Annotated in this window: 46 protein-coding genes, 1 tRNA gene and 1 pseudogene (2 of these 48 running past the window's edge); 22 read left to right on the top strand and 26 right to left on the bottom strand. The window is 70.9% G+C overall.

Annotated features, from left to right (window positions below; genetic code table 11):
• Positions 1 to 130 carry the 3' portion of an antitoxin gene (locus HJD23_RS25175; RefSeq protein WP_171108311.1) on the top strand. It extends 53 nt beyond the left edge of the window, so the window shows 130 of its 183 coding nt (coding positions 54-183); its start codon lies beyond the left edge, outside the window; the stop codon is at positions 128 to 130.
• Between the two features lie 131 nt (positions 131 to 261).
• Here HJD23_RS25175 and HJD23_RS25170 read toward each other — a convergent pair whose 3' ends face one another.
• On the bottom strand, positions 262 to 1,170 hold the full coding sequence (locus HJD23_RS25170; protein WP_171108308.1) for a hypothetical protein: 909 nt from the start codon (positions 1,168 to 1,170) through the stop codon (positions 262 to 264).
• A 102-nt stretch (positions 1,171 to 1,272) separates the two neighbouring features.
• Here HJD23_RS25170 and HJD23_RS25165 point away from each other — a divergent pair, with 102 nt between their 5' ends.
• Positions 1,273 to 1,863 (top strand): TetR/AcrR family transcriptional regulator, encoded by a 591-nt coding sequence (locus tag HJD23_RS25165; protein ID WP_171108307.1) that lies wholly within the window; start codon positions 1,273 to 1,275, stop codon positions 1,861 to 1,863.
• 142 nt (positions 1,864 to 2,005) lie between these two features.
• On the opposite strand, the gene mfd is transcribed toward HJD23_RS25165, so the two are convergent.
• The 3 genes from mfd to HJD23_RS25150 all read right to left on the bottom strand — a co-directional run bounded on the left by mfd (position 2,006) and on the right by HJD23_RS25150 (position 9,171).
• Positions 2,006 to 5,539, bottom strand: coding sequence for a transcription-repair coupling factor (mfd, locus tag HJD23_RS25160; protein WP_171108305.1), 3,534 nt, complete (start codon positions 5,537 to 5,539; stop codon positions 2,006 to 2,008).
• A 267-nt stretch (positions 5,540 to 5,806) separates the two neighbouring features.
• A complete protein-coding gene (locus HJD23_RS25155; protein WP_171108302.1) occupies positions 5,807 to 8,386 on the bottom strand; it encodes an ABC transporter permease in 2,580 nt (859 codons plus the stop codon).
• Positions 8,383 to 9,171 carry an ABC transporter ATP-binding protein gene (locus tag HJD23_RS25150; RefSeq protein ID WP_171108300.1) on the bottom strand — a complete coding sequence of 263 codons (789 nt, stop codon included), beginning with the start codon at positions 9,169 to 9,171 and terminating at the stop codon, positions 8,383 to 8,385. The genes HJD23_RS25155 and HJD23_RS25150 overlap by 4 nt, the downstream gene beginning before the upstream one ends.
• Before the next feature lie 457 nt (positions 9,172 to 9,628).
• On the opposite strand from HJD23_RS25150, the gene HJD23_RS25145 reads away from it, so the two are divergent.
• The 3 genes from HJD23_RS25145 to HJD23_RS25135 all read left to right on the top strand — a co-directional run bounded on the left by HJD23_RS25145 (position 9,629) and on the right by HJD23_RS25135 (position 13,562).
• A complete protein-coding gene (locus tag HJD23_RS25145; RefSeq protein WP_171108298.1) occupies positions 9,629 to 11,116 on the top strand; it encodes an MFS transporter in 1,488 nt (495 codons plus the stop codon).
• 353 nt (positions 11,117 to 11,469) lie between these two features.
• The gene (locus HJD23_RS25140; RefSeq protein ID WP_171108297.1) at positions 11,470 to 11,955 is read left to right on the top strand and encodes a DUF485 domain-containing protein; all 486 of its coding nucleotides are present in this window, start codon (positions 11,470 to 11,472) and stop codon (positions 11,953 to 11,955) included.
• Positions 11,952 to 13,562 (top strand): cation acetate symporter, encoded by a 1,611-nt coding sequence (locus tag HJD23_RS25135; RefSeq protein WP_171108294.1) that lies wholly within the window; start codon positions 11,952 to 11,954, stop codon positions 13,560 to 13,562. Before HJD23_RS25140 ends, HJD23_RS25135 begins: the two co-directional genes overlap by 4 nt.
• Before the next feature lie 26 nt (positions 13,563 to 13,588).
• Here the strand turns inward: HJD23_RS25135 and HJD23_RS25130 are convergent, their stop codons facing one another.
• The 3 genes from HJD23_RS25130 to HJD23_RS25120 all read right to left on the bottom strand — a co-directional run bounded on the left by HJD23_RS25130 (position 13,589) and on the right by HJD23_RS25120 (position 18,747).
• A complete protein-coding gene (locus HJD23_RS25130) occupies positions 13,589 to 14,479 on the bottom strand; it encodes a cellulose-binding protein (protein WP_171108292.1) in 891 nt (296 codons plus the stop codon).
• Between the two features lie 238 nt (positions 14,480 to 14,717).
• Positions 14,718 to 17,741 carry an SUKH-4 family immunity protein gene (locus HJD23_RS25125; protein WP_171108289.1) on the bottom strand — a complete coding sequence of 1,008 codons (3,024 nt, stop codon included), beginning with the start codon at positions 17,739 to 17,741 and terminating at the stop codon, positions 14,718 to 14,720.
• 7 nt (positions 17,742 to 17,748) lie between these two features.
• Positions 17,749 to 18,747, bottom strand: coding sequence for an SMI1/KNR4 family protein (locus tag HJD23_RS25120; protein WP_171108287.1), 999 nt, complete (start codon positions 18,745 to 18,747; stop codon positions 17,749 to 17,751).
• A gap of 329 nt (positions 18,748 to 19,076) precedes the next feature.
• Here HJD23_RS25120 and HJD23_RS25115 point away from each other — a divergent pair, with 329 nt between their 5' ends.
• Together HJD23_RS25115 and HJD23_RS25110 are read left to right on the top strand one after the other, a co-directional pair.
• Positions 19,077 to 19,592, top strand: coding sequence for a YwqJ-related putative deaminase (locus HJD23_RS25115; RefSeq protein WP_171108285.1), 516 nt, complete (start codon positions 19,077 to 19,079; stop codon positions 19,590 to 19,592).
• 47 nt (positions 19,593 to 19,639) lie between these two features.
• Positions 19,640 to 20,134 carry an SUKH-3 domain-containing protein gene (locus tag HJD23_RS25110; protein WP_171108282.1) on the top strand — a complete coding sequence of 165 codons (495 nt, stop codon included), beginning with the start codon at positions 19,640 to 19,642 and terminating at the stop codon, positions 20,132 to 20,134.
• Between the two features lie 10 nt (positions 20,135 to 20,144).
• On the opposite strand, the gene HJD23_RS25105 is transcribed toward HJD23_RS25110, so the two are convergent.
• Positions 20,145 to 21,479 (bottom strand): histidine kinase, encoded by a 1,335-nt coding sequence (locus HJD23_RS25105; RefSeq protein WP_171134078.1) that lies wholly within the window; start codon positions 21,477 to 21,479, stop codon positions 20,145 to 20,147.
• Positions 21,480 to 21,680: 201 nt separating this feature from the next.
• Here HJD23_RS25105 and HJD23_RS25100 point away from each other — a divergent pair.
• The 7 genes from HJD23_RS25100 (at position 21,681) to HJD23_RS25070 (ending at position 27,399) form a co-directional block, all read left to right on the top strand.
• Positions 21,681 to 21,751: transfer RNA gene (locus tag HJD23_RS25100), tRNA-Gln, on the top strand.
• A gap of 78 nt (positions 21,752 to 21,829) precedes the next feature.
• Positions 21,830 to 23,278 carry a bifunctional UDP-N-acetylglucosamine diphosphorylase/glucosamine-1-phosphate N-acetyltransferase GlmU gene (gene glmU / locus HJD23_RS25095; RefSeq protein ID WP_171108280.1) on the top strand — a complete coding sequence of 483 codons (1,449 nt, stop codon included), beginning with the start codon at positions 21,830 to 21,832 and terminating at the stop codon, positions 23,276 to 23,278.
• Between the two features lie 134 nt (positions 23,279 to 23,412).
• A complete protein-coding gene (locus tag HJD23_RS25090; RefSeq protein WP_171108278.1) occupies positions 23,413 to 24,393 on the top strand; it encodes a ribose-phosphate diphosphokinase in 981 nt (326 codons plus the stop codon).
• A gap of 231 nt (positions 24,394 to 24,624) precedes the next feature.
• Positions 24,625 to 25,233 (top strand): 50S ribosomal protein L25/general stress protein Ctc, encoded by a 609-nt coding sequence (locus HJD23_RS25085; RefSeq protein WP_171108276.1) that lies wholly within the window; start codon positions 24,625 to 24,627, stop codon positions 25,231 to 25,233.
• A gap of 69 nt (positions 25,234 to 25,302) precedes the next feature.
• A complete protein-coding gene (gene pth, locus HJD23_RS25080; RefSeq protein WP_171108274.1) occupies positions 25,303 to 25,905 on the top strand; it encodes an aminoacyl-tRNA hydrolase in 603 nt (200 codons plus the stop codon).
• A 100-nt stretch (positions 25,906 to 26,005) separates the two neighbouring features.
• A complete protein-coding gene (locus HJD23_RS25075) occupies positions 26,006 to 26,494 on the top strand; it encodes a hypothetical protein (RefSeq protein WP_171108272.1) in 489 nt (162 codons plus the stop codon).
• A 137-nt stretch (positions 26,495 to 26,631) separates the two neighbouring features.
• Positions 26,632 to 27,399 carry an LPXTG cell wall anchor domain-containing protein gene (locus HJD23_RS25070; protein ID WP_232107547.1) on the top strand — a complete coding sequence of 256 codons (768 nt, stop codon included), beginning with the start codon at positions 26,632 to 26,634 and terminating at the stop codon, positions 27,397 to 27,399.
• A 70-nt stretch (positions 27,400 to 27,469) separates the two neighbouring features.
• On the opposite strand, the gene ppc is transcribed toward HJD23_RS25070, so the two are convergent.
• Entirely contained in the window at positions 27,470 to 30,199 is a 2,730-nt protein-coding gene (gene ppc / locus HJD23_RS25065; protein WP_171108268.1) for a phosphoenolpyruvate carboxylase, read from the bottom strand.
• Positions 30,200 to 30,518: 319 nt separating this feature from the next.
• Here ppc and HJD23_RS25060 point away from each other — a divergent pair, with 319 nt between their 5' ends.
• Entirely contained in the window at positions 30,519 to 31,538 is a 1,020-nt protein-coding gene (locus HJD23_RS25060; RefSeq protein WP_171108266.1) for a fatty acid desaturase, read from the top strand.
• A complete protein-coding gene (locus HJD23_RS25055; protein WP_141311476.1) occupies positions 31,535 to 32,212 on the top strand; it encodes a TetR/AcrR family transcriptional regulator in 678 nt (225 codons plus the stop codon). Before HJD23_RS25060 ends, HJD23_RS25055 begins: the two co-directional genes overlap by 4 nt.
• Positions 32,213 to 32,397: 185 nt before the next feature.
• On the opposite strand, the pseudogene HJD23_RS25050 reads toward HJD23_RS25055, so the two are convergent.
• Together HJD23_RS25050 and HJD23_RS25045 are read right to left on the bottom strand one after the other, a co-directional pair.
• Positions 32,398 to 32,568: pseudogene (locus HJD23_RS25050) on the bottom strand (glyoxalase); the annotation flags it as partial.
• Complete coding sequence (locus tag HJD23_RS25045) at positions 32,568 to 33,368, bottom strand: trans-aconitate 2-methyltransferase (protein ID WP_171108264.1); 801 nt, start codon at positions 33,366 to 33,368, stop codon at positions 32,568 to 32,570. The pseudogene HJD23_RS25050 and the gene HJD23_RS25045, both read right to left, overlap by 1 nt.
• 72 nt (positions 33,369 to 33,440) lie before the next feature.
• Here HJD23_RS25045 and tamR point away from each other — a divergent pair, with 72 nt between their 5' ends.
• Complete coding sequence (gene tamR, locus HJD23_RS25040; RefSeq protein ID WP_171108262.1) at positions 33,441 to 33,938, top strand: MarR family transcriptional regulator TamR; 498 nt, start codon at positions 33,441 to 33,443, stop codon at positions 33,936 to 33,938.
• Positions 33,939 to 34,032: 94 nt separating this feature from the next.
• On the opposite strand, the gene HJD23_RS25035 is transcribed toward tamR, so the two are convergent.
• Positions 34,033 to 34,806 (bottom strand): response regulator transcription factor, encoded by a 774-nt coding sequence (locus tag HJD23_RS25035; RefSeq protein ID WP_171108260.1) that lies wholly within the window; start codon positions 34,804 to 34,806, stop codon positions 34,033 to 34,035.
• Between the two features lie 297 nt (positions 34,807 to 35,103).
• Here HJD23_RS25035 and HJD23_RS25030 point away from each other — a divergent pair, with 297 nt between their 5' ends.
• Positions 35,104 to 35,565, top strand: coding sequence for an N-acetyltransferase (locus tag HJD23_RS25030; protein WP_171108258.1), 462 nt, complete (start codon positions 35,104 to 35,106; stop codon positions 35,563 to 35,565).
• 8 nt (positions 35,566 to 35,573) lie between these two features.
• On the opposite strand, the gene galK is transcribed toward HJD23_RS25030, so the two are convergent.
• Genes galK through galT form a run of 3 tightly spaced genes read right to left on the bottom strand, consistent with a single transcriptional unit; the run spans position 35,574 to position 38,794 of the window.
• Entirely contained in the window at positions 35,574 to 36,746 is a 1,173-nt protein-coding gene (gene galK / locus HJD23_RS25025; RefSeq protein WP_171108256.1) for a galactokinase, read from the bottom strand.
• Positions 36,747 to 36,773: 27 nt separating this feature from the next.
• The gene (gene galE / locus HJD23_RS25020) at positions 36,774 to 37,736 is read right to left on the bottom strand and encodes a UDP-glucose 4-epimerase GalE (RefSeq protein WP_171108253.1); all 963 of its coding nucleotides are present in this window, start codon (positions 37,734 to 37,736) and stop codon (positions 36,774 to 36,776) included.
• The gene (gene galT, locus HJD23_RS25015) at positions 37,733 to 38,794 is read right to left on the bottom strand and encodes a galactose-1-phosphate uridylyltransferase (RefSeq protein ID WP_171108251.1); all 1,062 of its coding nucleotides are present in this window, start codon (positions 38,792 to 38,794) and stop codon (positions 37,733 to 37,735) included. The genes galE and galT overlap by 4 nt, the downstream gene beginning before the upstream one ends.
• 177 nt (positions 38,795 to 38,971) lie before the next feature.
• Between galT and HJD23_RS25010 the strand changes: the two genes are divergently transcribed.
• A complete protein-coding gene (locus HJD23_RS25010) occupies positions 38,972 to 40,651 on the top strand; it encodes a sodium:solute symporter family protein (RefSeq protein WP_171108249.1) in 1,680 nt (559 codons plus the stop codon).
• Positions 40,652 to 40,672: 21 nt separating this feature from the next.
• Entirely contained in the window at positions 40,673 to 40,993 is a 321-nt protein-coding gene (locus tag HJD23_RS25005; protein ID WP_171108248.1) for a hypothetical protein, read from the top strand.
• 248 nt (positions 40,994 to 41,241) lie between these two features.
• Here HJD23_RS25005 and HJD23_RS25000 read toward each other — a convergent pair whose 3' ends face one another.
• From HJD23_RS25000 to rsmI, 11 genes are all read right to left on the bottom strand, one after another.
• On the bottom strand, positions 41,242 to 41,928 hold the full coding sequence (locus HJD23_RS25000) for a LuxR C-terminal-related transcriptional regulator (protein ID WP_171134077.1): 687 nt from the start codon (positions 41,926 to 41,928) through the stop codon (positions 41,242 to 41,244).
• Positions 41,929 to 42,110: 182 nt separating this feature from the next.
• A complete protein-coding gene (locus tag HJD23_RS24995; RefSeq protein ID WP_171108246.1) occupies positions 42,111 to 43,880 on the bottom strand; it encodes a PQQ-binding-like beta-propeller repeat protein in 1,770 nt (589 codons plus the stop codon).
• Positions 43,881 to 43,929: 49 nt separating this feature from the next.
• Complete coding sequence (locus tag HJD23_RS24990; RefSeq protein ID WP_171108244.1) at positions 43,930 to 45,645, bottom strand: PQQ-binding-like beta-propeller repeat protein; 1,716 nt, start codon at positions 45,643 to 45,645, stop codon at positions 43,930 to 43,932.
• A gap of 227 nt (positions 45,646 to 45,872) precedes the next feature.
• Positions 45,873 to 47,675, bottom strand: coding sequence for an ABC-F family ATP-binding cassette domain-containing protein (locus tag HJD23_RS24985; protein ID WP_171108240.1), 1,803 nt, complete (start codon positions 47,673 to 47,675; stop codon positions 45,873 to 45,875).
• 72 nt (positions 47,676 to 47,747) lie between these two features.
• Positions 47,748 to 48,842: an N-acetylmuramoyl-L-alanine amidase gene (locus HJD23_RS24980; protein WP_232107546.1), complete on the bottom strand. Its 1,095-nt coding sequence runs from the start codon at positions 48,840 to 48,842 to the stop codon at positions 47,748 to 47,750.
• Between the two features lie 90 nt (positions 48,843 to 48,932).
• Complete coding sequence (locus tag HJD23_RS24975) at positions 48,933 to 49,835, bottom strand: 4-(cytidine 5'-diphospho)-2-C-methyl-D-erythritol kinase (RefSeq protein WP_171108238.1); 903 nt, start codon at positions 49,833 to 49,835, stop codon at positions 48,933 to 48,935.
• The gene (gene rsmA / locus HJD23_RS24970; protein WP_171108236.1) at positions 49,832 to 50,731 is read right to left on the bottom strand and encodes a 16S rRNA (adenine(1518)-N(6)/adenine(1519)-N(6))-dimethyltransferase RsmA; all 900 of its coding nucleotides are present in this window, start codon (positions 50,729 to 50,731) and stop codon (positions 49,832 to 49,834) included. The genes HJD23_RS24975 and rsmA overlap by 4 nt, the downstream gene beginning before the upstream one ends.
• Positions 50,732 to 50,752: 21 nt before the next feature.
• Positions 50,753 to 52,165 (bottom strand): resuscitation-promoting factor, encoded by a 1,413-nt coding sequence (locus HJD23_RS24965; protein ID WP_240980810.1) that lies wholly within the window; start codon positions 52,163 to 52,165, stop codon positions 50,753 to 50,755.
• Between the two features lie 119 nt (positions 52,166 to 52,284).
• Positions 52,285 to 53,160, bottom strand: coding sequence for a TatD family hydrolase (locus HJD23_RS24960; RefSeq protein ID WP_171108234.1), 876 nt, complete (start codon positions 53,158 to 53,160; stop codon positions 52,285 to 52,287).
• A 34-nt stretch (positions 53,161 to 53,194) separates the two neighbouring features.
• Entirely contained in the window at positions 53,195 to 53,578 is a 384-nt protein-coding gene (locus tag HJD23_RS24955) for a hypothetical protein (protein ID WP_171108232.1), read from the bottom strand.
• Between the two features lie 163 nt (positions 53,579 to 53,741).
• Positions 53,742 to 54,581, bottom strand: coding sequence for a 16S rRNA (cytidine(1402)-2'-O)-methyltransferase (gene rsmI, locus HJD23_RS24950; protein ID WP_171108230.1), 840 nt, complete (start codon positions 54,579 to 54,581; stop codon positions 53,742 to 53,744).
• 62 nt (positions 54,582 to 54,643) lie between these two features.
• On the opposite strand from rsmI, the gene HJD23_RS24945 reads away from it, so the two are divergent.
• Together HJD23_RS24945 and HJD23_RS24940 are read left to right on the top strand one after the other, a co-directional pair.
• Complete coding sequence (locus HJD23_RS24945) at positions 54,644 to 56,389, top strand: phospholipid carrier-dependent glycosyltransferase (RefSeq protein ID WP_171108228.1); 1,746 nt, start codon at positions 54,644 to 54,646, stop codon at positions 56,387 to 56,389.
• 79 nt (positions 56,390 to 56,468) lie between these two features.
• Positions 56,469 to 57,671: the 5' portion of a penicillin-binding transpeptidase domain-containing protein gene (locus HJD23_RS24940; protein WP_171108226.1), read on the top strand. The gene runs 429 nt beyond the window's last position; only the first 1,203 of its 1,632 coding nucleotides appear in the window; it begins with the start codon at positions 56,469 to 56,471; its stop codon lies beyond the right edge, outside the window.

The raw sequence follows: 57,671 nt of genomic DNA, 5'->3' as shown, positions 1-57,671 counted from the left end.
AATGTCCGATGCCGCGGAGAAGAAGGCCAACGAGAGGACGGGCAACAAGTACGAGGACCAGGTCGACGCCGCCCAGCAGAACATCGAGGGCAGGCTCGGCATGGACCGCGACAGGCCCGAGCAGCAGTAGGCCGGAGACTCACGGAGGGCACTTGGCCGACCGCGTGGGGCATGACGGACGCCCCGGCGGCGGCTCACTGAGCCATCTGGGAACAGAGGCCGTCCGCGGCGCCCACCGCGGGCGGCCTTCCTTGCTGTGCATCAGACCTTCCCGATTCCGAGCGTCGTCTCCGACGGCAGCAGGCCCGAACCGATGACCGTGACCCAGTAGTCGCCGAGCAGTTCGGCAAGGCGGGCGGTGGACTCGGGACCGAGGGAGTTCCAAGGGGCGGCCGCCAGTTGGTCGGTGTGGTGCTCGACCTGGTGGCGCAAGGCTCGGCCTGCCTCCGTGGCCGTACCGTCCTCGTCCATCAGCCCTCGCGCGGCCAGGCGTTGGCGTGCGGCCGCCCACTCGTCGGCGCTCCAGCCGCGGCTCGCGAAGCGTTCGACGGAGGCGGCGCCTATCGCGGCGAAGGACACGAGGGCCTCTGCCGGGTCGAGGCCGGCGATGAGCAGGGCGGCCAGGTGGCCGTCGCCGCGGTGTTCGCGCAGGATCGTCGCCGCGTGCCACAGCTGGAGGTGCGGGGCGTCCGGCCAGGGCAGCGTGGCGTTGGCCGCGGCTAGCGGGCGGCCCGCCGTGTTCGCCGCCTCGGCCGCACGCCGGGCGAGGGCGGCGGCCTCCGCCAGGTCGGGGCTGTCCACACGGTCGCCGAACAGCGTCCGGTACGCCCGGTCGACCGCCCGCTGTCGCGCCGCCAGCACGGACTCTGGGCTCGCGACCGTCCACGCACGGTCGATGTGTTCGGCGACCATGCCGGGAGCGAAGCTGTAGAAGGCGGAGGCCACGGCGCGGCTGCCGACCGGGCCCAACGGCGCGGCGCGGAACGGGAAGTAGCTCGGCCAGCGTTCCTCGGTGGCGTATGCGAGCGCGGCGGCCTCCTCGAACGCCTCCGGCGCGTAGTACAGCACCGCGTGCAGTGGCTCCAGCAGATGCCAGAGCCGGCGTACCCGCGCGGGCTCGACACCCCCACTTGAGCCCGCCCCGGCCACCTCATCGGCGTACTTCGACATGACACGACCCCCGTCCCCATCGCATGCACAACTTGACACTGCCAAGATTGCCCGAGCGTCCGCGAACTTGTCAATGCCTAGATCGTGCGTACGCTGCTCACCATGACCGAAAAGACCGACGGGGCCGCGAAGACGCCTCGCCCCTACCACCACGGCGACCTACGCCGCGCCATCCTCACCGCCGCGCTCGACGTCATCGCCGCCGACGGTCCCTCCGCGCTGAGCCTGCGTGACCTCGCCCGACGCGCCGGGGTGTCGCACGCCGCCCCGGCCCACCACTTCAAGGACCGCACCGGCCTGCTCACGGCCATCGCCGCCGAGGGTTTCGGGCTGCTCGCGCAGACGATCAAGGACGCGGCCGACCTCAAGGACGCGGGGGTGCGCTACGTCCGCTTCGCCCGCGAGCATCCCGCCCACTTCCAGGTGATGTTCACCCCCGACCTGCTGCGTGCCGGCGACCTGGAACTCACCACCGCCCGCGCCCTCGCCGGTGACGCCCTGCGCGAGGCCGTCACCGCCGTAAGTCCCGAGAGCCGCGGCACCGACGCCCGCCTCGCCGGTGTCGCCGCCTGGTCCCTGGCCCACGGCTTCGCCACGCTGCTCCTCGGCCACAACCTCGACGACCCGGTGGGCGACCGGGACCCCGAGGAGGTGTTCCGGACACTGGCGACGATGCTGTTCCGCTCCACCTGACCGCAGGGGCCTCGCCAGTGAGGCACCCGGCCCGGCCGCCGCTGGGCGAGCCGTGCAACCACCAAGCCCCGCGACGCGCCCCCCGAGCCCTACAACCACCAAGCCCCGCGACGCGCCCCCCGAGCCGTACGACCACCAACCCCTACGACCCCAGAATCGACGCCAGGAACTCCCCGACCCAGCCCAGCAACTCCCGCCCGACCAACGGCTTCCCGCCCACCTTCGCCGTCTTCGGACGCGGCACCAGCACCTGGTGCACCGCCGGCTTGATGACCGTCCCCGGGTACAGCCGCTTGACCCGCAGTTCCTGCGACTCCCGCAACTCCACCGGCGCGAAGCGGATGTTGTTCCCCTGGAGCACGATCTCACCCACGCCGCACGCGCGTGCGAGCATGCGCAGGCCGGCCACCAGGAGCAGGTTCTCCACCGGCTCGGGCAGCTTGCCGTACCGGTCGACGAGTTCCTCCCGTACGGCCTTGATGTCCTCCTCGGAGTTGGCGGAGGCGATCGAACGGTAGGCCTGGAGGCGCAGCCGCTCGCCCGGCGCGTACTCGTGCGGGACGTGCGCGTCGACCGGCAGTTCGATCTTGACCTCGAGCGGCGGCTCCTCCTCGATCTCGCCGGTCTCCAGCTGCCGCCGGTAGTCCGCGACCGCCTCGCCGACCATCCGGACGTACAGGTCGAAGCCGACGCCCGCGATGTGCCCGGACTGTTCGCCGCCGAGGAGGTTTCCGGCGCCGCGGATCTCCAGGTCCTTCATGGCCACGTACATGCCCGCGCCCATCTCCGTGTGCTGGGCGATGGTGGCGAGCCGCTCATGGGCGGTCTCGGTCAGCGGCTTCTCCGGCGGGTACAGGAAGTACGCGTACCCGCGCTCCCGCCCACGCCCGACGCGCCCGCGCAGCTGGTGCAGCTGCGACAGACCGAAGGTGTCCCCTCGTTCAACGATCAGCGTGTTCGCATTCGAGATGTCGATGCCGGACTCGACGATCGTCGTCGACACCAGTACGTCGAACTTCTTCTCCCAGAAGTCGACGACGACCTGCTCCAGCGCCGACTCCGACATCTGCCCGTGCGCCGTGGCGATACGCGCCTCGGGGACGATCTCACGCAGCCGGGCGGCGGCGCGGTCGATGGACTCGACGCGGTTGTGGATGTAGAAGACCTGGCCCTCGCGCAGCAGCTCACGGCGGATGGCCGCGCCGATCTGCTTCTCCTCGTAGGGGCCGACGAAGGTCAGCACCGGGTGCCGTTCCTCCGGCGGGGTGGTGATCGTCGACATCTCGCGGATGCCGGTGACCGCCATCTCCAGCGTGCGCGGGATCGGGGTGGCGGACATCGTCAGTACGTCGACGTTGGCGCGCAGTTTCTTCAGCTGCTCCTTGTGCTCGACGCCGAACCGCTGCTCCTCGTCGACGATGACCAGGCCCAGGTCCTTGAACTTGGTCTCCGAGGAGAACAGGCGGTGCGTGCCGATGACGATGTCCACCGAGCCCTCGCGCAGGCCCTCCAGGACCGCCTTGGCCTCGGTGTCCGTCTGGAACCGGGACAGCGCCTTCACGCTCACCGGGAACTGCGCGTACCGGTCGCTGAACGTCCCGAAGTGCTGCTGCACCAGTAGCGTCGTCGGTACCAGGACCGCCACCTGCTTGCCGTCCTGTACGGCCTTGAAGGCGGCCCGGACCGCGATCTCCGTCTTGCCATAGCCGACGTCGCCGCAGATCAGACGGTCCATCGGGACCGACTTCTCCATGTCCTCCTTGACCTCGGCGATGGTCGTCAGCTGGTCGGGCGTCTCCGCGTACGGGAACGCGTCCTCCAGCTCGCGCTGCCACGGAGTGTCCGGCGCGAAGGTGTGCCCGGGGGCCGCCATGCGCGCGCTGTACAGCTTGATGAGGTCCGCCGCGATCTCCTTGACGGCCTTCTTCGCGCGTGCCTTGGTCTTCGTCCAGTCCGCGCCGCCCAGGCGGTGCAGCGTGGGCGCCTCACCGCCGACGTACTTGGTGATCTGCTCCAGCTGGTCGGTGGGGATGTACAGGCGGTCGCCGGGCTGGCCGCGCTTGGCGGGGGCGTACTCCACCACCAGGTACTCGCGGGTCGCGCCCTGCACGGTGCGCTGCACCATCTCGATGTAGCGGCCCACGCCGTGCTGCTCGTGGACGATGTAGTCGCCCGCCTCCAGGGTGAGCGGGTCGATGGTCTTGCGGCGGCGGGCGGGCATGCGGGCGCCGTCGCGGCCGGCCGCCTTCTGGCCGGACAGATCCGTCTCGGTGAGCACGGCGAGCCTGAGGGCCGGGTCGACGAAGCCGTGGTCGATCGAGCCGCACGCCACGTGCACCACGGACGGGGAGATCGCCCCCAGGTCGGCCTCCAGCCGGGCCGCGATGCCCTCGCCGCCGAGTACCTCGACCGTGCGGGCGGCCGGGCCGTGGCCCTCGGTGACGAAGACCGTGCGCCAGCCGTCGGCGAGCCACCCCTTGGTGTCGGCGAGCGCCTTGGCGGTGTCGCCGCGGTAGGTCTCGGGGGCGTGCATGCCGAGCTTGAGCGTGTCCGCGTCCAGCTCCTCGGCGGCGGCGAACGGCGCGACCGACCACCACATCATGTCCAGCTCACGCGCCCGGTCCCGGACGTCAGCGATGGACCACAGGGAAGCCGCGTCGACGTCGATGGGCGCCTCACCGCCGCCGGCGGTGGCCGCCCAGGACGCCTGCAGGAACTCCCGCGAGGTCGCCACGAGATCCGCGGCACGCGTGCGGACCCGCTCCGGATCGCATACAACGGCCATGGCGCCCTTGGGCAGTACGTCCAGCAGCAGCTCCATGTCGTCGACGAGGACCGGCGCGAGCGACTCCATGCCCTCCACGGCGATGCCCTCGGCGATCTTGCCGAGCAGCTCGCCGAGCTCGGGGTGCTCTTCGGCGAGGGCACGCGCGCGTGCGCGTACGTCGTCGGTGAGCAGCAGCTCACGGCAGGGCGGGGCCCACAGGCCGTGCTCGGCGACTTCGAGGGAGCGCTGGTCGGCGACCTTGAAGTAGCGGATCTCCTCGACGTCGTCGCCCCAGAACTCGATGCGCAGGGGGTGTTCCTCGGTGGGCGGGAACACATCGAGGATCCCGCCGCGTACGGCGAACTCGCCCCGCTTCTCGACCAGCTCCACGCGCGCGTACGCGGCGGCGGCGAGGGCGTCGACGACCTCGTTCAGGTCGGCGGTCTGCCCCGTCCTCAGCGCCACCGGCTCCAGGTCGCCCAGGCCCTTGACCTGCGGCTGCAGCACGGACCGGATGGGGGCAACGACGACGGAGACCGGGCCGGTCTCGGGGTCGTCGGGGCTGGGGTGGGCCAGCCTGCGCAGCACGGCGAGGCGGCGGCCCACGGTGTCGCTGCGCGGGCTCAGCCGCTCGTGCGGGAGCGTCTCCCATGCCGGGTACTCCACGACGCCGTCCGGCGGCAGCAGCGACCGCAGGGCCGCCGCCAGGTCCTCCGCCTCGCGTCCGGTCGCCGTCACCGCCAGCACGGGGCGGCCGCTCTCACGGGCCAGCGCGGCGACCGCGAAGGGGCGGGCCGCCTGGGGGCCGACCAGGTCGACGTGCATCCGGTTGCCGTCCGTGGCCGCCTTGATCGCTTCCGCGAGTGCGGCGTCCTTGACGACGGCGTCGAGCAGACCGTGCAGGCTCATGGGGGGCTTTCCGTCCGGGATGGCAGGGGGCTGATGTCAGGGGCTGGCTCGGGGCAGGGATGGGCAACGCGAACCACCCGACACGCGGGGCGGGCCGGGGGTCTCCAGAGTACGTCGCCGCCGCGGGTGTCACTCTCCTGGCCGACCCACACATCGGATCAGGAGGGCGACGCCCCGCTGCGGCGCGCATGCAGCGGGGCCCGGCGCCGTGAGTCCCCCAGGACTCCTCGACGCCGGGCCCTCCCCCGCAACCCCCGTGTGCGGTGGCTACTCGGTGGCGATGGCGTTGAGGACGTTCATGCGGCCCGCCCGGAAGGCCGGTATCAGGGCGGCGAACAGGCCCACGAAGGCCGAGCCGATGAACACCGCGCCGATGGTCGGCCACGGGATCTCCAGCACGTTCAGCCCCTCCAGGGCGAGCAGTTGCTGCGCCGTGGCGCCCCAGCCCATGCCCAGTCCCAGGCCCAGCAGGGCACCGAAGAGGGCGATCACGACCGACTCCAGGCGGATCATCCGACGCAGTTGCCGGCGCGAGAGCCCGATCGCCCGCATCAGGCCGATCTCCCGGGTCCGCTCGACCACCGACAGGGCGAGCGTGTTCACGACGCCCAGGATCGCGACGATGATCGCGAGGGCCAGCAGGCCGTAGATCATGTTCAGCAGCTGCCCGATCTGGTCCTTCAGGGCTTCCTTGTAGTCGGTCTGGTCCCGGACGCTGTACTGCGGGTAGTCGTCCAGCGCCGCCTTCAGCGCCGTGTACGCGGCCGTCTCCTGGCCGTCCTTCGCCGAGGCGAAGAGCAGCGTGTCGAGCGGCATCTTGTCGGCCGGGACATAGTTGGCGAGGGTGTCGATCGACGTGTACATCGCGCCCTGGTCGATCACCGCGTCGCTGCCGGTGATGGCCCGGACCGTCAGCTGGGCGGTGGAGCCGTCCTCGAAGTCGACGGCGATCTTGGAGCCGAGGCTGACGCCGTGGTCGTTGGCGTACTCCTCGTGCACGGACATCGAGTCGGGCCGGTAGGCGTCGGCGAGGTTGCCCGCGACGGTCTCGACCCGCAGGTCCTGCGCGTACGTCGGGTCGGCGGCCGTGATGGCGGTGTCCTTGGACGTCTTGCCGTCAGGGGTGGTGAAGTCGGCCTTCGTCCACTTGTACTCGGTGACGCGGTCCACGCCGTCGGCCGCCTTCACGGCCTCGACCGCCTGCGGCGTGATCAGCTGGCCGCTGTCGGACTGCACGATGAAGTCCGTACCGACGCTCTTGTCGAGCTCCTCCGTCGCCGAGGCGACCATCGACGAGCCGACCACCGACAGGCAGGCCACCAGCGCCAGCCCGATCATCAGCGCGGCGCCCGTGGCGCCCGTGCGGCGCGGGTTGCGCAGCGCGTTGCGCTCGGCCATCCGGCCGACGGGGCCGAATATCCGCAGCACGATCGCGCCGAGCACCCGGACCACTGCGCCCGCCAGCAGCGGACCGATGACGACGAAGCCGATCAGCGACAGCACCACGCCCGCGCCCAGCCACAGGGCACCCTCGCTCGCCTTGTCGGCGGCGGCCGCCAGGTACAGCCCGACCCCGCCCGCTCCCGTCAGCAGGACGCCGAGCACGGCGCGGACGAGGCCCGCCTTGGCGTCGGCGGGGGCGCCCGCGTCGCGCAGCGCGGCCATCGGGGAGACCTTGCCGGCGCGGCGGGCCGGGAGGTAGGCGGCCAGGACGGTGACCACGACACCCAGGACGAGGCCGACCACCGGGGTGCTCCACACGACCGTCAGGTCGTCCGTCGAGAGGTTCATGCCCATGGCGCCCATGAGCTTCATCAGGCCGACCGCGAGCCCCACGCCCGCGCCGACGCCCAGCACGGAGCCGACGAGGCCGAGCAGCAGCGCCTCGATCAGCACCGAGCGGTTGACCTGCTTGCGGCTCGATCCGATCGCCCGCATCAGGCCGATCTCGCGGGTGCGCTGGGCGACCAGCATGGAGAAGGTGTTGATGATCAGGAAGACGCCGACGAGGAAGGCGATCCCGGCGAAGCCGAGCATCGCGTACTTGATGACGCCCATGAACTCCTGGACGTCCTCGGCGTTGGCGTCCGCGACCTCCTTGGCCGTCTGCACCTTGTAGCCGCCGTCGAGCGCGGTGGTGACGTTCTTCTTCAGCTGGGCGTCGCTGACGCCGGGCGCGGCGGTGACGTTGACGTTGGTGTACACCCCGGTCTCACCGACCAGGGTCTGCTGGGCGGTCTTCGTGTCGAGGTAGAAGATCGCGGCGCCGGGGTTGGTGACGGTGAAGTCGGCGATGCCGGAGACGTTCGCCCGGTGCGTGCCGACGGCGGTGATGATGCCGATCTCGTCGCCCAGCTTCAGGCCGTGCTTGTCGGCGGTGTCCGCGTCGACCATCACCTGGTCGGCGCCCTTGGGCGCGGAACCGGAGGTGATCTCCATGGTGCGGGCGTCGTTGGCGTTCCAGTTGCCGACGATGGTCGGCGCGCCGGTGGTCGGGGAGAGGCTGTCCTTGTCGGCGTCGATGACGGTCACCGACGTCGAGAAGACCGTCCCCTCGGCCGACTGCACGCCGTCCGCCTTGCCGACCTCGTCGACGACGGAGGCCGGCATGACCGGGGGCTTGCCGTTGTCCGCGGTGGTCTCGCCGGTGTCCGACGAGTCCTTGGCGCTGACCGTGACGTCCGAGGCGGTGGCCGCGAACAGCTTGTCGAAGGTCGTGTTCATCGTGTCGGTGAACACCAGCGTGCCGCACACGAAGGCCACCGACAGCAGCACGGCGACGGCCGACAGGGCCATGCGCCCCTTGTGCCCGAGGAAGTTGCGCATGGAGGTCTTCAGCACGGTCATGACGTGCGCCCCCGGGCGTCGAAGTCCTTCATGCGGTCCAGGACGGCGTCGGCCGTCGGCCGGTGCATCTCGTCGACGATCCGGCCGTCGGCGAGATACAGCACGCGGTCCGCGTACGACGCGGCCACCGGGTCGTGCGTGACCATCACGATGGTCTGTCCCAGCTCGTCCACGGACCGGCGCAGGAAGCCCAGCACTTCGGCGCCCGCGCGCGAGTCGAGGTTTCCGGTCGGCTCGTCACCGAAGATGATCTCCGGCCGGGCGGCCAGCGCCCGCGCCACGGCGACGCGTTGCTGCTGACCGCCGGAGAGCTGTGTCGGCCGGTGCTTGAGTCGCCCGGCGAGCCCGACGGTGTCCACGACACGGTCCAGCCACGCCTTGTCGGGCTTGCGGCCGGCGATGTCCATGGGCAGCGTGATGTTCTCTATCGCGTTCAGCGTCGGCAGCAGGTTGAACGCCTGGAAGATGAACCCGATCCGGTCCCGTCGAAGCTGCGTCAGCTTCTTGTCCTTCAGACCGGTGATCTCGGTCTCGTCGAGGTAGATCTGCCCGCTCGTGACGGTGTCGAGCCCGGCCAGGCAGTGCATCAGAGTGGACTTGCCCGATCCCGACGGGCCCATGATGGCGGTGAACTGGCCGCGGGCGATGTCCACGTCGACATGGTCGAGGGCGACGACGCGGGTCTCCCCGGCCCCGTATGCCTTGACGACCTGCCGCGCCCGCGCGGCAACGGCCGTACGCTCTCCAGTGCCCCCGTGCCTGGGAATGGTTACAGCCGATGTCACCGTATGTCTCCTATGTCGGTCAGCAGTTGGCCCGCACGTGCCCGTACCAGCCCGTGGCCCGTGGCCCGTACTGAGTCGTGCGAAGTGGTACGTCGATGAGTCTCGCGGCAGGAGGCGGTACCGATCGATGGTGTACAGCCCCCTGTTTCACTGAGGAAAACCCCACCCCCGAAGGTGCGGAACACCGCCTCCCGGCACCCACGGCCTTGCCCCCCGGCGACGCCCTCAGCGGTGTAAAGCCAGGTTAAGGACGGCCTGGGCGCCTCTCGTCCTCCGCCGGAACGAACCCTCCCTGACCCCTGATGCGGAGATTCCCCCTAGGGGCAGTCCCCCCTCGGGCGGAGGCCGTCTCAGGGTCGGTCCTTCCTGCGGCCCACTCAGGCTGCACCCTCCCGCCGCGTGAAGGTCAAGTGGGAAGCTGTCGGACGGCAGATAGGTGCAAGGGGAAGGAATCTGCGTGGGCAGCACCGGACCCGCCGTGCGCGACACCGCGCGGCGCGCCGCAACCGACAAGCGGGGAGCGGTCGTAGCGGCGCTCATGCTCTCCATGGCGCTGGCAGCACTCGACTCCACCGTCGTCTCCACTGCCGTACCGCAGATCGTCGGCGACCTGGGCGGCTTCTCCGTCTTCTCCTGGCTCTTCTCCGGCTATCTGCTCGCCGTCACCGTCACCCTCCCCCTCTACGGCAAGCTCTCCGACACCTTCGGCCGCAAACCGGTCCTCATAGCGGGCGCGTCCGTCTTCCTCCTCGGCTCCCTGCTGTGCGCGCTCGCCTGGAACATGTGGGTGCTGATCGTCTTCCGCATCGTCCAGGGCCTGGGCGGCGGCGCCCTCCAGGGCACGGTCCAGACCCTCGCCGCCGACCTGTATCCGCTGGAGGAACGCCCGAGGATCCAGGCCAAGCTCTCCACGGTGTGGGCGGTGTCGGCGGTCGCCGGACCGGCCGTCGGAGGGGTCCTCGCCGCGTACGCCGACTGGCGCTGGATCTTCCTGGTCAACCTGCCCATCGGCGGCCTCGCACTGTGGCTGATCGTCCGTCACCTGCACGAGCCGCGGCGCGAGACAGCCACACGCGCGCGTGTGGACTGGTCGGGCGCGCTCACCGTGTTCGTCTGCGGTGGGGTCCTGCTGACCGCGCTGGTGCAGGGCGGAGTGGCGTGGCCCTGGCTGTCGGCGCCGTCGCTGGCCCTGCTGGGCACGGGGCTCGCGCTCGTCGCGCTCCTCGTGGTGATCGAACGCCGGGCGGCCGAACCGATCATTCCCGGCTGGGTCTGGCGCCGCCGTACGATCGCCGCGGTCAACCTCGCGCTGGGCGCGCTGGGACTGCTCATGGTCGCCCCGGCCGTGTTCCTGCCGACGTACGCCCAGTCCGTGCTCGGCCTCGGCCCGGTCGCCGCCGGATTCGTGCTCTCCGTGTGGACGTTGAGCTGGCCGGTCTCGGCGGCGCTCAGCCAGCACGTGTACCGCCGGATCGGCTTCCGCGACACCGCCGTGCTCGGCATCGGCACGGCCACCCTGATCCTGCTCGCCTTCCCCCTGCTGCCGTACCCGGGCGAGGCCTGGCAGCCCGCGCTCCTGATGCTCCTCCTGGGGGCCGCGCTCGGCCTGTTCCAACTCCCCCTCATCGTCGGCGTCCAGTCCACCGTCGGCTGGTCCGAACGCGGCACGGCCACGGCCTCGATCCTCTTCTGCCGCCAGACCGGCCAGACCGTCGGGGCGTCCCTCTTCGGTGCCGTCGCCAACGGCGTGCTCGCGGGCCGTCTCGGCAGTGCGGACCTCGACGCCGTCACCCACGGCCTCGGCATCGCGTCCGAGGCGACCCGACGGGCCATCGCGGACGCCGTCCACGCCGTGTACCTGGGCGCTGCGTGCGCCGCCGCCCTCGCCTTCCTGGTGCTGCTGGTACTGGCGCCGCGCCGCTTCCCGGTCATCGACGAGCACTGACGCACATCCGCACGACCGGTTCGCGGGGAGCCGGGCCGCGCGACGAGAGCCGTCCCTCAGGGCCTCCCGCCAAGGGACGGCTCTCGTCCCCTAGGGCCTCGCCCTCAACGCCGGTGCCGGGGCGGGCCGTTCACCCGTCTTCCCTGTGGGACGCCGCTCACGGCGCGCCAAAAGTCGGAGTTAACGCGGGTAACAGCGCAGGTCACGCACGGGTTGCAGAAGTAAGCGCATACCGACCACTCAGTTTGTCCAAAACCCCACGCGCCCAGGGCCCGCCGAGTAGCGTGCGTGGCCCGCCCCCCCACCTCCCTGCGGTCCGCCGCCACGGACCCGAGCCGCGCAAGGAGCACGGGATGTCCCACGACCCGTTGTCGCCATACCCGCGATATCCGTCAAATCCGCCGCCGCCCGACCACTCCTTCTCGCCGCTGCCCCACAACGTCCCGACCGCCTCACCGACGTACCCCACCTACCCCTGGCAACCGGAGCCACGGCCCGAGCCCGCCACGCGGCGTGCGCCGGTGCACGCGCCGCTCGGGCACCACAGCGACCTGCGCATCCTGCGCAGCGCCTACCGCTGGCAGCGGCGGGTGGCGACACTCACCGCGCTCGGCTACTTCACGGTGTTTCTGGTGCTGTCGGCGTTCGCGCCGGGGTTCATGACGGCCGAGGTCCCCGGTGGGCTGCCGGCCGGGCTGCTGCTCGCGCTGGCCCAACTGCCGGTCACCTGGCTGGCGATCGGGCTGTACGAGCACACCGCGCGCGTGCGGGTCGATCCGCTCGCGGACCGGATCCGCCGGCAGGCCGCGCTGGACGCCAGGCGGGGGGCCGCACGGTGACCGGCTTCAGTGAGTCGGCGGAGACGATGTCGCTGGTCGCGTTCACCGTCGTCGCCACGATCACGCTGCTGCTGTGTGTGATGACCGGCCCCGACCGGGACGACCTCGACGAGTTCTACACCGGCTACAGCTCCCTGTCCTCGATGCGCAACGGCCTGGCGATCGCCGGTGACTACATCTCCGCGGCGACCGTGCTCGGCACGGGTGGGGTGATCGCGCTGTACGGCCACGACGGGATCGTGCTGGCGCTCAGTACGGCCCTGTCGCTGATGCTGCTGATGTTCCTGCTGGCGGAACCTCTGCGGAACGCGGGCCGTTTCACGATGGGAGACGCCTTCGCACGCCGTATGCCGGGGCGGTGTGTGCGGGTGACCGCGTGTGTGGTGACGCTGGCCGCGCTGTTGCCGATGATGCTGGTCCAGCTCGCGGGCACGGGACAGTTGATGGCCTTTCTGCTGGGGTTTTCCAATACGAAGGTGGAGACGGGCTGCATCGTCGGGCTGGGCGCCCTGATGATCAGTTACGCCGCGATCGGGGGGATGAAAGGGACCGCACTCATCCAGATTCTGAAGATGGTGATGCTGCTCGGGTCGGGGGCTGTGGTCGCCTTGCTCGTGCTGAACAAGTTCGACTGGGATCCCGTCGCGCTGTTCGACACGGCGGCGGAGCGCAGCGGAGTGGACGCCGCGTTCCTCAGCTCCGGGCTGCAGTTCGAGGGCGGGCCGTTCCCCCGGCTCGACATGATCACCGCCGAGTTGTGCGTGGTGCTGGGCGGCGCCTGCCTTCCGCACGTCACCATGCGCATGTACACCGCGTCCAGCGCCCGGCAGGTACGCCGGTCGATGTCCTGGGCGGTGTCCAGCGTCGCGGTCTTCGTGCTGATCATCACGGTCGTCGGCATCGGCGCGACCGCGCTGATCGGCCGCGAGACCATCGCACGCGCCGACCCGCAAGGCAACTCCGCTTATCTGCTGGGCTCGCAGGCGGCACTCGGACCGGAGGTGACCACCGGGGAGACGTTCCTGTTCACGGCGGTCACCACCGCCGTCTTCCTGACGGTGCTCGCCTCGGTCGCCGGGATGATCCTCGCCTGCGCCAACTCCCTCGCCCACGACGTCTTCGCCGGCCGCGTCCAGGACCTGACCGCCCGCCGCGAGATGACACTGGCCCGCGTCTCCGCCGCCGCGATCGGCGTTCCGGCGATCCTGCTGGCCACGCTGGTCCAGCACCGCAGCCTGCAACCCCTGGTGACGCTGTCCTTCTCCCTGGGCGCCTCCGCCATAGCGCCCGCCCTGGTCTACGCCCTCTTCTGGCGCCGCTACACCCGAACCGGCCTGCTGAGCACCCTCATCGGCGGCTCCCTCGCGGTCGTGATCCTGATGCCCGGCACCAACCTGGTCTCCGGATCGCCCGTCTCCGCCTTCCCCGAGGCCGACTTCACGTACTTCCCCTTCACGACGACGGGCCTGGTCTCCGTCCCCCTGGGCTTCGCCTTCGGATGGCTGGGGACGATGGCGTCCGGGCGGCGGAAGGCGGAGGAGCAGCGGCGGCAGTACGAGGCGGTGGAGGGGTGGATTCTGGCGGGGGCGGTACGCAGAAAGGGCTGACCGCGCGCGGGGACGCCCGGCGGTGCTCACTCCGTCGGCGCGTGCCCGCCCGTCAGCGCCGCGAGGCTGTTGCGTACGTAGTCGATGTGCGCCTGTACGTCGTCCCAGCGCTCCCCGTGCTCCCGCAACACCCGTTCCGTCTCGCGGGCGATCTGCTCCTCACGCATCCGCGCCTGCGCGAGCACCTCGGCGGCCAGCGCCCGCGCCTCCTCCTGCCGCTGCTCGACGGCCTGCTCGGCGTCGGCGAACTCCTGCTGCGCCTCGGCCAACGCGGCCTCCGCGCGCGCGAACCGCTCGGCGTACTGCGCGTCCACGGCGGCGGCGCCCTCCTCGGCCTCGCGTTCCACCGCGGCCCAGCGCTCGGCGTGCTCCTTCTCCTGCTCGGCCAGCATCGCGGCGGTACGCTGCCGGACCTCGCGCAACGCGGAAAGCGCCTCCGCGCGCCCCTCCTTCACCTCACGCCGGGCGGAGATACGGATCTCGTCCGCCTCGGCCTGCGCCGCGAGCAACCGGTGCCGGGCACGTTCCTCGACCTCCGCCAGCAGCGCGTCCGCCTCCTCCTGCGCCGCCCGGCGCACGCCTTCGACGTACGCCTCGGCCTGCGCAAGCTGCTCGCGCGCCGCGCGCCGGGCGCGCTCCGGTACCGCCGCGGCCTCCTCCTGCGCCATCTGGAAAAGGCGCCGCGCGCCTTCGCCCAGCGCCTCGTACGTCTGCTGCGGAAGCTCGGCCACCGTCTCGCGCAGTTCCTCGGCCTCCTCCTCCATCTCCCTGGCCAGGACGGTGAGGCGGGCGGCTCGTTCCCAGGCGGCGTCACGATCCTCGGACAACGCGTCGGCGTACGCATCGACCTGCTCGGGGCGGTAGCCACGCCCCCGGACTGTCACAAAGCCATGCGGCGACACGGATGCGCTGCTCATTGCGGAACCCCTCGAGGGACGTCGATTTAGCGCATATTTTGATGTATCAGACAGAAGTGTTCATAATCCGACACTCCGGAGCCGATGCGTGGCAGCCGAGGCTCCGCAGCCGCTCCTCCGCAGTCGGCACCCGCGTCCGACCCGGCGCGCACGCGTTTCCGAACAACAGAACGACCGGGCCCGGTCACACGACCAGGCCCGGCCGACCCCGCAAGGGAATGTCAGCTCGACATCCGCCTCACAGCAACCCGTCCCACATCTGCTCCAGCAGCACCGACCACCAGCTCTCCGGCGAACCCAGCGCCGCCGGGTCGAGGGCGGCCAACTGGGCCTGGAAGTCGACGGTCCAACGGCCCGCCTGCTCCTGGTTCAGACCGAACCGCAGGCGCCACATCCGGCCGAGCAGCGCCAGACAGCGCACGAACTCCGGCAGCCCGGTGTTCACGAACTGCGGCGGCACCGGCGCACCGCCGGGCCCGGCCTCCACCGGTACGGCCACGATGTTCGCCGTGCCGTACTGCACACAGATCGCCTTGCCGAAGTCGCTGCCCATAACGAGGTACGAGCCCGCGTCCGACGCCGGCTGCACCCCACGCTCCTGCGCCAGCTCGGCGAGCGTCGGCACCGGCCGCCCCGGCTGGGCCTGCGCCCAGAAGAACGGCCCCATGTCCAGCGGCAGTCCGGCCACGACCAGCGTGTGCGCCACGACCGGCGGCACACCCTGCCGGGACACCGCCGCCTGCTCGAACCGGAACACGCCCGGCCCGAACGCCCCCGCCAGCTCCTGCGCCACACCCTCCGGCGGAATCGGCGGCGCCGGCGGCACCGGCGGCAACGGCGCGCGCACCGGCGCGGGGCGCGCGGGACCGTCGGCCACCTGATGCAACTCACCCTGGTGGGCGAGCAGTTGCTGCATACCCTGCTGGCGGCTCGCGTGATCCGTGCCGTACGGCGCGATGCTCGTGATCCGCGCCTGCGGCCACTGCTCGCGGATCATCCGCGCACAGTACGCGCCCGGCAGCTCGCACGACTCCAACTCGGTGTGCAGCTCCAGCACCTGGTCCGGCGGCACGTTCATCGCCCGCAGCTCATGGAAGATCTGCCACTCCGGGTGCGGCGTACCCGGCGCCGAACGCCGGATCAGCTGCTGCTCCGAGCCGTCCTGTGCGCGATAGCGCAGTACGGCCTGATAGCCCGGGCCGACGGTCGGCTGACCCTGCTGCGGATAGCCGTACGCCGGCGGCTGCCCGGGAACCGGCTGTCCCGGCATCGGCTGCTGCCCGGGCCCCGGGTGAGCGGGCGGTGGCGGCATCGCGCCCGGCGCCGGGGCCATCGGCTGCGGGGCGCCCGGAGGCATGCCGGGAGCACCCGGGGCACCTGGCGCCCCCGGCGGCGGGGGCGGGGGCGTGCCGGGGGCCTGCGGGGGCGGAGGCGCGCCGGGGGCGCCCACGGGGGGCGCGGCCAGCATGGTCTCCGCGTGATGTACGGCACCATGCGCGCCCCCTGCGGAGCCCTGCGCGCCGACTGCACCCGGGGCACTCGGAGCACCCGGGGCACCCGGGGCACCTGGGACGCCCGGCGCACCTGGGGCGCTCGGCGCACCTGGGGCGCTCGGCGGCTGAGGCGCGCCCGGCACACCAGGGGCACGCGGAGGCTGCGGCGCGCCTCCACCCGGGCCCGGCTGCCCCGGATCGGCCAGCATCGTGGCGGCGTGGTGGACGCCACCAGGAGGCGTACCGCCCGGCGCCCCCGGAGTTCCCGGTGTTCCCGGAGTTCCCGGCGGGTTCGCAGGCCCGGGCGGTGTCGGGGCACCGGGCGCCTGCGGCGCGCCCGGACCGGTGGCAGGACCCTCAGGACCGTCGGGCCCGAGGGCCGACGCAAGCTGCGTGGGCACGTATCCACCCGCCGGCGCACCCGGTGCACCGGGCGGCGGAGGCGTACTCCCCGGGCGCGCACCCGGCGTACCCGGAGCACCCGGCGGCGGAGGCGGCGTCGCACCCCCACCCCGCGCCCGACGCGGCGGAGGCGCCGCCTTGCTCGTGGCGGCGTCGGCGATGTCCCCGGCGTTCGGAGCGAGCGGCTGCCCCGCACCGGCCGACGGCTGGGGCGCACCCGGCGCCTGCGGATAGCCGTACCCCGGAGCACCCGGAGCACCCGGAGCACCCGGAGGCGGCGTACCCGGCACTGTCGCAGGCGGCGGCGTACCCGGCACAGCCGCACCACCGGAGCCACCGGAGCCACCGGAGCCACCGGGGACAGCAGTGCCACCGGCGCCACCCACCACCCCCTGCGGATACCCATACGTCGGCGCAGCCGGCGCCTGCGGAGGCGTACCGCCCGCCGACGCGCCCCCAGACGCGCCCCCCGGCACGGTACCCGGCACGTTGCCCGCCCCCGGCGCACCGGCCTCATCGACCGCCGGCGCAACCGCCGTAGGCGGCAGCTGACTACCCCCCGCCAGCAACGCCGTCTGCGCCTCGGGAGGCGCCACCCGCGGCTCCCCCTCATCGGCCCCACTCAACGGCGGCGCGAACACCGTCTCCGGCAACGGCACGGAACGGTCCTCACCGGCATCCGCGTTGGTGTCCGTCCCGGCCCACGGAGTCGCCCCCACAGGCGCCCCCGGCGCACGCGGCGCGCCAGTGACACCGGAGGCACCAAGCGGCGCCCCTACACGCGCTCCCGTGCCCGCCTCAGAATCCGACGCCCCCTCAGCACCACCCCCGGCAGCAGGCCAAGCCGCCCCACTACCAGCAGCTCCCGCCCCACCATCACCGGCACCACCCCCAGCAGAGGCAGCAACACCAGCATGGCCTGCACCACCACCACCAGAAGCAGCACCAGCAGCCGAATCTTCGCCCCCCGAACCAGCCCCCCGCCGATCCGGAATCCCCAACTTGTCCGCCGCCTCCTGCAACCACTCCGGCGGACTCAACAAGAACGACGTCTGGTTCAGATCCACCCGCTCCGCAGGCGCAACCACCGACTGGGCGGCCCCCTCAGAACGCCCGTACTCCTCCTCGTACCGCCGAATGACCTCCCCCACCGGCAGCGACGGCCACAACGTGGCCTCCCCGCTGTCCCGCGCGATCACCAGCCGCTGCCCGCCCCCGTCCGAACGCGGCCCGTCCGAACGGTCCTCGGCCCACACCACGAATCCGAGCTCGAACTCCCGCACCCGCACCTCACGGTGCTGGTACGACGGCACATCCCCGTTGATCCACTCTTCCGCGCGCTCCTGCGCCTGCGCGAAGGTCACCATCGTCAGCTCACTCCCCCACCGACACCGAGGACGAGACGTCGACCGCCCGCGCGAAACCGCCGTCCACCATCAGATTCGCCACCGTCTCCAACTCCGGCGGCGACCCCGCCAACCGCGACAGAAAGACGTCGAAGTCCTCCCCGCACGGCAGCAGCAACCGCTCCACCCGCTCCGCGGGCGACCACGAAGGGTCGACGTCCCGCGCGTCGTCGTACGCGCAGAACCACACCGAACCGATCCGCTCGCCCTTCACCTTCACAGCCAGCAGACCACCCTGCACAAAACCAACTCCCAAGTAATCCTTGGTCAGATGGTCCCGCAGGCACTTGTTCACATACACCAGGTCATTGACCGCCGCCTCGTCCCGCACCGTGAAGAACGGCTGGTCGATCAGCAGCCCCAACTCCGCGTCCAGCGCGGTCCCGACGGGCGCACACCCACCCGCCGCTTTCAGAAACGAACGGTACGCACCCGGCAACCGGTACCCGAGGTCCTCCTCGACCCCCTGCACCTGCGTCTCCGTCACCGCAAGACCCGACTTCGGCAACCCGAAATGCGCCGGCCGAGTCTCCTGAAGCGGCCGCGTCCCCCGCTTAGCCTGGTCCACCGCGGCCGTGGCGATCCCACCGTGATGCCGCAGCAACGCCTTCACCTCGACCGGCACCAACTCCAGCCGCCGCGAACCCGCCACGTGGTGCCACGTCCACCCGTGCGGCGTCGCCACCGGCGCCACCGTGTCCCACAAGTCGTGCCCGGACGCCGACAGCGCCGCATTCGCCGACACATAGTCCGTCAGCCGCAACTCGTCCACACCGAAACCGGCCGGCGGCTCCGCGATCTCCGCGACGGCACGCGCATAGGGCGAGAAGTCGGGGTAGCCGCGCTCGTCCACCCGTACCCCTCTCGGGTGACGGGACGCCCGGACCGGATCCGGGAAATGCACGACCTGCCCGGCGTAGGCCGCGTTCGGCGGCGCGGCTTGCTCCCCGAGCCGACCTGTCGTCATGGCGGTTGCCCCCTGCGGCACTCTGGTACGACCCGTAGCGAAACCTCTGAACCCTTCGGCCCACTACGCCCCGTAGCGACTGTCTCCAACGCGTTGACCGCGCATCGCGGTGCCGACAGCCTATGCGGTACGACGAAACCGGTCACCGGCGCACGTCACAGCCCCGGAAACCCTCACTCCGCCCACGGTGACCAGCCGTCACCCCACCGTGACAGCCCGCCCCGACCGGGCGTGTCACAACGCCCCAGCTTCCGCACCGGCCACGGCATTTGGCACTCTGTGTCCGCCGGGGGGATGCACGGGGGATGCACGGAGGGGAACAAACGATCATGAACGCGACGCAAACGGGACCACACGCCGGGACATCCGGCGACCCGCGCATCGGCTGGAGCGCCACCGAAACCCGTCCCGCACCCACCCTCCGCCACCGCCGCGACGGCATACTTCCGACCGTCGCCGCCGCCCTCTCCGTCCGCGGCACCACCCTCACCGGCACCGCCGCCCGCGGCGACCAGCCCCCGCCACTCCACCCTCTCGTCCAGGACTTCCTCGACACGCTCACCAGCGCCCAACGCGACCGCTTCACCGGCCGCTGCGCCGAAGCCATCCTCATCTCCCGGCACATCGCCACCGCCGACGCCGCCCGCAGCAAACGCGCCGCCCGCAAACCCATGACGAACGGCGAAGCCCGCAAAGCCCTCAAACAGGCCAAACTCACCGCGCGCCGCATCCGCGAGGACGGCGACCCACTACACGGCAGCTTCGCTCCGCCCTGCCGCGCCTGCACCGCCCTCAGCGCCCACTTCGGCGTCCGCATCGTCGACCCCACGGCAACAGACCACTGACCCACAGCACGACACACCCAACACACGCACGACGAACGATGGGGCCGATGCATACCGACCGCACCTCCACCACCCGCTTCGCCGTACCCGTCGACGCCGCCCTGCGCGCCGCCGGCTGGCAACCCGGACGCTGGGACATCAAACAGGCCGAGATCTGGGCCGACGCCCTCCGCGACCACACCTCACCCGCCGGCCACCGGCACGCCGTCTTCCCCGCCGCCGTCGAAGCCTGGGCCGAATTCGGCGGCCTGCACATCACCCCGACCGGCCCCGGCCGCCAGCTCGCCCCCGCCAACCTCCACCTGGACCCCCTGCACGGCCTCCACCTGGCCCGCACCCTCGGCGACCTCGGCCGCGCCCTCGACACCGAAGTCAGCCCCCTCGGCGCCGAACCCGACACCCAGGCCCTCCTCGCCATCGACACCGAAGGCCGCGTCTACGCCCTCGACCACACCGGCGACTGGTACCTCGGCCACGACATCGACCAGGCCCTCACCACCCTCGTCGCCGGCATGGAACCAGCCCGTCTCACCACAGGCTGACACCCACTCCCTACGACGCCGGAATCACCGCCGACACCCGAAAACCCCCCGCGTCCGTCGGCCCGCACACAAACACCCCGCCCAACCCGACGACCCGCTCCCTCATCCCCACCAGCCCATTGCCCCCCGACGGCAACCGGGCCGAGGACGCGGACGAGGCCTCCGGCGGCGGCTCGTTCTCCACCTGCATCGCGATCTCCGACACCCGATGCGCCAACCGCACATGCGTCTTCGCCCCCGCCGCGTGCTTGTGGACGTTCGTCAACGCCTCCTGCACCACGCGATACGCCGTCTGCTCCACCTCCGGCGCATACGACCGCGCATCCCCCTCCACCGACAGATCGACCACCATCCCCGCGGCGGCCGACTGCCCGATCAACTCATCCAGCTCGGACAGACACGGCCCGTCCCCCACCGCGCCCTCCTCGTCCACGACCACCCGCGAAGCCGCCGCGGCGGCAGCAGCGGCGGCCCCCACCGCCGCCAACGGCACCGACGCCCCCTCACGCCGACCCACGCCACCGTCCCCGCTGCGCAGCACCCCCAGCATCTCGCGCAACTCGGTCAACGCCTGCCGCCCCATGTCCCCCACCAGCGCGGCATTCCGCACAGCCTTCTCAGGATCCTTCCGAGCCACGGCCTGAAGGGCCGCGGCATGCACGACCATCAGACTCACCCGATGCGCGACGACGTCATGCATCTCCCGCGCGATCCGCGTCCGCTCCTCGTTACGCGCCCACTCGGCCCGCTCCTCCGCCCGCTCCGCGAGCAACTGAAGCTCCCGCTCCAAACTGTCGGCACGCTCCCGAAGGCTCTCCATCAACCGACGCCGAGCACCCACATACAGGCCCAGCAGCAACGGCGGCGCGGTCACCCCGAGCGAAGCGGTGATCGAAATGAACGGGACGAACCAGTCCCCGAGATTCGACACCTCGCCCCGCGTCATGTCCTGCTGCGCCCGCACGAACGTCACCACCAGCGTCCCCACCAGCGACATCCCCGCCAGCGCCGCGATGATCCGGCGCGGCAGCTCCGACGCGGCGAGCGTGTACAGACCGACGACGGTCAGCAGGACACCCATCTGCGCCGGCGAGATCGCGACCGACACCAGGACGACGGCAATCGGCCACATCCGGCGCAGCAGCAGCGTCGAACCGGCCAGCACCCCGAAGACCACCCCCGCGGCCACCGGAATCCCCGCGTCCCGCGCGAACGGCACGCCCTCGACACCGCACTCCACCGCGGACACCAGCGCAAGCGTCCCGTCCAGCACCGCACTACGCCATCGCGCCCACCACCACGGCCCGGTCAGGCCCTCGGCGCGCGCATCCCCCGTCGTGGTCATGCCTCCAGCCTACGGGCGGCGGCTTTCGCTTTTCCGGCGAGTTTCCACGACTTGGCCACACCACACTCCGTATCCGAACGACAACGAAACCGACCGAATGTGAGCCAGAGTGCCGAGCTCCACCGTCGCGTCGAAGGCGGGTGGTACGGCATAGTAGGGGCTGCCACCGCATCCGATCTACGAAATCGGACATGGCGGCAATCCCGGGTCGTCTAAGGGCAAGACGTCAGATTTTGGTTCTGATCATGGGGGTTCGAGTCCTCCCCCGGGAGCACACGCTCAGTTCGGGTCCTGACCCGCCCCGGTATCCTGCGGTTGTCCACACCCCCTCCACAGCCGAAGGGCATCCCGTGAGCGCCATTCGCCCGGCAGCCGTCGTCGTACTCGCAGCGGGTGAGGGCACCCGTATGAAGTCGGCCACACCCAAGGTCCTGCATGAGATCTGTGGCCGTTCCCTGGTGGGCCATGTGCTCGCCGCCGCCGGTGAGTTGAAGCCCGAGAACCTGGTCGTAGTCGTCGGGCACGCGCGCGAGCAGGTCACCGCTCATCTCGCCGAGGTCGCCCCCGACGTACGCACCGCCGTCCAGGCGCAGCAGAACGGCACGGGTCACGCCGTCCGGATGGGGCTGGAGGAGTTGGGGGGTGCCGTGGACGGGACTGTTGTCGTCGTCTGCGGTGATACGCCCCTTCTGACCGGTGAGACCCTGCGGAACCTGGCCCGTACCCACTCCGAGGACGGCAACGCCGTCACCGTGCTGACCGCGGAGGTGCCGGACGCCACCGGGTACGGGCGGATCGTGCGGGACCCGGCCTCCGGGGCGGTCACCGCGATCGTGGAGCACAAGGACGCCACCGACGAGCAGCGGGCCATCCGGGAGATCAACTCGGGTGTCTTCGCCTTCGACGGGCAGTTGCTCTCCGACGCGTTGAAGAAGGTCCGTACGGACAACAGTCAGGGCGAGGAGTATCTGACCGATGTCCTCGGGATCCTGCGCGAGGCCGGGCACCGTGTCGGTGCCTCGGTGGCCGGTGATTACCGTGAGATCGCGGGGATCAACAACCGTGTGCAGCTCGCCGAGGCGCGGCGCATCCTCAACGACCGGCTGCTGACCGCCGCCATGCTGGCCGGTGTCACGGTCGTCGATCCCGCCTCCACCTGGGTCGATGTGACGGTGAGCTTCGAGCGGGATGTCCTCGTGCACCCGAACACCCTGCTGCAGGGTGCGACGCATCTCGGTGAGGGTTCGGAGGTCGGTCCCAACAGCCGGCTGAAGGACACCCGTGTCGGGGCCGGTGCGCGCGTCGAGAACACCGTGGCGGACGGGGCGGAGGTCGGGCCGGAGGCGACTGTGGGGCCGTACGCCTATCTGCGGCCCGGTACGCGGCTCGGGCTGAAGGCCAAGATCGGTACGTATGTGGAGACGAAGAACGCCTCCATCGGTGAGGGCACGAAGGTGCCGCATCTGTCGTACGTCGGTGACGCGACGATCGGTGAGTACACGAACATCGGTGCCGCGAGCGTGTTCGTGAACTACGACGGGGAGCAGAAGCACCACACCACCGTCGGGTCGCACTGCAAGACGGGGTCGGACAACATGTTTGTGGCTCCTGTCACGGTCGGGGACGGTGCTTACACCGCCGCCGGGTCCGTGATCACGAAGGATGTGCCGCCCGGTTCGCTGGCCGTGGCCCGTGGTCAGCAGCGGAATATCGAGGGTTGGGTGGCTCGTAAGCGTCCGGGGAGCGCGGCGGCGAAGGCGGCCGAGGCGGCGTCCCGGGAGCCGGACGGCGAGGGCTGACCGGAAACAGGTGCGTCGGGGACGGCGTACCGTGATAAGTGCACATCCGCACCCCACCAGCTGAGACGACCTATCTCGTCCGGTTGAGACGTCGTGTCGACATCCAGCTGAGACATCTCTGAGGAGACAGTGCTGTGACCGGGATCAAGACGACCGGCGAGAAGAAGTTGATGTTCTTCTCCGGCCGCGCCCACCCCGAGCTTGCCGAGGAGGTCGCCCACCAGCTGGGTGTCGGGGTTGTCCCGACGAAGGCCTTCGACTTCGCGAACGGTGAGATCTACGTCCGTTATCAGGAGTCGGCGCGTGGCGCGGACTGTTTTGTGATCCAGAGCCACACGGCTCCGATCAATCAGTGGATCATGGAGCAGCTGATCATGATCGACGCGCTGAAGCGTGCGTCGGCCCGCTCCATCACGGTCATCGTGCCCTTCTACGGTTACGCGCGGCAGGACAAGAAGCACCGTGGGCGTGAACCGATCTCGGCGCGTCTGATCGCGGACATGATGAAGACGGCGGGTGCGACCCGGATCCTGACCGTCGATCTGCACACGGACCAGATCCAGGGCTTCTTCGACGGGCCGGTGGATCACCTGTTCGCACTGCCGCTGCTGGCCGACTATGTGGGCGCGAAGGTGGACCGGGAGAAGCTGACGGTGGTCTCGCCGGACGCGGGGCGGGTGCGGGTCGCGGACCGCTGGTGCGACCGGCTGGGGGCGCCGCTGGCGATCGTGCACAAGCGGCGCGACAAGGACGTGGCGAACCAGGTGACCGTCCACGAGGTCGTGGGTGAGGTCAAGGGCCGGGTGTGTGTCCTGGTGGACGACATGGTCGACACGGGTGGGACGATCTGCGCCGCCGCGGACGCGTTGTTCGCGCACGGTGCGGAGGATGTCATCGTGACGGCGACGCACGGTGTGCTGTCGGGTCCGGCGGCGGACCGGTTGAAGAATTCCCGGGTGGGCGAGTTCGTGTTCACGAACACGCTGCCGACGCCTGGTGAGCTGGCGCGTGACCTGGACAAGATCAAGGTGCTGTCGATCGCGCCGACGATCGCGAGTGCGGTGCGTGAGGTGTTCGAGGACGGGTCGGTGACGAGCCTGTTCGACGAGCAGTGAGTTTCTGACTCAGGTTCTGACTCAGGCTGGTCGCCCGCGCCCGGAGGGCGCTGATGATCGACTTCTCTCTGGCCTCTCTCGCCGAGTATTCTGTTGCAGTTGCTCGGCGAGGGAGGCCGTGGTCCGTTCTGGGACGGGGTACGGCGGTCCGTTATCGACGCGCTCTTCGTAGCAGGCCGTTCGTGGCCGGGTGACCACGTCCGTTCCTAGTTCTTACGAGGAGTGATCCGCATGTCCGAGGTCAAGCTCACCGCCGAGACCCGCAAGGAGTTCGGCAAGGGTGCCGCCCGCCGTATCCGCCGTGACAACAAGGTTCCCGGTGTGCTGTACGGGCACGGTTCCCAGCCGCTGCACCTGACCTTCCCGGGCCACGACCTGCTGCTGGCCCTGCGTACGCCGAACGTCCTGATCTCCCTGGACATCGACGGCAAGTCCAACGAGCTGGCGATCCCGAAGTCCGTGCAGCGTGACCCGCTGAAGGGTTTCCTGGAGCACGTCGACCTGCTGCTGGTCAAGCGGGGCGAGAAGGTCACCGTCGAGGTTCCGGTGGTCGCCGAGGGCGAGCTGGCGCCGGGCGGCAACCTGCTGGAGCACGTGCTGAACGCGCTGCCGGTCGAGGCCGAGGCGACCCACATCCCGGAGAGCTTCACCGTGTCCGTGGAGGGTCTGGAGGCCGGTGCCTCGGTCCACGCCAAGGACGTCAAGCTGCCGAACGGCGTGACGCTGGCGGTCGAGGAGGACGCGGTGGTTCTCCAGGTCCTGGCCGCGCAGGCCGAGGAGGCCCCGGAGGGCGAGGAGGCCGCGGAGGGCGAGGGCGCGGAGGCCTCGACCGAGGCCTGATCCTCACCTTTTTCGTTTCGTCAGCCGCTGTTCCCCGTGGGGGCAGCGGCTGGCGCGTATCAAGGAGACATGGACGTGACGACCGACGCGGGCGCCCCCTGGCTGATCGTGGGGTTGGGGAATCCGGGGCCCGAGTACGCGATGAACCGGCACAACGTGGGGTTCATGGTGGCTGATCTGCTGGCGGAGCGGATGGGGGGCCGGTTCAAGCGGGCGGGCAAGGCGCAGGCTCAGGTCGTCGAGGGGCGGATCGGTCCGCCGGGGCCGGCGAGCCGCCGGGTGGTGCTGGCGAAGCCGATGTCGTACATGAATCTGTCCGGCGGGCCGGTGAACGCGTTGCGCGATTTCTACAAGGTGCCTGTCGCCCACATCGTCGCCGTGCATGACGAGTTGGACATCGACTACGGCACGCTGCGGCTGAAGCTGGGTGGTGGTGACAACGGGCACAACGGTTTGAAGTCGATGACGAAGGCGATGGGGCGGGACTACCACCGGGTGCGGTTCGGTATTGGGCGGCCTCCGGGGCGGATGCAGGTCGCCGATTTCGTGCTGAAGGATTTCTCCGCCGCCGAGCGCAAGGAGCTGGACCACTTCGTGGACCGGGCGGCGGACGCGGTGGAGTGTCTGGTGACCGAGGGGCTGGAGCGGGCGCAGAGTGCGTACAACTCCTGACGTGTCTCCCACCCGGCCCTGACTTGTCCCCTGCCCGCCCTGACGTGTCTCCCCTGCCCCCGGTTGACTGACCGTGCAGGCATGGCCAAGGATCGCCGCCATGCCTTCTGCCGTCGTCTCCAGTCAGGGCGCGTTGGTCGCGCTGCGGTTCGGGCGGCTCGCGGCGATGGGTGTCGTCGCGGTGCTGATACTGATCGCGGGGGTGTGGGCGTCCTGGAGTTCGGCCCAGTACGTGATGCTCACCAAGGGGCGGGAGACCGGGACGATCAGAGTGACCGGCTGCGGGGACGACACCTGCGCCGGACCGTACACGCCGATCTCCGCGGGGTCGCAGGCCCGTGAGCGGGTGGTCATCGAGAAGTCGGCGGCCGTGCGGGACGGGGAGACGTACACCGTTGTGGTGAAGCCGGGCGGCAGCGAGGTCGTCCGTTCGGGTCCTGCTGGGGTGCTCCACTCCTGGGTGCCGCTGGGCGGGGCGCTGCTGCTCGCGTCCGTGGTGGTCGCGGGCGGACTGGGGCGGACGCGGGTCGCGTGGGTCATGGCGGTGGCCGGAGGTGCGCTCATCACGGCCGCCTTCGCGGTGGTCTGACGACGTAACGTCGCTCTCCACATCTGTGGAGAGTCTGAGTGTTGCCTGTTCGTGCTTGTTCTGTTGCCGGAACTGCGGGACTCTTGGCCGCCCCCTCCACATCTTCCCCGTTGGTCACTTCGAAGATGGACTGCCCCATGCATACCCTCACTCGCGCCGGCGCCCTGTCCGCCGTCGCCGCGGCCGCCCTGCTCGTCTCCCCGGCCGCCGCACATGCCACCGACTCCAGTGGCGACACGTACAGCGTGCAGCTGCGCCAGCAGCTTCCGCGCACCGCCACCACCGACGACAAGGGCGCACCGCAGCAGGGCCGGAAGCAGTGCCCCGGCGTGCCCGACGGGCAGGACGGCTGGCACTTCGTGCTGCCGGGGAACTCGTCGGACTTCGTGAAGCTGACCGTCACCTTCGAGCCGGGCGGGCAGCAGGTGGTGACGGACTTCGGTCCGCCGTCCGACAAGCACGCGTACGTGTGGTCGCTGCCGGGAGCCGAGCTGACCTCCGCGGTCGCCGAGGTGCGCGGCGGTGAGCTGGAGCTGTTCAACCTGTCGCACACCTGCCCGGTGACCGAGGGCACGACGCCGGGCGGCTCCGACGACGACACCGGCGACGACACCGGTGAGGGCGGCTCCGGGGAGGAGACCGGCGGTGCGACGCCGTCCGCCACGGCGTCGGAGACGGTCGAGGCCACCGAGGCTCCGGCCGCCTCCCCGAGCGTGTCCGAGGAGGGTGCCGCTCCCGCCGCCTCCTCCTCCCCGTCCGCGCAGGGCGGCAGCGGCGAGGGCGACCTCGCCGAGACCGGTAACGGCGCCCCCGTCGGCCTGCTCGCCGGTGCGGCGGCCGCGTTGCTCGCCGCCGGCGGTTACCTGGTCTTCCGGCGCCGGAAGCCGGGCGCCGACCAGGGCTGACGTACCGGCAGGAATAGACGGTGCCCCCGTGCTCGTACGCAGCACGGGGGCACCGTCGTGTCCGCGGCCGTCAGCCCGTGTTGCGCAGGCCCGCCGCCACGCCGTTCACGGTCAGGAGCAGGGCCCGTGCCAGCAGCGGGTCGGGCTCGGCGCCCGCGGCCGCGGCGTCGCGCTGGCGCTTGAGGAGGGCGACCTGGAGGTAGGAGATCGGGTCCAGGTAGGCGTCGCGGATGGTGAAGGTCTGCTTCAGCACCGGCTGGGCGTCGAGGAGTTCGTCCTCGCCGGTGATCCGGAGGATCTCGCGCACGGTCAGGTCGTGCTCGGCGCGGATGGTGTCGAAGACGTGCTTCAGCTCGTCCGGGACGAGGGTGTCGACGTAGTGGCCGGCGATCCGCAGGTCGGTCTTGGCCAGCGTCATCTCGACGTTGGAGACGAAGTTGCGGAAGAAGTGCCACTGCTCGTACATCTCGTCGAGCACGGTGTCCAGGCCCGCCTCGCGCAGCGCCTTGAGGCCGGAGCCGACGCCGAACCAGCCGGGGACGATCTGCCGGGACTGGGTCCAGCCGAAGACCCACGGGATGGCCCGCAGGCCGTCCAGACCCGCGCCGGAGTCGGGCCTCCTCGACGGCCGCGAACCCAGGTGCAGGTCGGCGAGCTGGTCCACGGGCGTGGCGGCGAAGAAGTACGCCGGCAGGTCCGGGTCCTCCACCAGCCTGCGGTACGCCGCGTGCGCCGCGTCGCTGACGACGTCCATCGCGGCGTCCCAGCGGGCGAGGGCCTCCCCGGACTGGCGGGGCGCGGTGTGCAGGGCGGAGGCCTGCAGGGTGGCGGCGACCGTCAGCTCCAGGTTCTCCCTCGCCAGGGACGGGATGAGGTACTTGTCGGAGATGACCTCGCCCTGCTCGGTCACCTTGATCTCGCCCTCCAGGGTGCCCCACGGCTGGGCGAGGATCGCGTCGTGCGTGGGGCCGCCGCCGCGGCCGACGGTGCCGCCACGGCCGTGGAAGAGGCGCAGGCGGACGCCGTAGCGGTGGGCGACGTCACGGAGCCGCCGCTGGGCGCGGTGGATCTCCCACTGGGACGTCGTGATGCCGCCGAACTTGGAGGAGTCGGAGTAGCCGAGCATGACCTCCTGGACGTCGCCGCGGAGCGCGACGAGGCGCCGGTAGGACGGGTCGGCGAGCATGTCCTCCAGGATCGTGTCGGCGGCCTTGAGCTCGTCCGTGGTCTCCAGCAGCGGCACGATGCCGATCCTGGCCCAGCCGGCGTGCAGGTCGATCAGGCCCGCCTCGCGGGCGAGGACGGCGGCCGCGAAGACGTCGTCGGCGCCCTGGCACATCGAGATGATGTACGACTCGATGACCTCGGGTCCGAAGACCTCCAGGGCCTTCTTGACCGTCTGGAAGACGCCGAGGGTCTTGGCGCCGGCCGCGTCGACGGGCGCGGGGCTGGGGGCGAGCGGGCGGCGCGAGCGGAGTTCCTTGGCGAGGAGCTTCGTACGGTAGTCGCGCGGCATGTCGGCGTACCGCCAGGATTCCTCGCCGAGCCGGTCGAAGAGCTGGCCGAGGGCGTGGTGGTGGGCGTCCGCGTGTTCGCGTACGTCCATGGTGGCGAGCTGGAGGCCGAACGCGGACAGGGTGCGGATGGTGCGGTCCAGGCGGCCGTCGGCGAACAGGCCGCCGCGGTGCTCGCGCAGGGAGGTCTGGATCAGCTTCAGGTCGTGCAGCAGCTCGCTGGTGCCGAGGTAGTCGCGGCCCGCCTCGTGGGGGATGCCCTTGGCGAGGCGCTGCTTGGTGTTCTCCAGCTTCTGCCGGATGCAGGTGGCCTTGAGCCGGTACGGCTCCTCGGCATTGAGGCGCTTGTAGCGGGGGCTGATCTCGGGGAGGCGCTCCAGGTCGGTCTGGAGGGACTCCAGGAGTTCCTCGGTGGCGCCGGTGTAGCGGATGGAGTTCGACAGGAAGCCGCGGAGTTCGTCGATCATCTCCAGGGCGTCGTTGATGCCGTGCTCGTGCTGGAGGATCAGCACCTCCCAGGTGACCTCGGGGGTCACGTTGGGGTTGCCGTCGCGGTCGCCGCCGATCCAGGTGCCGAAGGTGAGGGGGCGGGTGTCGTCGGGGAGCTTGACGCCGACGCGCTCCAGCTCCGCCGTCAGGTCCTCCAGGACGTCGCCGACGGCGCCGGCGTGCAGCTCGTCCAGGTAGTAGATCGCGTTGCGGGCCTCGTCGGCGGGTTCGGGGCGTACGACGCGCAGCTCGTCGGTCTGCCAGACGAGGTCGATGTTCTCGGCCAGCCGGGTGTCGTGGCGGCGGCGGTCGGAGTCGATGACCGGGGTGTCGAGGAGCTTGGCGATGCGCCGGAGCTTGTTGAGGACCGAACGGCGGGCGGCCTCGGTGGGGTGGGCCGTGAACACCGGACGAACATTGAGGTGGCGGACGGTCTCCCGCAGGTGCTCGGGGTCGGCGTCCTTCAGCCGGTCGGCGGTACGGGAGAGAAGTCCGCCCTCGGCGGCGCGCTTGGCGCGCAGCTCGCGGCCGCGGTGCACCTGCTCGGTGACGTTGGCCAGGTGGAAGTAGGTGGAGAAGGCGCGGACCAGCTTGGCCGCCGTCTCCAGTTCGGTGCCGCGCAGCAGCTCGGCGGCGGCCTCGCCGTCCTCACGGGTGAGGCGGCGCACCTTCTCGACGAGTTCCAGCAGCTGGGGGCCCTCCTGGCGGACGAGGGTCTCCCCGAGGAGGTCGCCCAGCCGCCTGATGTCGGCGCGCAGCTCAGTGCTGGTCGTGGTCTGGTCGTCGGCACTGCTCACAGGTGCGGCTCCTTGCAGTGTTGAAGCTCGTCTGAAGCTCGTGTGGTGGGGAACCCGGTGACCGTCGCACGGCTGGCGCCGCATTACGGGCCGGACTTCCGGGGAAGGAATCTGAGCGGACCGCGCTGTCCGACCGATTCCAAGGATAGGTGTCGGCCGGGACGCGCAGGCCCACGGGCTCTTGCCGCCGGGCGACGCACTGCCATACTTACGACGCCGTAGGTTACGGAACCGTAGGGAGGTCTCGTCCGAGCCGTACCCGCCTCTCCGCTACCCCTCGGCATCTGTCTCAACCCACGACCCCACAGGGGACGCACCCATGACCACGAGCTCCGATGTGATCGACGACGCCCCGAAGTCGACCTCTCAGGCCACCACCGGACCCCTGCCCTCCGCCACGCTCGGCGGCGACCGGAAGGGTTCTGTCGAGCAGGGTGCGCTCCTGCTCTTCATCATCGTCCCGTTCCTCGCGCTGATCGCGGCGGTGCCGCTGGCGTGGGGCTGGGGGGTGAGCTGGCTGGACCTGGGTCTGCTGGTCTTCTTCTACTTCCTCGGCTGCCACGGCATCACGATCGGTTTCCACCGGCACTTCACCCACAGTTCGTTCAAGGCCAAGCGGCCGCTGAAGATCGCGCTGGCGATCGCCGGGTCGATGGCGGTCGAGGGCCCCCTGGTGCGCTGGGTGGCCGACCATCGCAAGCATCACAAGTTCTCCGACGCGGAGGGCGACCCGCACTCCCCGTGGCGGTACGGCGAGACCGTCCCGGCCCTGATGAAGGGCCTGTGGTGGGCGCACATCGGCTGGATGTTCGACGAGGAGCGCACCCCGCAGGACAAGTACGCGCCGGACCTGATCAAGGACCGGACGCTGCGGGCGATCTCCCGCCAGTTCATCGTCTGGACGGTGGTGTCCCTGGCGCTGCCGGCGCTGATCGGCGGTCTGGTGACGATGTCCTGGTGGGGCGCGTTCACCGGCTTCTTCTGGGGGTCGCTCGTGCGGGTGGCGCTGCTGCATCACGTGACCTGGTCGATCAACTCCATCTGCCACGCGGTGGGCAAGCGGCCGTTCCGGTCGCGGGACAAGTCGGGCAATGTGTGGTGGCTGGCGATCCTGTCCTGCGGTGAGTCCTGGCACAACCTGCACCACGCCGACCCGACGTCGGCGCGGCACGGTGTGGAGCGCGGCCAGATCGACTCCTCCGCCCGGCTGATCCGCTGGTTCGAACTCGCCGGGTGGGCGTACGACGTGCGCTGGCCGTCACGCTCGCGTATCGATTCCCGCCGTAACTCCGGCGGAGACGGCGCCCGGCGGGGGAGGCAGACCGCCGAGGCGGCATGATTGACGCCGTGGCGACCGACTCCAGCAGCACCCCCAGCAATGACAAGCCGCGGCGTGCGCGCCGTACCCGTATGACCGGTGCGGAGCGGCGCCAGCAGCTGCTGGAGATCGGTCGCACCCTCTTCGCCGCGAAGGGCTTCGAGGGCACGTCGGTGGAGGAGATCGCGGCGAAGGCCGGAGTGTCCAAGCCGGTGGTGTACGAGCACTTCGGTGGCAAGGAGGGGCTGTACGCGGTGGTGGTGGACCGCGAGATGCGGCGGCTGCTGGACATGGTGACGAGCTCGCTCACGGCGGGCCACCCCCGGGAGCTGTGCGAGCAGGCGGCGTTCGCGTTGCTGGACTACATCGAGGAGTACACGGACGGTTTCCGCATCCTGGTCCGTGACTCGCCCATCCCGCAGTCGACGGGTTCGTTCGCGTCGCTGATCTCGGACATCGCCACCCAGGTGGAGGACATCCTGGGCCGCGAGTTCAAAAGCCGCGGCTTCGACCCCAAGCTCGCGCCCCTGTACGCCCAGGCGCTGGTCGGCATGGTCGCGCTGACCGGGCAGTGGTGGCTGGAGGTGCGCCGGCCGAAGAAGGCGGAGGTGGCGGCGCATCTGGTGAATCTGGCGTGGCACGGGCTGGACGGGCTGGAGCAGAAGCCTCGGCTGATCGGGCACCGGAAGAGCTGAGCGCTCCGCTGGGGGTGCGGCGCGTGCCGTGCTCGCTGCGACGCCGTCGTGGCTGGCCGCGCAGTTCCCCGCGCCCTTTTTACCGGCACTGCCGAACCGGCGATCCGGCGGGAGCCAGCGGCCCGCGCGCTATCGCGCACGTGGGCGGGCGCCGTTCAGTTCGGCTCCAGGAACTCCAAACGGCTGCCGAGGTGCAGCTGTGCCGTCCCCGCCTGGAACCGGCAGCCGCCGCGTGCCGCGAGTGCCGGTGGCTTGGGGATCTCGGTCATGCCGAGGACGTCCGCGTAGTACGCGCGCAGCCGGTCCTCGCAGCCGGGTGGGGCGGCGAGCTGGACGTGGTCCACGGCGGTGATCATCACGCCTCCTTGCGGGCGACCGCGAAGACACGGCGGAAGGGGAACGGCGTGCCGTGCCGGCCCGGTGGATAGGCCTCGCGGAGGGCGGCGCGGTACTCGTCCTCGAAGGCCCGCGCGGCCTCGGGGTCGTCGGCGAGGGCGGTGAGGACCGGGCGCAGTCCGGTGCCCTTCACCCAGTCGAGGACCGGGTCCTCGCCGGTGAGGAGATGGATGTACGTACTCTCCCAGACGTCGGCCGCGCAGCCGAGGCCGGTGAGGCGTTCGAGGTAGGCCTCGGGGGTGAGGACCGCGTCGGCGTGCCGCAGGGTGTCCGCCAGGCGGTCCCGCCAGCGCGGCGACCCGGCCAGCTCCCGCATCAGCCGGTGGCTGGGGGCGTCGAAGTTGCCGGGGACCTGGAAGGCGAAGGTGCCGCCGGGGACCAGCCCGCCGATCCAGTCGGCGAAACGGTCCGCGTGACCGGGGACCCATTGGAGCGTGGCGTTGCTGAAGATCAGGTCGTACGGCTCACTGGGCGCCCATCCGCGCAGGTCGGCGTGGGCGAAGTCGAGGCGGCCGGGGTCCGCGTGCTCGGCGCGGGCCCGCCCGAGCATCTCCGGGGAGTTGTCGTAGCCGGTGATGTCGGCGGTGGGCCAGCGGGCGGCGAGCAGCGCGGTGAGGTTGCCGGGGCCGCAGCCGAGGTCGGCGATACGGGGCGGGTCGGTGGGCAGGTCGGGGACCTGGGCCAGGAGGTCGGTGAAGGGGCGGGCACGGTGTCCGGCGTGCCGCAGGTACTGGGCGGGGTCCCAGGTGGGGTCGGCCATGCCTTCAGCTTGGCAAGCAAGTATCTCGACGTCAAGAGACTTCACGTCGACACAACCACTACACTGATCGCCATGGAGGACGAGGTCGATCGGCTGGTCGCAGCGTGGCGCCGGGAGCGCCCGGACCTCGACGTGGAGCCGCTTGAGGTCCTCAGCCGGGTGAGCCGGCTGGCCCGGCACCTGGACCGCGCACGTCGGCTGGCCTTCTCCGAGCACAACCTGGAGCCCTGGGAGTTCGACGTCCTGACGGCGCTGCGACGCGCGGGGACGCCGTACCAGCTCTCGCCCGGACAGCTGCTGACCCAGACCCTGGTCACGTCGGGCACGATGACGAACCGTATCGACCGGCTGGCGAAGAAGGGCCTGGTGGAGCGGCTGCCCGACCCCAGCGACCGGCGCGGTGTACTGGTCCGGCTCACCGACGAGGGCCGGGACCGTGCGGACCAGGCACTGGCGGGGCTGCTGGACCAGGAACGCGCGATCCTCGCGGAGCTCTCGCGCGCCCAGCGCATCGAACTGGCGGCGTTGCTGCGCCAGTTGACGGCGCCGTTCGACAACATCCCCGGCTAGGCGCTCCGCGGGCTCCGCCGTTGTCGTCCGCGGGTCGGTGGGGCTAGGCCTGTTGCGCAGTTCCACCTTCACGGCGTTGCCCGACCGAACCCGGTCAGGCGCTGTTGCTTTCCTCTGGTGTGAGGCGGCCGGTGGGGCCCAGGTCGGCCGGGCCCACCCCGGCCCGCCGGGCCAGGGCGACGGCGGCGAGGGTGGAGTGGACGCCCAGCTTGCCGAGGACGTTCTGCATGTGGGTGCGTACGGTGTGCGGGGAGAGGTACAGGCGTTCGGCGACGGCCTTGCGGCCGAGCCCCGCGACCATGCACCGCAGGACCTCCCGCTCGCGCGGGGTGAGGGACTCCACCAGCCGTTCGCTCTCGGTGCGATGCCGGCGCGCGGCGGTCAGTTCGCGCAGGACGCCGGTGAGCAGCGCGGGCGGCAGATGCGTCTCGTCGCGCAGCACGCCCCGGATGACGGTGAGCAGCCTCGACAGGGAGCAGTCCTTGGCGACCCAGCCGCTCGCCCCGGCCTGCAGGGCGAGCGCGGCACGCCGGGGATCGTCCTTCTCGGCGAGCACGACGACCCGCACCCCGGGCTGCGCGGAACGGACCCCGGCGACCAGGGAGATGCCGTCCACGACCCCGTCCACCCCGCCTTCCTGCACGGGCACGGCGGGCCGTATCCCAGGGACGTTGCCCCCCAGGTCGGCGTCGACGAGCAGCACGTCGAACCGGCGGCCCTCGGCGGCCGCGCGCTCCAGGCTGCGCAGCGCTGCGGGACCGCTGCCGGCCGCGGAGACCTCGACGTCGGGCTCGGCGGCGAGCGCCGCGGCGAGGGACTCGGCGAAGATGCGGTGGTCGTCGACGACCAGGACTCGGATGCGAACCACGAAACCCCCTTCCCCGAGCTCTCGAAGAGCAGGGGACACCCATCGACGGGAGCCGGTGACCGGTGCGGGTACGACACCCGAAGCAGTCCTGGGTTGTTGTTGCTGCCGTTCCCCAGGACGGGGTCGCCGCAGCCGCACGGCCGCCGCCGTGCAGAGACTGCTACCCCCACTTCGGGCGTCGTACCCGACTTGTCTCGCCCCCTGAACAGCACCGGCCCCCACCGGTGCTGTTCATCAGAGTACGGGCGGGCGGCAGGAGCGGAAGGCAATTTGCAGAACTGGTTGTCCGGCGCGTTTATGGTGAGCCGCATGTTTCGTATTGAGACAGAAGTCGACAGGACCCGGCGCGATCTTCTCCGTTCCCGGCTCCGCGACACCAATACGGCAGCCTCGCCCGTTCTGCGCGCCCTGCGCGGCACCCCCGCCGAACGTCAAGCCCCCCTGCACATCTGGGCGTTGGACGCCACGGACGACCTGGCGGGCGGCCTGGTCGGGCACACCTGGACGACCTGGCTGCACGTGACGTACCTCTGGGTCGGCGAACGCCACCGCGGCACCGGCCTGGGCTCCCACCTGCTGGCCGAGGCGGAGCGCATCGCCCGCGCGGAACGCGGCTGCACCGCCGCCCGCCTGGAGACCTGGGACTTCCAGGCCCCCGGCTTCTATCGGAGACAGGGTTACGAGGTGGTGTGCGCGATCCCCGACTACCCGCCCGGCCTCACGGAGTTCACGCTCACCAAGCGCCTCCGCACCAACTGACCGCGGCCCTACCGCACCCGCCGCGCCCCCGCCGAAGGCACCGCCTCGAACACCCGGGGCGTCGTGAAGCCCGCGGCCGCGAACGCCTCCTGAACCGCCTTGGTGATGGTGTCGACGTCCGTCACCTCCGCCAGCACGATCGCCGAGCCGCCGAAGCCGCCGCCCGTCATCCGGGCGCCCAGGGCCCCGGCCGACAGGGCGCTGTCGACGACCAGGTCCAGCTCCGGGCAGGAGATGCGGAAGTCGTCGCGCAGGGAGGCGTGGCCCTCGGTGAGGACCGGGCCGATCGCCCGGGTCCCGCCCGACTCCAGCAGCGAGACGACGCGTTCGACGCGCTCGTCCTCCGTGACCACGTGCCGCACCAGCCTGCGGACCTCCGCGTCGTCGCCGAGGCGCTCCAGTGCCGCGTCCAGCTCGGCGTACGGGATGTCGCGCAGGGCGTCGACGCCCAGCAGGGCCGCGCCCTTCTCGCAGCCGGCCCGGCGCTTGCCGTACTCGCCGGTGCTGTGCTCGTGCTTGACCCGGGTGTCGACGACCAGTAGCCGCATCCCCGCGGCCGCGAGGTCGAAGGGGATCTGGCGCTGGGAGAGGTCGCGGGTGTCGAGGAACAGGGCGTGGCCGGCGGTGCAACAGGCGGACGCGGTCTGGTCCATGATGCCGACGGGGGCGCCGACGTAGACGTTCTCCGCGCGCTGGCACAGGCGGGCCAGCTGCCAGCCCTTCAGGCCCAGGTCGTGGAGATCGTTCAGGGCGAGAGCGACCACCACCTCCAGTGCCGCCGAGGACGACAGGCCCGCGCCCGCCGGGACCGTGGAGGCGAGGTGGATGTCCGCGCCGCTCACCTCGTGGCCCGCCGCGCGCAGCGCCCAGACCACGCCCGCCGGGTACGCCGTCCAGTTCCTGTCCGACTCCGGCTCCAGGGCGTCCACGCGCAGCTCGACCACGCCGCCCGCGTCGCCTTCGATGTCCGCCGAGTGCAGCCGCAGCACGCCGTCGTCCCGGCGGGACACCGCCGCGACCGCGGTGTGCGGCAGCGCGAACGGCATCACGAAGCCGTCGTTGTAGTCGGTGTGCTCACCGATGAGGTTGACCCGTCCCGGCGCGGCCCACACACCCTGCGGATCGGCCCCGTACAGCTCCTTGAACCGCTCGGCGACAGCCTCTGCGACAGCCTCGCTCATGCCCTGTCCCTGACCCTTTCGTACGTTCTACTTGCCGCGCCGCTGCGCGAACTCCCAGGCGTCGGCGACGATCCCGGCGAGGTCCGCGCGGGACGGGTTCCAGCCGAGCCGCTCACGCGCCGTCTGCGCCGACGCCACCAGCACCGCCGGGTCGCCGCCCCGGCGCGGGGCCGCCACCTCGGGGATCGGGTGGCCGGTGACCTGCCGGACCGTCTCGATGACCTCGCGGACGGAGAAACCGTTGCCGTTGCCGAGGTTGCAGATCAGGTGCTCGCCCGGGACGGCGCCCCGGACGGCCAGCAGGTGCGCCTCCGCGAGGTCCGCGACGTGGATGTAGTCGCGGATGCAGGTGCCGTCCGGCGTCGGGTAGTCATCGCCGTAGACGGAGATCGCGTCGCGCCTGCCCTGGGCCACCTGCAGGACCAGCGGGATGAGGTGCGACTCGGGGTCGTGCCGCTCGCCGAACTCGCCGTAGGCGCCGGCGACGTTGAAGTAGCGCAGCGACACCGCGCCCAGCCCGTGCGCCTTCGCCTCGCCCGTGATCATGTGGTCGACGGCGAGCTTGGAGGCACCGTAGGGGTTGGTCGGCGCGGTGGGCGCGGACTCGACGATCGGCACCTGCTCCGGCTCACCGTAGGTGGCGGCGGTGGAGGAGAAGACGAGCTTGCGCACCCCGGCCGCCCGCATGGCGGCGAGCAGGGCCATCGTGCCGCCGACGTTGTTGTCCCAGTACTTCTCCGGCCGTACGACGGACTCGCCGACCTGGGAGGAGGCAGCGAAGTGGAGCACCGCGTCGTAGGAGGAGTCCAGCCACTTGGCGGCGTCGCGGATGTCGCCCTCGATGAAGGAAGCACCGGAGGGCACGCCCTCACGGAATCCGGTGGACAGGTTGTCGAGTACGACGACCTCGTGACCGGCCTCCAGCAGATGCTGGGCGACCACGCTGCCCACGTATCCCGCACCACCCGTGACCAGGTACTTCCCGCTCATGAACTAGCTACCTCTCGCAATCGCTCGGCCGCGCGCTCCGGCGGCACGTCGTTGATGAACACGCTCATGCCGGATTCGGAACCCGCGAGGAACTTCAGCTTGCCGGAAGTACGGCGGATGGTGAAAAGCTCCAGGTGGAGCGCGAAGTCGTCACGGCTGACGCCCTCGAAATCCTCCAGCTGGCCGAACGGCGCCTGGTGCCAGGCGGCGATGTACGGCGTCGGAGGCTCACCCTCGCCGAAGATACGGTCGAAGCGCCTCAAGAGTTCCAGATAGACCTGGGGGAACTCCGACCGGGCCCCCTCGTCGAGCGCGAGCAGGTCGGGCACCCGGCGCCGCGGGTACAGGTGGACCTCGTACGGCCAGTGCGCGGCATACGGCACGAAGGCCACCCAGTGTTCACCCTCGAGGACGACCCGCTCGCCGGCGAGCTCGCGTTCCAGGACGGCGTCGAAGAGGTTCTCCCCGCCCGTGGCGTCCTTGTGGGCCGCGAGGGACCTCAGCATCAGGGCGGTGCGAGGGGTGGTGAAGGGGTAGGCGTAGATCTGCCCGTGCGGGTGACCCAATGTCACACCGATCTCCGCACCCCGGTTCTCGAAACAGAAGACCTGTTGGACGGAGGGCAGATGGGACAGCTCCGACGTACGGTCGGTCCACGCGTCCAGGACCAGCTGCACCTGCTCCTCGCTCAAGTCGGCGAAGGACGCGGTGTGGTCGGAGGTGAAGCAGACGACCTCGCAGCGGCCGGAGTCACCGGCCAGCGAGGGAAAGCGGTTCTCGAACACGACCACGTCGTACGACGAGTCGGGGATCTCACTGAGCCGCTCGCCCTGCGACGGGCACAGGGGGCATTCGTCGGCCGGCGGGTGGTAGGTCCGGCCCTGGCGGTGCGAGGCGATCGCGACCGCGTCGCCCAGCAGCTCGTCGTGGCGGATCTCGGAGGTCGTCACGGTCCGCTCCAGCGGACGGCGGTCGGCCGCGTCGCGCACGGCGTCGTCACGCAGGTCGTAGTAGATCAGCTCACGACCGTCCGCAAGACGGGTCGAGGTCTTCTTCACCGCGGACTCCTCATTCGAGCCACCCAATCATTCAACAGAACTCAACACACCAAAACACAACTCACCAGGACAGTCAACATCACAATCAATCAAAGCTCGACAACGAAAGTGTTCAATTAGCGAACGCCCAGGCGTAGGTTCCGCCCCGGACCAGTTCACGCAACGAAGCGAGTGCGTATGCAAACCCCCACATATCTGGCCGTCGAGCTTCGGCTCCCCACCAACTGGCTCGACTACACGATCCTCGGCATCTACTTCGTCGTCGTCCTCGGTGTCGGCTTCGCCGCCCGCGCCTCGGTGAAGACCAGCCTCGACTTCTTCCTCTCCGGGCGCTCCCTGCCCGCCTGGATCACCGGCCTGGCGTTCATCGCGGCCAACCTGGGCGCCACCGAGATCCTCGGCATGGCCGCCAACAGCGCCCAGTACGGCGTCTACACCACCCACTGGTACTGGGTCGGCGCCATCCCGGCCATGGTCTTCCTCGGCCTGGTGATGATGCCGTTCTACTACGGCAGCAAGGTCCGCTCGGTCCCCGAGTTCCTGCTCCTGCGCTTCGACAAGCCGGCGCACCTGCTCAGCTCGATCCTGTTCGCCTTCGCCGCCGTCCTCATCGCGGGCGTCAACCTCTACGCCCTCGCCATCGTCGTCGAGGCCCTGCTGGGCTGGCCGGAGTGGGTGGCGATCGTCGTGGCGGGCTACTTCGTCCTCGCCTACATCACCCTCGGCGGCCTCTCCTCGGCGATCTACAACGAAGTACTCCAGTTCTTCGTCATCCTCGCCGCACTCATCCCGCTCACGATCCTGGCCCTGAAGAAGGCCGGCGGCTGGGACGGCCTGTCCGACACCCTCACCGCCGGCCGGGGCGAGAACTTCATGACGGCCTGGGGCGGCACCGGCATCGGGGACGCCAACCCCCTCGGCGCGAACTGGCTCACGATCGTCCTCGGCCTGGGCTTCGTCCTCTCCTTCGGCTACTGGACCACGAACTTCGCGGAGGTCCAGCGCGCCCTGTCCGCCAGGAACCTCTCCGCCGCCCAGCGCACTCCGCTGATCGCCGCGTTCCCGAAGATCTTCATCGTCTTCCTGGTGATGATCCCCGGCCTGGTCGCCGCGGCGCTGGTCCCGCAGTTCGGCACGCCGGAGTCGGGCTACCAGTACAACGACGCGATCCCGTACCTGATGCAGGACCTGCTCCCCAACGGTGTCCTCGGCATCGCGGTGACCGGTCTGCTGGCGGCCTTCATGGCGGGCATGGCGGCCAACGTGTCGGCCTTCAACACGGTGTTCACCAACGACATCTGGGCGAGGTACACGGTCCGGGGCCGCGACGACTCCTACTACGTCCGCTTCGGCCGCATCATCACGGCGGTCGGCGTCCTGGCCTCGATCGGCACGGCGTTCCTGGCGTCGGCCTTCTCGAACATCATGGCGTACCTCCAGACGCTGTTCTCCTTCTTCAACGTCCCGATGTTCGTCGTCTTCATCATCGGCATGTTCTGGAAGCGCGCGTCGATGAAGTCGGGCTTCTGGGGCCTGCTGGCCGGCACCACGGCCGCGATGGTCAACTACTTCGTCATCTACCGGGAGGGCATCATCGACATCCCCTCCGACCAGGGCGCCAACTTCGTCTCCGCGATCGCGGGCTTCGTGGCCGGCGCGGTCGTCATGGTGGCCGTCTCCCTCTTCACCGCCCCCAAGCCCATGGAGGACCTCCAGGGCCTCGTCTACGGCACCCGCTCCCCCGGCATGGCGGAGCCGCCCGCGAAGGGCGACGAGGCGTGGTACCGCAAGCCGGCGCTGCTCGGCTGGGGCGCGGTGATCCTGGCCGCCGCCTGCTACATCCCGTTCTCGTTCTGACCGCGGGAGGATTGAGAGACCATGTCAGAGCACCACGAGTACTCCGAGCGTGACGTCCAGCGGGAGGTCACGGAACTGGAGACCAAGTCCGCGACGGCCGCCCGTCTCTTCGACATCCGGCGCATCATCGGTGGCCTGTTCGTCGTCTACGGCGTCATCGTCACGATCGTGGGCCTCACGGACGACCAGGCGGCGATCGACAAGGCCGAGGGCGTCAACATCAACCTCTGGACCGGCCTGGGCATGCTCCTCCTCGGCCTCTTCTTCCTGACCTGGCTGAAACTCCGTCCCACGGCCCCACCGACCCCACCGATCACCCCGGAGGACACCGACCAGAAGTAAACGCCGGTCACCGCGCCCCGCGGCACAGCGACCGCCACCACGGCGATGGCCGCAGGCGCGTACGCACGGAAGGGGCCGCGCCGGGGGGTGTCCGCCCGCAGCGGTTGGCGCGTCAACACGGGTGAGTTGGTAGAGACCGAGTCGCGCCGTTCCGAGGACGGACACCCCCCGGCGCGGCCCCGATCGCAACCCGCACCGTAGGCGCTACCGCAACCACGCACACCACCCGCGCAGGCCGCCGCAGGCACTCAGCCCTCCGCACGCCCCGGCAACGGCCCGGCCCGATCCAGCAACCCAGTCCGCGCAGCCAACGCCGCCGCCTCCAACCGCGACCCCACCCCCAATTTCATCAGCACCCGCTGCACATGCGTCCGAGCAGTGGACGGCGCGATCCCCATCCCCGCCGCGATCAGCCGCGTGTCCTCCCCGTCCGCCACCCGCACCAGCACCTCCACCTCCCGAGGCGTCAGCATCTGCAACAACCGCTGCCCCTCGTCATCCGGCTGCGCCGCAGGATTCAGCAGCTCCCCGAACGCCCCCTGCAACAACTGCGGCGCCACCGCCGCCTCCCCCGCCCGCGCCTTCATGATCGCCCGCTCGACGCCCTCGATCCGCTCGTCGTGCCGCACATACCCGGACGCCCCCGCAGCGAACGCCGCCGCGATCCCCCGCGGACTCGGCACCGGCCCCAGCACCAGCACCGCCACCTGCCCCCGCTCCCGCTTGATCCGCCCCACCGGATCGAACGCCCCGGCCTCGGCCGGCGTGGCCGTCCCCCACAGACACACCTCCGGCGCCCGCGCGATCACCAGCTCCGCCGCCCCCGCGGCCGGCGCCGCCGCGGCCAGCACCCGGTGCCCCCGCAGCTTCAGCGCCGAGGCCAACGCCTCGGCGAGCAATCGGTGGTCGTCGACCACCATGAGCCGCACTCCCATCGAGCAACCCCCCAGTCCCCCACCAGTCCCCCCCAGTGGACGCCCACTATGGATGCCCAGAGGCCCTACGGACAGACCCAGCACAAACACCGACGTCCGCCATGCCCCCGGAAGCTACACGGCTGTTCGACGTCGCGCTGCCCCTACTCGTGAGAAGTGCCCCAGATCGCCGAAATTCCCCCTCAACCACTCACCCCGAACGCGATCGCGAGGTACTCGTCCCCACCCGAACGCGACCCGCTGGCATACACCTCGGACATGTACAACCGCCCCTGCGAGTACAGGACTTCGCCGTACCCCGGCTCCTTCCCCGACTCCACGTCCCGCACCGACTCGGTCCCCGGGTTCTCCATCAGCTTCACCTGCTCGAAGCTGCCGCCGTCGATGCTGACGACCTGCCCGCCCTTGTTGTACGGCCCGCTCTTGTACGCGATCACGTTCCCGCCGTCCATCCGCAACGGCGTGATCGTGTACCCGTTCCCCGCGTCCGCCCGCTGCCCGGTCAGCTTCCCGGTCGCCAGATCGAACACCACGACCGAATTCGTCCTGCCCGAACCCCCGGAGGCCTCCTGCTCCTCCGTCGGCACATACAGCCGGTCATTGCCGACCGCCAGCCCCGAGCATTCCTCGACCCGCGAGATCCCGTCGCACTCGGCGGCGTAGGAGTCACCCGGCGCCGAAATCCGCGCCCGCAGCTTCCCCGTCTTGTTGTCGAGGGAGAAGAAGTCCGAGATGCCACTGCCGTCCCCGGCCGACTCACCCACGTCGGCCGCCACCACCAGCGGTTCGGTCGACACGACACTGGCGTACTCGATGCCCTTGGCCATCTTGTACTCCGAGATCACCTTCCCGGACTTCGGGTCGATGGTCTGGATGTGCAGCTCACGCGCGTCGAACCGCCCGCACTTGCGCACCGCGACCAGCTTCGCGCCGCCGCCGTACCCGGCGTCGTAGCAGGTGTCCGCGGCCTTCGGCGTCCACAGCGCCTCGCCGCTGTTGATGTCGAACGCCGCACCGCCGCTCGTACTGCCCACGGCGACCGTGCTCGCGCTCACGGTGACGTTGTCGAAGTTGATCGGCCGGTCACCGGACGCGGCGGTCTCGGTCCACAGCTTGTTGCCCGCGTTCAGGTCGATCGCCGCGACCTGGCTGCACCCCTCGGAGCGGTTCTTGGCGGGCATCCTGGGCTGGAAGACAACGGCGGTCTTGCCGTCCGCGGTCATGTGCCGCGCGGCCTGGCACACCGGCCCGGGCAGCGGAATCGTCCACAGCTCGGTGCCCTTGTCCCGGTCGTAGCCGACGATCTCGGCGACACCGGTCTTGGCGTACACCGTGTCGGTGAGCCAGGAGCCGGCGACGACCACGGAGTCGTCCTTGTCGACCTTGGGCTGCGGAATCTGGAACAGCACCTTGGAGTTCGGGTCGGCCGGCACCTTCTCGCTGCCCTTGGAGGAGCCCTCGGCACCGTCCTTGCCGTCGCCGGTGCCCCCACTGGAACTCGCGGTGTCGTCCTTGCCGCCCGCACCGGACGACTTCGAGTACAAGACACCCCCACCGATGATCAGCGCGATCGCCACGACGGCGGCCACGATGATGGCCACCTGCGCGTTGAACTTCCGCCCACCGGCCACCTGCCCCGGCTGCCCGGGCTGCGGGTGCAGCGGCACGGTCGCCTGCGGATAGCCGTAGCCGGGCTGCCCGTAGGGATTCGGCTGCGGCGGCTGCGGATATCCGTGCCCCGGCTGCGGCTGCCCCTGAGGCGGCTGCGGCGGCTGCGGCGGCTGCGGATATCCGTAACCGGCCCCCGGCGGCTGCTGCGGTGCCCCGAACACGGGCGGCTGCTGCGACGGCTGGTCCTGGGGCTGTGGCTGGGGCTGGTGCTGGGGCTGGGGTGAGCCGAACCCACCCCCCTGCGGGGGCTGGTTGGGCGGCGGAGGCGGCGGCTGGGTCATGACGTGGGTACCTCGGGGAGAAGGGAACGGAACGAGTCGGCGGGGCGCGTCACTTGCCGTAGGCGAGCATCAGCTTCTCCTTGGCCTCGTCCTCGCCGGACAGCCGGGTGGTGGAGATGTAGAAGCGGCCGTCCACCCAGGCGATGTCCCGCGAGAAGAAGCCGTCCTCGACCTCCGCCGCGCCCGTGGGGTTCTGCAGCAGCTTCGTCGGCTGGTGACTGCCGCCGGTCGTCGGCACGGACACGATCTGGCCGCCCGCGTCGTACGACGCCTCGACGTACGCGATGAGCTTGTCGCCCTCGACCCGCAGCGGCAGCATCGACTCGTCCGCGGGGGACTTCACCCGCCACTTCTCCTTGCCGTCGGCGAGGTTGATCGCGACGACCTCGTTGGCGCCGCTGGTGGCCTCCGTGGGCAGGTAGAGCGTGTTGGCGTCGGCGGCGACGCCCTGGCAGCCGCTCAGGTCGCGCTGGAGGACGGAAAAGCCGCACTCGGGGGCGAAGTCCTCGTCGATCTTCACCTGGGAGCGGATTTCGCCCTTGGCGTCCAGCGTGGAGATGTTCCAGGTCTTCTTGTCCTCGTTGACGCTGTAGACCACCAGCGGGTCGACGGAGTAGGTGCGCATGATGCGCCAGCCCGCGCCGAAGGCCCTGGTCCACTTGACCTTGCCGGTCCTCGGGTCCAGCTCCTGGATCTCGTTGTGCTCGTTGTCCGTGGCGGCGCCGCAGGAGGCGACGGAGATCAGCCGGCTGCCGCCCGCGAACGCGCTCGGGAAGCAGGCGCCCTCGTACTTCTTCTTGTCGAACAGCTTCTTGCCGGTGGTGACGTCGTACGCCGTGCCGGACTGCGAGCGGCCCACCATCAGCGTGTTGCCGGCCAGGGTCAGCTCGATGGAGAGCGTGCTGTCGAACAGCGCGCCGTCCTCGACCTCGCCGCTCCAGCCCTTCTCACCGGTGTTCAGGTCGACCAGCTGGAGCTGGTTGCAGTCGGCGCGGTCGCTGGAGCCGTTCATGTACGCCACGACGATCTTGTCGTCGGCCGTCTTCTGCGCGGTGACCGCGCAGATCTCCTGCGGGAAGACGATCGGGTCCCAAGTGGGCTTGCCGTCACCGACGTTGTAGGCCACGAGTTCCTTGTACGCCGCCTTCACCGCCGTCTTGTCGGTGATCCACATGCCGGGGGCCTTGGCGCCGGAACCGGGCGCGTCGGGCGCCTCCTTGTACCAGAGCACCCGCGCCTCGCCCGCCTTGCGGCCCTCGTTGAGGTCGTCCGGGTCGGCGCCGCCGCCGCTGCCGTCACCGGGGTTGACCGGGGTGTCGGAGGCGGAGGGCCTGGCGTCGTCGCTCTGCTCGGCGACCGGCTTCTTGTCGTCGTCGCCGCCGCTGGTCACGGCGTAGACGGTGCCGCCGATGACAAGCAGCGCCGCCACCGCGGCACCGACGGCCAGCGCGGGCTTGCCCCGGAACGGGTTGCGCGAGCCGGAGCCGGGGGGCGTGCCCGGGACGCCGGGGTACTGGGGCTGCGGGTAGCCGTAACCGGGCTGCTGACCGTACGGTCCCGGAGGCTGCGGCTGACCGTACGGCCCCGGGGTGTTGTACGGCCCCGGCTGCTGGGGCTGCGCGTACGGGCCGGGCTGCTGCGGATAGCCGTAACCCGGCTGCGGCGGGCCCTGCGGGGGCTGTGCCGGAGGAGGGGGTGTGCCCTGACTCGGGTCCTGCGGCGCGCCGAAGCCGCCACCCGGCGGCTGGTTGGGCGGCTGGGTCATCAGCGGTTCCCCCTTGTGACTGATGTGGCGCCGCGCCCGTGGCGCTGCGTTTCCGCCACACCAGTGATTCTCAGACGGTTCTCAGACCGCCCATTTCTATCACCCGGGACCGACAACAACCCGAGCCCGATAGGCCCCTGTTCCCAAGGGAGCACCGGGCCGTGATGCCCTTGTTACGCGTGGGGGGTCTGGGGGGGTGTCCCCCCAGAAAGCACAGCACGCCGCCTTCACGCGTCCTCGGCGAGCTCCAGCCACCGCATCTCCAGCTCTTCCCGCTCCCCCGCCAACTGCCGCAATTCGGCGTCCAGTTCGGCCACCTTCGCGAAGTCCGTGGCGTTGTCGGCGATTTGGGCGTGCAGCTTGGTCTCCTTTTCGGTGATCTTGTCCAGCTGCCGCTCGATCTTCTGAAGTTCCTTCTTGGCCGCGCGCTGGTCGGCGGCGCTCTTCTCGGGCGCCGACCTCACCGCGGCGGAGACGGCGGCCGCCGCCGCTTCCTCCATCTTCCGGCGCCGCTCCAGGTACTCGTCGATCCCGCGCGGCAGCATCCGCAGCGTGCCGTCGCCGAGCAGGGCGAACACCCGGTCGGTGGTGCGCTCGACGAAGAACCGGTCGTGGGAGATCACGATCATCGAGCCGGGCCAGCCGTCGAGCACGTCCTCCAGCTGGGTCAGCGTCTCGATGTCGAGGTCGTTGGTCGGCTCGTCGAGGAAGAGGACGTTCGGCTCGTCCATCAGCAGCCGGAGCAGCTGGAGCCGGCGCCGCTCACCACCCGACAGGTCGCCCACCGGCGTCCACTGCTTCTCCTTGCTGAAGCCGAACGTCTCGCACAGCTGGCCCGCGGTCATCTCGCGCCCCTTGCCGAGGTCGACGCGCTCCCGGACCTGCTGCACGGCCTCCAGGACCCGCCAGTTCGGGTCCAGTTCGGCGACCTCCTGCGACAGATACGCGAGCTTGACCGTCTTGCCGACGGCGATCCGCCCGCCCGCCGGCTGTGCCTCGCCCTGCGTCCGCGCCGCGTCGGCCATGGCACGCAGCAGCGAGGTCTTGCCGGCGCCGTTGACGCCGACGAGCCCGATGCGGTCGCCGGGGCCGAGCTGCCATGTCACATGCTTCAGCAGCACCTTGGGACCGGCCTGGACGGTGATGTCCTCCAGGTCGAAGACGGTCTTGCCGAGCCGCGAGGACGCGAACTTCATCAGCTCGGAGCTGTCCCGGGGCGGCGGTACATCCTTGATCAGCTCGTTGGCGGCCTCCACGCGGAACCGCGGCTTCGACGTACGGGCGGGGGCGCCGCGGCGCAGCCAGGCCAGCTCCTTGCGGACCAGGTTCTGCCGCTTGACCTCCTCGGTCGCGGCGATCCGCTCGCGCTCGGCGCGGGCGAAGACGTAGTCGGAGTAGCCGCCCTCGTACTCGTGGACCACTCCGCGCTGCACGTCCCACATGCGGGTGCAGACCTGGTCGAGGAACCAGCGGTCGTGGGTGACGCAGACCAGCGCGGAGCGGCGCTCGCGCAGGTGCTGGGCGAGCCAGGCGATGCCCTCGACGTCGAGGTGGTTGGTGGGCTCGTCGAGGACGATCAGGTCCTGTTCGTCGATGAGCAGCTTGGCGAGCGCGATCCGGCGCCGTTCGCCGCCGGAGAGCGGGCCGATGACGGTGTCGAGGCCCTGCGGGAAGCCGGGGAGGTCGAGGCCGCCGAAGAGACCCGTCAGTACGTCGCGGATCTTGGCGTTGCCCGCCCACTCGTGGTCGGCCAGGTCGCGGATGACCTCGTGGCGGACGGTGGCCTCGGGGTCGAGGGAGTCGTGCTGGGTGAGGACGCCCAGGCGCAGGCCGCCGGAGTGGGTGACCCGGCCGGAGTCCGCCTCCTCCTGCTTGGCGAGCATCCGGATCAGGGTCGTCTTGCCGTCGCCGTTGCGGCCGACGACACCGATGCGATCCCCTTCGGAGACGCCGAGGGAGATGCCGTCGAGAAGGGTGCGGGTGCCGTACACCTTGCTGACGTTCTCGACATTGACCAGGTTGACGGCCATTTCGCTCCTGCTCGCGGGGATCGGTCAGCCTCCCAGCCTAACGGTCGCCGGGAGGTGACCGATCCGTGCAGGTCAGCGGGCTGCGGTCGTGCGGACCTCGGCGAGGAGGTCGTACATCGTCTGACCCGGGCACTCCGTCTGGAGCCAGTCGCGGTGGCCGCTGATCACCGGGACGTCCTTGGTCACGCCGTTGACCGGGTTGACGAAGGTGGTGTTCGCCTGCGGGTCGAGGCCCTTGAAGCGGGCGATCGCCTTGATCAGCCGGGTCAGGGACCGCTTGGCGGCGTGCGTGGGGCCCTGGTCGTCGAGGGTGCCGAGGAGGGCTATGCCGAGGTTGCCGGAGTTGAAGCCGACGGCGTGGAAGGCGGTGACGAGGTTGCCGTCGGGGTCGAAGGCGGGGATGCCGTCGTCGCCGGAGTAGCGGCCCTCGTAGATGACGCCGGCCTCGTCGATCAGGAAGTGGTAGCCGATGTCGCCCCAGTCGTTGGTGATCGCGTGGAACTCGTAGATGCTCCGCACGGTGGCCGCCGGGTCGGGGTCGGCGTTGGGCGTGGCGGTGTGGTGGACGGTGATCGTCTGCAACGGGAAGTACTGCTCGGGCGAGTTGACCTTGCCGTCCTTGTAGCGCTTGGACTCGTCGGCGCCCCAGGCCGGGCGGGAGAGGTAGCGCACGCCCCGCATGCGGGTGGGCTGCGACGGCACCCTGAAGGTGCGGCCCGGCCCGTCGGCGCAGTCGATGGCCAGGGAGCGCACGCGCTGCGCCCCGGCCGGGGCCTTCACCTCGTACGAGGTGGCCGCACCGGCCGCGACGAGTGCCGTACCGCCGTCCTCGACGGTGGCGCAGCCCGCGGTCAGCGGCTGCCAGGTGCCGTCCGGGAAACGGATCCCGGCGCCGTCCGGGGCGCCGGTCCAGCGGACGGCCACGTACGAGGCGGCGAAGGTCAGGGAGTCGGTGCCGGTGGCGGCGGCGGTGCGGGTGGCCGGGAAGGTCTCGGGGGTCGTCCCCGGCTCCGCGCCGGTGGTGGGGGTGTCGGAGTCGGTGGCCGCGAAGACCATCGGGGTCAGCGCGGCACCGGCGGCCACGGCTCCGGCGGCGCCGAGCACGCCGCGCCGGGAGAGGGGCTTCTTCTTGCGGTGGGAGACGGGAGGAGGGGAGTCTTCAAACATTCAAGAAAATCTAGCGACCCCGCATGCCCCACCAGCACCACAACTCCCCAAATTTCTCGTGGAGATCGAGTAAGGAGGATGTGCCGCCCGCTAACGCCGTGCAGTCACCGTCGCGCCCGGCGCCGGGCCGGAGGCCGTCCGTACCGTCCGGCATGTCCCCGACGCGCGCAGTACCTCCGCCACCTTCGCCGCGGACTCCGGGTCGCGGGCGAGGAAGGCGGTGGTCGGGCCGGAGCCGGAGACCAGCGCGGTGAGGGCGCCGGCGGCGCGGCCCGCCGCGAGGGTGTCGGCGAGGGCCGGGAAGAGGGAGAGGGCGGCGGGCTGGAGGTCGTTGGAGACGGCGGCGGCGAGCGCGTCCGGGTCGCCCTTGGCGAGGGCGTCGAGGAGGTCCCGGGAGGCGACCGGCTCGGGGATGTCCGTGCCCTCGCCGAGCCGGTCGAACTCCCGGAAGACCGCCGGGGTGGACAGCCCCCGGTCCGCCATCGCGAACACCCAGTGGAAGGTCCCGCCGACGTCGAGCACCGTCAGTCGCTCGCCCCGCCCGGTGCCGAGCGCGGCCCCGCCGATCAGGCTGAACGGCACGTCACTGCCCAACTCGGCGCAGATGTCGAGGAGTTCGGCACGCGAGGCGCCCGTGCCCCACAGCGCGTCACAGGCGAGCAGCGCACCCGCGCCGTCCGCGCTGCCGCCCGCCATGCCGCCGGCGACAGGGATGTCCTTGGCGATGTGGACATGGACGTCCGGGGTACGTCCGTACCGCGCGGCGAGCGCTTCGGCGGCGCGCGCCGCCAGGTTCGTCCGGTCCAGCGGGACCTGGTCCGCGTCGGGCCCTTCGCAGGTGACCCGCAGCTCGTCGGCCTCGGTGACCGTGACCTCGTCGTAGAGCCCGACCGCCAGGAAGACGTTGGCCAGGTCGTGGTAGCCGTCGGGGCGGGCGGCGCCGACGGCGAGCTGGACGTTGACCTTGGCGGGGACGCGTACCGTCACGCTCACTGGCTCTCCTTCGGGGGTGCGGGGGTCGCCCCCCGCGATGATGCAGCCTCCGCGATCCGGGCGAACTCTTCGACTGTCAGCGACTCTCCGCGCGCCTGCGGCGAGACGCCCGCCGCCACCAGCGCCGCCTCGGCGGCGGCCGCCGACCCGGCCCACCCGGCGAGCGCGGCCCGCAGGGTCTTGCGGCGCTGGGCGAACGCCGCGTCGATGACGGCGAAGACCTCACGCTGCGAGGCGGTGGTCTTGATCGGCTCGGTGCGGCGGGTGAGCGAGACGAGGCCGCTGTCGACGTTGGGCGCGGGCCAGAAGACGTTGCGGCCGATGGCACCGGCCCGTTTGACCTCGGCGAACCAGTTGGCCTTCACCGACGGCACGCCGTACACCTTCGAACCGGGCGGCGCCGCCAGCCGGTCGGCGACCTCCGACTGCACCATCACGAGGGTGCGCTCGATGCTCGGGAAGGTGTCGAGCATGTGCAGCAGGACCGGGACGGCCACGTTGTACGGCAGGTTCGCCACCAGCGCGGTCGGCGCCGGGCCGGGCAGCTCGGTGACGTGCATGGCGTCGGAGTGCACCAGCGCGAACCGGTCGGCGCGCGCCGGCATGCGCGCCGCGATCGTGGCGGGCAGCGCGGCGGCCAGTACGTCGTCGATCTCCACGGCGGTGACCCGGTCGGCCACCTCCAGCAGCGCCAGCGTGAGCGAACCGAGCCCCGGTCCGACCTCCACGACCACGTCGTCGGGCCGGACCTGAGCGGTGCGGACGATACGGCGGACCGTGTTCGCGTCGATGACGAAGTTCTGACCGCGCTGCTTGGTGGGCCGTACACCGAGGGCTTCCGCCAGCTCACGGACATCGGCGGGGCTCAGGAGGGCGTCGGGGGAGGGGCTGCTCACGGCGACAAGCCTATCTGCGGCTCACCGGTGCAACCGCGCCCCGCAGTGCGGCCAGGGGCTCGCCCCGCGCCGGGTGTACAGCTTCTTCGCGCGGTACGTCTGTTCTGCCGCCGAGGCGTCCTGGGGGCGGCCGGTGCCGCCGAGGCTGCGCCAGGTGTGGGCGTCGAACTGGTAGAGGCCACCGTACGTCCCCGACGGGTCGACGGCGTCGGCGCGGCCGCCGGACTCGCAGGCGGCGAGGCCCTGCCAGTCGAGGCCGTCGGCGCCCCGCACGGAGGCCGGCAACGGCTTGGTGCCGACCTTCACGATCTGCGCGGTCGGCTCACGCACCACCTCGCTCCCGAGCCGGCGCGGCTTCTCCCGGACCCCGTTGACGGTCCGCACCGAGTACGTGACCCGGCGCAGCCCCGGCTGCCCCGCCCGCTCGACCACCTCGGTGCCCTTGAGCACCGTCGCGTCCTGGATCCGCCGCACCTCGAACGGGATCTGCTCCTCCCGGATCTCCTTGCCGCCGGTGATCCGCAGCACGGTGACCGTCTGCCCGTCGCGCGGGAAGCTGTCCGGCGGGACGGAGGTGGTGTCCTGGCCGCGCAGGACGATCCCGGCCTCCCGGACGACCTCGCCGACGGTGGCGGCGTTGGTGCGGATGACGCGGGCACGGCCGTCGGCCATCACCGTGACCGACCGCTCGGTGCGCACGTCGAGGGCGAGACCGGCACGTCCGATGCGCTGGGAGCGCGAGATGGACAGATACGCGCCCTCCGCACGCACCCCGAGCTGCCTGAGCGCCCCCTCCACCGTCCGCGCCGTCGTCCACACCTCACGCCGCTGACCGTCGAGGGTGAGCCGCACGGGACGGCCGTAGTGCACGGCGATCTCGTCGCCGCTGCCCAGCTCGGTGCCCGGCGCGGGCTCCACCACATCGCGCGCCCCGACCTCGACGCCCTCCTCGGCCAGCAGCTCACCGACGTCGTCGGCGAAGGTGTGCAGGCGGCGGGGTTCGCCGTCGACGTTCAGCTCGACGGCCTTGTCCTCGGCGACGAAGGCGGAGGTGCCACCGGCGAGGAACGCGACGACCAGCGCCCGCGGCAGCAACCGGCGCACCGAGACGTCCGGGCGCTCGGCGTAACGGCCCCTGCGCCGGCGTGCGGCACGCCGGTCCACTCGGGGGCGCACGACGGCCGCGGGTGCCTCCGGCGCGCCCTGCCGGGGCAGCGCGGGCTCGGCCGTCTCGTAGGCGGGCCGGTAGGTGTCGCCGTAGGTGCCGTACGCGGCGTGGGTGGTGTGGGTGGCGTGGGTGGCGTACGTGGCACCGTCGGGAAGCGTCGGCACACCGTGCATGTCGAATCCGCCATACACCGGTGACGACTCATATGCCTCGAAGGGCTCGTAAGGCTGATTGGTCCCGTATGTCTCGAACTGCGAGTTGCTCACGCCGACACGCTCCAGGGGCCGGAGGGGTCCAGAGGGGTCCGGATCGGGCCCCCAGAACCTAGCGGAGCGGTCGTCACTCTCCAAAGCGACGCGACTGCAGGGCGTGAGCGCGTGGGAGGTCAGTAGCCGAAGGCGCGCGCCGTGTTCGAGCCGATGGCGGTGGCCAGGGCGTCCTCGTCGATACCGCGTACGGCGGCCATCGCGCGCACCGTGACCGGAATGAGATACGGCGCGTTGGGCCGTCCGCGGTAGGGCGCGGGCGTCAGGAAAGGCGCGTCGGTCTCCACCAGGACCAGCTCCAGCGGGGCCACCGCCAGCGCGTCGCGCAGGTTCTGCGCGTTCTTGAAGGTGACGTTGCCCGCGAAGGACATGTAGTACCCGGCGCGGGCGCACACCTCGGCCATCTCGGCGTCCCCGGAGTAGCAGTGGAACACCGTCCGCTCCGGCGCGCCCTCCTCCTTGAGGACGCGCAGCACGTCCGCGTGGGCGTCGCGGTCGTGGATGACCAGCGCCTTGCCGTGCCGCTTGGCGATCTCGATGTGCGCGCGGAACGACCGCTCCTGCGCCGCCTTGCCCTCGGTCCCGGTACGGAAGTAGTCCAGCCCCGTCTCGCCGACCGCCTTCACGTGGGGCAGCGCGGCCAGCCGCTCGATCTCGGCGAGCGCCTCGTCCAGTCCCGCGTCCCCGCCGGGCTCGCGCGCCCCCTGCCGGGACCAGCCGTCGGGGTCGCCGTGGACGATGCGCGGCGCCTCGTTGGGGTGCAGCGCGACGGCCGCGTGCACGTTCTCGTACGCCGCCGCCGTCTCGGCCGCCCACCGGGAGCCGTGCACATCGCAGCCGACCTGGACGACCGTGGTGACACCGACCGACGCGGCCTTCGCGAGGCCCTCCTCCACCGTGCCGGACTGCATGTCGAGGTGCGTGTGCGAGTCGGCGACGGGCACCGTCAGGGGCGGCGGGAGGGGCGGGGCGGCGTTCTTGTCGGAGGTGGGCATGCCCCGATCCTACGAAAGGGGCACACCGCACCGTTCAGCTCGCCCGGCGCTGGAAGGGGTGCAGCAGATCGGACAGCTGCCAGTGGTGCCGCTGCCGGGGGACCGTCGGCACCTCCGCGGGCGGGCGCTGCTCATGCCGCCGCGCCGCGTTGCGCGCCGACGAGACCCGTCCCGGCCGCATGATCCGCACGACGTGACCGCCGCACCTGGCGCACGTCGGCTGACTCAAAGGCGACGGCACGACCCGCCCGTCCGCCACGTACAGGACGAACTCATGCCCCGCACCGTCGACGTGGTGCTCTATCTCGTACGACTGCTCCCACCCGTGCCCGCAGCGCATGCAGGCGAAGGAGTACGACTCGTTGACGACGGCGGTCGCCCCGTTGCGAAGGCCGGTGTGTCCTGTGATCTCGCTCATACCAGCTCCTGTGGTCCGCTGGAGGAACGGTTTGCGTTCCGTCATCCAGTGGACTGCCGACCGAGACTGAAAGCACGCGATCTGTCCAGTATTGGACGGGACTTGGCGCTACCTTGCCAAACGCCCCGTCACCCTTTACCGGCGGTTGGCACAAGGCCGCACATCACAACGCACGTTTCGCGGCAACCACAGCATCAAAAACAACCCGCTTCGGCACCCCCGCCTCCGCAGCCACCGCCGCGATCGCCTCCTTGCGCCGCTCCCCCGCCTCCTCCCGAACCCGCACCCGCCGCACAAGCTCCTCCGGCCCAACCGCCGGAGGCGCCCCCGCGCCCTCGACAACGACGGTGATCTCCCCCCGCACCCCCTCGGCAGCCCACACCGCCAACTCCCCCAGCGTCCCCCGCCGTATCTCCTCGTACGTCTTGGTCAGCTCACGACACACAGCCGCCCGACGCTCCGCACCGAACACCTCGGCCATCGCGGCAAGGGTGTCGTCCAGCCGATGCGGAGCCTCGAAATAGACCAGCGTCCGCCGCTCCTCGGCCACCTCCCGCAGCCGCGACAGCCGCTCCCCCGCCTTCCGCGGCAGAAACCCCTCGAAGCAGAACCGGTCCACCGGCAGCCCGGACAGCGCGAGCGCGGTCAGCACAGCGGAGGGCCCCGGCACCGCGGTGACCCGGACGTCCCGCTCCACGGCCGCCGCCACCAGCCGGTACCCGGGGTCCGACACCGACGGCATCCCGGCATCCGTGACGAGCAGCACACGCGCACCCCCCACCAGTTCCTCGACCAGCTCCGGCGTGCGCGCCGCCTCGTTCCCCTCGAAGTACGACACGACCCGCCCCTTGGGCGTCACCCCCAGCGCCTGGGTCAGCCGCCGCAGCCGCCGCGTGTCCTCGGCGGCGACGACGTCCGCCCGCGCCAGCTCCTGGGAGAGCCTCGGCGGCGCGTCCGCGATGTCGCCGATGGGGGTGCCTGCCAACACAAGGGTTCCTGTCACGTTTCCATCCTCGCAGGGGCGGTCCACGGGACTCCCACAGAAGGGTTCCCTACGATGGCGCGGTGACCAGTACCGCGTCCTCCACGGACACCCGGCAGGACCAGGCCCCCCACGAGCAGCGGCCCTCGTGGCAGCAGCGGCTGCGCCGTTTCGGATACACCCCGGCCGGGCCCCGCAGCGACGTCCGGGACCGGCTCGTGCCGCCGTACGCCGAGCCGAGCCCGCGGCTGTGGGCGGCGCTCGGCATCCGGTATCCGTCGGCCGAGCGGATCACCCGCTGGTCGGGCTGGGGCGGGCCGCTGCTGGTGACGCTGTTCGCGGGGTTGCTGCGCTTTTGGAACCTGGGCAGCCCGAAGGCGGTGATATTCGACGAGACGTACTACGCCAAGGACGCGTGGGCGCTCGTCCACCGCGGGTTCGAGGTCAACTGGGACAAGAACGTCAACGATCTCATCCTGTCCCAGAACGGCAACGTGCCCATCCCGACGGACGCGGCGTACGTCGTGCATCCGCCGGTCGGCAAGTACGTCATCGGGCTGGGCGAGCTGATGTTCGGGTTCAACCCGTTCGGCTGGCGCTTCATGACCGCCCTGCTGGGCACGCTGTCCGTCCTGCTGCTCTGCCGGATCGGCCGCCGCCTGTTCCGCTCCACGTTCCTCGGCTGCCTCGCGGGCGCGCTGATGGCGGTGGACGGGCTGCACTTCGTGATGAGCCGCACCGCGCTGCTGGACGGCGTGCTGATGTTCTTCGTGCTGGCGGCGTTCGGCTGTCTGCTCGTCGACCGGGACCGGGCGCGCGCGAAACTGGCCGCCGCGCTGCCCGTGGACGCCGACGGCCGGGTCCGCCCGCACGCGCACACGGCCGAGCACACCCGCATCGGCCTGCGGCCGTGGCGGATCGCGGCGGGCCTGATGCTGGGCCTGGCCATCGGCACCAAGTGGAACGGCCTGTACATCCTGGCCGCGTTCTGTGTGATGGCGGTGCTGTGGGACGTCGGGGCCCGCAAGGTGGCGGGCGCCCGGCACCCGTACAAGGCGGTGCTCCAGCGCGACCTGGGCTGGGCGTTCCTGTCGACGGTGCCGGTCGCGATCGTCACCTACATCGCGTCCTGGACCGGCTGGATCCTCTCCGCCACCGACGGCACGGGCGGCTACTACCGCAACTGGGCGGCGACCGACGGCAAGGACAGCAGCTGGGCGTGGCTGTTCCCGGAGTGGTGGCGCAGCCTGTGGCACTACGAGACCCAGGTGTACGAGTTCCACGTCGGCCTGTCCTCGCCGCACACGTACCAGTCCAACCCGTGGAGCTGGCTCGTCCTCGGCCGCCCGGTGTCGTACTTCTACGAGTCCCCCGCCCCCGGCACGGACGGCTGCCCGGTGGACGCGGGCGAGAAGTGCGCGCGCGAGGTGCTGGCGCTGGGCACGCCGCTGCTGTGGTGGGTGGCCTGCTTCGCGCTGCTGTACGTGCTGTGGCGCTGGTTCTTCCGCCGCGACTGGCGGGCGGGCGCCATCGCCTGCGGCATCGTGGCCGGCTATCTGCCCTGGTTCCTCTACCAGGAACGGACGATCTTCTTCTTCTACGCCGTGATCTTCGTCCCGTTCCTCTGCCTGGCGATCGCGATGCTGATCGGCGCCCTGGTCGGCCCGCCCGGCTCCACCGACACGCGCCGCGTCGCGGGCGCCACGGGCGCGGGCGTACTCGTCCTGCTGATCGCCTGGAACTTCATCTACTTCTGGCCGATCTACACCGGGCAGGCGATCCCCATAGACGACTGGCGTTCACGAATGTGGCTGGACACATGGGTCTAACAATATGGGAAACACCCGCCCCGTTCGCCACAGCGCACGCTTAGAGTGCGGAGATCTGTGACCGGGGAGGGGACGCGCCATGCGCAAGGGGGTCAAGGCTGCCGCCGTCGGCAGTGTGTTCGCGGTGATGGTCGGAGGGGCCGGGTACGGCGCGTACAACTTCGTCTCCGCGCTGAACGGTGACGGGGGGACGGCGGCCGCGAGCGAGCCCGAGCCGGTGCGGACCGGGCCGCCCAGCAGTGCGGAGGTCCAGGAGGCGAGCCGTCAGTTCTTCGCGGCCTGGGAGCAGGGGCAGGGCGCGAAGGCGGCGTCGTACACGGACTTCGCGGAGGCGGCCGAGCCCGTGCTGGCGTCCTTCGGGCAGGACGCGCACATCACCGACGTGAAGATCACGCCGGGCAAGGCACAGGGCCGTACCGTGCCGTTCTCGGTGAAGGCGACGGTGTCGTACGAGGGGAAGTCCAAGCCGCTGGCGTACGACAGCCGGCTCACCGTCGTGCGCGGGGAGACCACCGGGCGGGCGCTGGTCGACTGGGACCCGGCCGTGGTCCACCCCGGTCTGAAGGACGGCGACATCCTTGTCACCGAGGAGGCGGCGACCCCGCAGATCGAGGCGGTGGACCGCAACGGCACCGTGCTGTCGAAGGACAAGTACCCCTCCCTCGGCCCGATCCTGGACGAACTGCGCGCCCGCTACGGCGACAAGGCCGGCGGCACGCCCGGCGTCGAACTCGCCGTCCGGCACACCACCACCGAGGCCGCCGACACGACGCTGCTCACCCTCTCCGAGGGCGAGCCCGGCAAGCTGCGCACGACGCTGAGCGCGACCGCGCAGGCGGCGGCCGAGAAGGCGGTCGCGCAGTACGACGAGTCCTCCGTGGTCGCCGTCAAGCCGAGCACCGGCGAGATCCTGGCCGTCGCCAACAACCGCGCGGACGGCTGGAACGCCGCGTTCCTCGGTGAGGTGGCGCCCGGCTCCACGATGAAGATCCTCAGCGCGGCCACCCTCATCGACAACGGGCTCACCAGCATGAGCGGGCCCGCGCCCTGCCCCGACTCGGCGGTCTGGCAGAGCCAGACGTTCCACAACCTCACCGGTATGACCCCGAACGAGAACGCCACCCTCTCCGAGAGCTTCGCCCGCTCCTGCAACACCGCCTTCATCAAGTTCGCGGACGAGCTGAAGGTGGACTCCCTGACCCGCGAGGCGCAGGACCGGTTCGGTATCGGCCGGAACGACTGGAAGATCGGCGTCCCCTCCTTCGACGGCTCGGTCCCCGCC

This window comes from Streptomyces sp. Z423-1, assembly GCF_013009255.1.
In the GTDB taxonomy this organism is placed as follows: Bacteria; Actinomycetota; Actinomycetes; order Streptomycetales; family Streptomycetaceae; genus Streptomyces; species Streptomyces gossypiisoli.
The sequence above is the reverse complement of the archived record's forward strand: the minus strand, read 5'-3'. Positions and strand labels throughout refer to the sequence as shown.

Excerpts from the sequence above, each read along its gene's own strand:
- HJD23_RS25170 (WP_171108308.1), bottom strand. The coding sequence starts at position 1,170 with ATGTCGAAGTACGCCGATGAGGTGGCCGGGGCGGGCTCAAGTGGGGGT.
- HJD23_RS25165 (WP_171108307.1), top strand. The coding sequence starts at position 1,273 with ATGACCGAAAAGACCGACGGGGCCGCGAAGACGCCTCGCCCCTACCAC.
- mfd (WP_171108305.1), bottom strand. The coding sequence starts at position 5,539 with ATGAGCCTGCACGGTCTGCTCGACGCCGTCGTCAAGGACGCCGCACTC.
- HJD23_RS25155 (WP_171108302.1), bottom strand. The coding sequence starts at position 8,386 with ATGACCGTGCTGAAGACCTCCATGCGCAACTTCCTCGGGCACAAGGGG.
- HJD23_RS25140 (WP_171108297.1), top strand. The coding sequence starts at position 11,470 with ATGTCCCACGACCCGTTGTCGCCATACCCGCGATATCCGTCAAATCCG.
- HJD23_RS25130 (WP_171108292.1), bottom strand. The coding sequence starts at position 14,479 with ATGAGCAGCGCATCCGTGTCGCCGCATGGCTTTGTGACAGTCCGGGGG.
- HJD23_RS25125 (WP_171108289.1), bottom strand. The coding sequence starts at position 17,741 with ATGGTGACCTTCGCGCAGGCGCAGGAGCGCGCGGAAGAGTGGATCAAC.
- HJD23_RS25120 (WP_171108287.1), bottom strand. The coding sequence starts at position 18,747 with ATGACGACAGGTCGGCTCGGGGAGCAAGCCGCGCCGCCGAACGCGGCC.
- HJD23_RS25115 (WP_171108285.1), top strand. The coding sequence starts at position 19,077 with ATGAACGCGACGCAAACGGGACCACACGCCGGGACATCCGGCGACCCG.
- HJD23_RS25110 (WP_171108282.1), top strand. The coding sequence starts at position 19,640 with ATGCATACCGACCGCACCTCCACCACCCGCTTCGCCGTACCCGTCGAC.
- HJD23_RS25105 (WP_171134078.1), bottom strand. The coding sequence starts at position 21,479 with ATGACCACGACGGGGGATGCGCGCGCCGAGGGCCTGACCGGGCCGTGG.
- HJD23_RS25085 (WP_171108276.1), top strand. The coding sequence starts at position 24,625 with ATGTCCGAGGTCAAGCTCACCGCCGAGACCCGCAAGGAGTTCGGCAAG.
- pth (WP_171108274.1), top strand. The coding sequence starts at position 25,303 with ATGGACGTGACGACCGACGCGGGCGCCCCCTGGCTGATCGTGGGGTTG.
- HJD23_RS25075 (WP_171108272.1), top strand. The coding sequence starts at position 26,006 with ATGCCTTCTGCCGTCGTCTCCAGTCAGGGCGCGTTGGTCGCGCTGCGG.
- HJD23_RS25070 (WP_232107547.1), top strand. The coding sequence starts at position 26,632 with ATGCATACCCTCACTCGCGCCGGCGCCCTGTCCGCCGTCGCCGCGGCC.
- HJD23_RS25060 (WP_171108266.1), top strand. The coding sequence starts at position 30,519 with ATGACCACGAGCTCCGATGTGATCGACGACGCCCCGAAGTCGACCTCT.
- HJD23_RS25055 (WP_141311476.1), top strand. The coding sequence starts at position 31,535 with ATGATTGACGCCGTGGCGACCGACTCCAGCAGCACCCCCAGCAATGAC.
- HJD23_RS25045 (WP_171108264.1), bottom strand. The coding sequence starts at position 33,368 with ATGGCCGACCCCACCTGGGACCCCGCCCAGTACCTGCGGCACGCCGGA.
- tamR (WP_171108262.1), top strand. The coding sequence starts at position 33,441 with ATGGAGGACGAGGTCGATCGGCTGGTCGCAGCGTGGCGCCGGGAGCGC.
- HJD23_RS25030 (WP_171108258.1), top strand. The coding sequence starts at position 35,104 with ATGGTGAGCCGCATGTTTCGTATTGAGACAGAAGTCGACAGGACCCGG.
- galK (WP_171108256.1), bottom strand. The coding sequence starts at position 36,746 with ATGAGCGAGGCTGTCGCAGAGGCTGTCGCCGAGCGGTTCAAGGAGCTG.
- galE (WP_171108253.1), bottom strand. The coding sequence starts at position 37,736 with ATGAGCGGGAAGTACCTGGTCACGGGTGGTGCGGGATACGTGGGCAGC.
- HJD23_RS25010 (WP_171108249.1), top strand. The coding sequence starts at position 38,972 with ATGCAAACCCCCACATATCTGGCCGTCGAGCTTCGGCTCCCCACCAAC.
- HJD23_RS25005 (WP_171108248.1), top strand. The coding sequence starts at position 40,673 with ATGTCAGAGCACCACGAGTACTCCGAGCGTGACGTCCAGCGGGAGGTC.
- HJD23_RS25000 (WP_171134077.1), bottom strand. The coding sequence starts at position 41,928 with ATGGGAGTGCGGCTCATGGTGGTCGACGACCACCGATTGCTCGCCGAG.
- HJD23_RS24995 (WP_171108246.1), bottom strand. The coding sequence starts at position 43,880 with ATGACCCAGCCGCCGCCTCCGCCGCCCAACCAGCCCCCGCAGGGGGGT.
- HJD23_RS24990 (WP_171108244.1), bottom strand. The coding sequence starts at position 45,645 with ATGACCCAGCCGCCCAACCAGCCGCCGGGTGGCGGCTTCGGCGCGCCG.
- HJD23_RS24985 (WP_171108240.1), bottom strand. The coding sequence starts at position 47,675 with ATGGCCGTCAACCTGGTCAATGTCGAGAACGTCAGCAAGGTGTACGGC.
- HJD23_RS24980 (WP_232107546.1), bottom strand. The coding sequence starts at position 48,842 with ATGTTTGAAGACTCCCCTCCTCCCGTCTCCCACCGCAAGAAGAAGCCC.
- HJD23_RS24960 (WP_171108234.1), bottom strand. The coding sequence starts at position 53,160 with ATGCCCACCTCCGACAAGAACGCCGCCCCGCCCCTCCCGCCGCCCCTG.
- HJD23_RS24955 (WP_171108232.1), bottom strand. The coding sequence starts at position 53,578 with ATGAGCGAGATCACAGGACACACCGGCCTTCGCAACGGGGCGACCGCC.